Source organism: Rhizobium sp. BK176 (assembly GCF_024808055.1).
Genome location: NZ_JANUBV010000002.1, coordinates 277,085 through 334,755, shown reverse-complemented (window position 1 = coordinate 334,755; position 57,671 = coordinate 277,085). Strand labels below are relative to the sequence as shown.

Here is a 57,671-nt window from a genome sequence, read left to right as displayed (position 1 = left end):
GCCGTGGGTGATGGGTGAATATTACTCGGTCGCGGATCCCTACCTCTTCGTCATGACCGGCTGGCTGCGATCCGATGGCGTCGATCCGGCCCGCTTCCGGAAAGCGACGGCGCATTATGCTCAGATGATGGAGCGGCCGGCCGTTCAGCGGGCACTGGAGCGCGAGCAGGCCTAACAGGCGTCCGGATCGCGGAGCAGCGCCGGAGGCAATCAGCAGACGGTGCGCTCAGCCCTGAAAGCTCGCGGCAAGCTTCTTTGGCGCACGGAACCGCCATGCGCCGATCAGCCGTTCCTTCAGTTCGGCATCGCTGATCATGGCTGCGTGCAAGGGCATATAGGGCCAGCCGATATAGTGAGGTGTTTGATAATAGATCTCGGGCGCCATCTCGATCAGCCGTTCCTTGTCGTCGATCGAGATGCAGAGCACAATGGTCTCGTTGTTCTTGACCGCAGCAAAGGATTTGCCGCCAACCTTCAGTGCCGGGTTGCCATAGGACGTGCTCTCCTCGACGCCAGGAAGGTTGGCCTCATCAGAGAGACGCTTGAGGCGCGCAAAAATCGTGTCGACACTGTCGGTCATTGGGCTTGCTCGGACTGAAGCTCCCACAGACTAACAGATCTCTCATTCTTAAGCGCACCTTGCAAGCTGCGGCCTTTGGGGTTGCGGCTTACGGGGTTCCGGACCGAGCGGCAGATCGGCGAGCGCCCTCAACGACATGCGCGTGAGATCCGGGTGGTTCAACGGATCTTGTCTGGTATCCGCGCTGTAGGGAGGATCGAGCGTTTCGACGCTCAAGAAAAACTTCAGGAATTGCATGGCGTGCCTCGCTTCCTTGTACGGAGCTGAACGGAGCATCTCATCAACACGGAGGGATTATCGCGGTCGGTCAGGCAGGTTTCAATTGAGATTACCAATGTCTGAGTATAGAAAAACTATATGAGAAACCTGAACTCGGTTCACTTGAATGGATTACGCGCGCTCGAGGCTGTGGGGCGGCTTGGCTCGTTGCAGGCAGCTGCAGAGGAACTGGGCGTTTCGATCGGCGCGGTCAGCCAGCAGGTCATCAAGGCAGAGGCGCAGCTCGATCACCTGATCTTCGAGCGCACGCCCAAGGGCATGGTCGCGACGGAGGCCGGCGCGCGCCTGCTGGCCGGCCTGACCGAGGGGTTCAACGCGCTGTCACAGGCCGTCGCGGCGACACGGCAACGCGACGAAAGCATACTGACGATCTCGGTGGCGCCGGTCTTCGCCGCGCGCTGGCTCGTCTATCGGCTGGATCGTTTTGCCGAAAGGCACCCTGAAATCAGCCTGCGAATGGATGCGACGACGCGGCTCGTCAATCCGGCGCTCTGCGATGTCGATGTCGGCATCCGGGTCGGCAACGGTCAGTGGCCGGACGTGAAGGCAGAACTGCTGCTGCAGCAGGAGGTCTTCCCGGTCTGTTCACCTGCGATGGCGGCGCGTCTGCACGAGCTCGCCGACATCCTGTCGGTGCCGGCGGTGATCGATGGCCGCGCCATGTTCAGCTGGAAAGTATGGATGCATGAGGCCGGGTTGTCGGGCGCAACGCTTGAGACGCGGCACGTCTTCAACGACGCGTCGCTCTGCCTCGATGCGGCTATCGCAGGGCAGGGCGTCATGCTCGCCTGGCAGACGCTTGCGGGCTTTGCCCTGCAGCAGGGGCAGTTGGTCGCGCCCTTCGGCATTCGCGCGAAAACCGGTTTCGGTCACTATTTCGTAACCGCCACAGGCTCGCGAGAACCCAAGAAGGTGAAGGATTTCAAGGCCTGGATCCGTGAGGAAATGGCCGAGACCCTCAAGCTCTTTCCCTGATCAGATAGGTTCCTGCGATCGCGTCGCCTGCATCGCGATATAGGCCGGCCGCGACTGGCAGCGCTTGATCCAGGCGCTGATATGGGGATGGGCCTCGAACAGCGCCTGTTCCGTCTGGGCGTAGCGAAGCACTTCCGCAATATTGAGATCTGCTGCCGTGAAGCGGTTGCCGACGACGTATTCGTTGGTTGCCAGATGCTTCTCCAGCGTCGCGAACGCCTTCTTCAGCGAACGCACAGCAACACTGATCGTCGCCTTGCCCTCGTCGCTGTTCTGCTTCTCGTCGTCGTAGACATAGACGATCTTCACCGTATGCGGCTCAACCTCGGTTGCCGCCCAGATGGTCCACATCGTCATCAAACCGTCTTCCGCGACGGTTTGAGCGGCCAGTGGTCCGCCGTGCTTGCGCGCAAGGTAAAGGGTAATGGCAAGCGACTCATGCATCACAAGGTCGCCATCCCTGATGCTCGGGATCAGCGCCATTGGATTGACCGCCAGGAAATCCGGCGACAGCGTATTGATAGGTGCATCGGCGGCAAGCGGGTTGGCAAGGCGCCGCGCCTGAATGACACGCACGGACTCGAATTCCAGCCCTAGCTCCCCGGCCATCCAGTAAACGCGCGAGGCGCGCGAGCGATAAACCCCATAGATCGTCAGCATGTCGATGTTCCCCATGTTCTGTTGCTGCAGGGTAGGAGCCGAAGCGTCCCAGCGGAAGCGGCCAAGCCTTATGAATCGATGAAAGCTTTTGATGCTTCTCAGGAGATGCGGTTGCGCTCGACGGTCAGTTGCGCAAAGCGCGAGGACCCGGTGGTCGCCAGTTCTCCCGACACCTTCCTGTCCCATTCGAAACCGAGGACGGCGCCGCCGGGTGTTTGCTGAAACACGTTGTCGGTGATAACGGCGGTTCCGGCGCCCTCCGCTACCGAGACAGCACAACCGACCGGCGCATTGCGGGTAATGTTTCCGGTCACGACGAGGTTGCGAAGATACGGTCCCCAGCCGAGCTGCATCCCCCAGCGTGGAGCACCTTCTATGATGTTACCGGAGACCAGTGTGTCTGCCTCGGCCGCAATGCCGATGCCGAACCCGACCTCGTGCTGATAGGGGCCTTTGAGCGTCAGGTTGCGCACGACGTTGCCGGTCACGCTCGCCAGCCTGCCGCCATGGTCGAAATTGGCAATCGAGATGCCGTTTGCCGCGCCGTCCACCATGTTGTTGGACACCACAGCGCCGACAAACTCGAATTCGACATAGATCGCCGTCTCACCGGAACGCTGGCACTGGTTGCCGGTGATCTGGATGTCGGAGGCCGAGTTGGCGCGGATGGCTGTAAAGGCGCAGTCGGACACGTGGTTGTTTGCAACCATCACGTTGTCGGCGCGGAAGATACTGATGCCGTTGCCGTTCTGGCCGGTGCCGCCGTCATTGGCCCTGATCCGGTAGATGCGGTTGCCGTTGACGACGCTGTTGTCAGCCGCCTTCGTCCAGCGATGCACCAGAATGCCGCCATTGCCGCAGTCGAAAACCTCGTTCCCGGTGATCGAAAGCCCGTCGGATTCGACGGCGTAGATGCCGGATTGACCGGCGCCCTGTACGCGGCTGCGCTCGATCCGGCCGCCACATCGCTCCAGCCGAACGGCATGTTTGCGGCTGCCGGTGATCTCGCAATTGTCGATCGCTACCTCGGCGACGCCGGTGAATTGCAGCAGCCCTCCGGCATCGTCGCCGAGCGAGCGATTCTGCCCGTCGAAAATGATGTTCGAGAGTTCGACGTGCTTGACGTTGTCGGCGCTGAAGAGCTTGCCACCGCCGGTGTAGACGATGCGCGATGCGCCGGGAACACCGGTGATGCGCGTATTGTCGCGCAGCACCAGATTCGAAGCTGCGTAGGTGCCGGGTGGCAGGAAAACCGGCACATTCTCCGCCGCGGCCTGATCGATCATCTTCTGCAGGCTGGCGCTCTTGCGGTCAGCGGCATCAGGTATCGTCTTGTAACGGACTGCGTCGATCGCGCCGCGCAGGTCGCCGTCGCGCGTCGTCGCGAAGCTGCGCGATGCCACCAGCGCAAAGGCGGATGCTCCGGCAAGGCGGAACAGGTCACGACGGGAGGTTAACGGACTTTGCTTCATTTCCGCCGTGCTGCAGGAAACGTGCCAGCGCGCCTGTTTCATTTTGGTACGGATCCGCATCTTCCTGTCGCCCACTGGCCCTTCCGTTCTTTCCCGCTATCTTTGCAGGCATGAGATCTGATGCCTTGCTCTATCCCGCCCCCGAAGGGCTCTATTGTCCCGAGGGAGGATTCTATGTGGATCCCGTGCGGCCGGTCGAGCGAGCCCTGATCACCCACGGCCATTCCGATCACGCGCGGCCCGGCCACGTAAACGTACTGGCGACACGCCAGACGCTCGACATCATGCAGATCCGCTATGGCGACGGCTTTTGCGCAAGCGAGCAGGCTGCGGCCTTCGGCGAGGAGATCCTGATCAACGGCGTGAAGGTCAGCTTTCATCCGGCCGGGCATGTGCTCGGCTCGGCCCAGATCGCCATCGAGAAGAACGGCACCCGCATTGTCGTCTCGGGCGACTACAAGCGGCGGGCGGACCCCACCTGCGCTGCCTACGTGCCGGTCCCCTGCGATGTCTTCATCACCGAGGCGACCTTCGGACTGCCGGTTTTCCATCATCCCGATCCCGTCGATGAAATGGGCAAACTGTACGCCTCGCTGCGGCAATTTCCGGAGCGGACGCATCTGATCGGCGCCTATGCACTCGGCAAGGCGCAGCGCGTCATCCGCCTGCTGCGCGATACCGGCTACGACCAGCCGATCTATATCCACGGCGCGATGGAAAGGCTCTGCGACTACTACATGGAGCAGGGCATCGAGCTTGGTGAGCTGCGCCCGGCGACCATTGAGAGCCGCGACAAGTCTGCCTTCAAGGGAGCCATTGTCGTCGGCCCGTCCTCCGCCTTTGCCGACCGTTGGGCGCGACGCTTCAATGAGCCTTTGCCGGCATTTGCGTCGGGCTGGATGATGGTGCGGCAGCGCGCCAAGCAGCAGGGCGTCGAACTGCCACTGGTCATCTCCGATCATTGCGACTGGCCGGAGCTGACCGAGACGATCAGCGACCTGCGGCCCGAGGAAGTGTGGGTGACGCATGGCCGCGAAGAGGCGCTGGTTCGCTGGTGCCAGTTGCAGGGCATCAAGGCCCGACCGCTCCACCTCGTCGGCTACGAAGACGAGGCTGATTGATGAAAGCGTTCGCCGATCTGCTTGACCGCCTCGTGCTCACCCCCAGCCGTAACGGCAAGCTGAAACTGCTCTCCGACTACTTCCGAAACACCCCGGATCCGGATCGCGGCTACGGCCTTGCCGCCATCGCCGGCACCCTTGAAGTGCGCAACGTGAAGCCGGCCATGCTGCGCGAGCTGGTGCTGGAGCGGATGGACGAGGTGCTCTTCCGCTATTCCTACGATTATGTCGGCGACCTCGCGGAAACGATCTCGCTCGTCTGGGACGCCGAGAAGGACATCGAGCGGTCGGCACTTGCCCAGCCGCGACTTGGAGATGTCGTCAGGCAAATGAACGCGCTCGGGCGCACCGAAGTCCGCAGTTTCGTGCGCGACCTGCTCGATCAGCTGGACACGTCAGGGCGCTTCGCCTTCATCAAGCTCGCGACCGGGGCGCTTCGCATCGGTGTGTCCTCGCGATTGGCGAAACAGGCGCTTGCCGACATGGGCGGCCAAGACGTGACCGAAATCGAGACGCTGTGGCATGGCCTGCAGCCGCCCTACGAGCCGTTGTTTCGCTGGCTGGAAGGGCATGGCGACAAGCCGGTGCTGGCAACGCCGGCAATCTTCCATTCCGTGATGCTCGCCAATCCGGTCGAGGAGGGGGATCTCGATCAGCTCGATCCCGCCGACTATGCCGCCGAGTGGAAGTGGGACGGCATTCGCGTGCAGCTGTCGCGCTCCGGGGATACGCGCAAGATCTATTCGCGTTCCGGCGACGATATATCGGGCGCGTTCCCGGATATCGTCGAATCGATCAGCTTTGACGGTGTGATGGACGGCGAGCTGCTAGTTGGTGGGACCACCCGTTCGAACAGTCCGACGCGCACCTTCTCCGATCTGCAGCAGCGGCTAAACCGCAAGACGGTGACGACGAAGATGCTCGACGAATATCCGGCCTTCATCCGTGCCTACGATCTCTTGTTCGATCGGGAGGAGGACGTGCGCGGCCAATCCTATGTCGATCGCCGTGCGCGTCTTGCGGAGGTCATCGACCGAGCCCCACACGACCGCTTCGATCTCTCCCCGCTGGTCGAGTTCTCTTCGTGGGACGAATTGGATGGCTTGCGGTCGTCACCGCCGGATCCTGTCATCGAAGGGGTGATGATCAAGCGGCGCGACAGCGTCTATCAGGCCGGGCGGTTGAAGGGACCGTGGTTCAAATGGAAGCGCAATCCCTACAATGTCGATGCCGTGCTGATGTATGCGCAGCGCGGCCACGGCAAGCGCTCGAGCTATTATTCGGATTTCACCTTCGGCGTCTGGACCGAGACGCCGGAGGGAGAACAGCTGGTGCCAGTCGGCAAGGCCTATTTCGGCTTCACCGATGCCGAGCTGGAACTGCTGGACAAGTTCGTGCGCAACAACACGACCGAGCGCTTCGGTCCGGTGCGCGCCGTCAGGGCGGACAGGGATTTCGGCTTCGTCGTGGAAGTCGCCTTCGAAGGCATCAATCGCTCCACCCGCCACAAGTCGGGGGTGGCGATGCGCTTTCCGCGGATTTCCCGGCTGCGCCCCGACAAACCGTCCTATGAGGCGGATCGCCTCCAGACGCTGGTCGCCATGATCGATGCGAAGGGAGAACGGTAGGTTTTTCTGGCGCAAAACGCCGCAGGGCCACCGTTTTCAACACAACGTGTGTTGGCGGCCGCACGCTTCCGGTGCAATTCTCGAATCGCCGGGTACCATGGAAGTGTGAAATGACGTCAGACGAAGGTAATTCTTTTCTCCGCCAGCGCCGCACGGTTCTTGCAGGCCTGGCCGGGGCCCTCCTGCTCCCGCGCATGGCAAGCGCATTCGAGGTTCCGGAGGTGCCGCGGCTGATCGATCACGATTATGCCAAGGCCCGCAAGCGCTTCCATACCAGGCTCCTGCAGAAGGGACCGGCTCCCGACAAGTATGAACCGCTCGACGCTCCGCCGGAAGGGGACAAGATTTTTTATCGCTCGGGTTACGGCGGCGAATTGGAGCTGGTCGCCTGGGTTTCCAAGTACAAGCGTGGCAGCAAGCCGAAGCCGGGCGTTCTGTTTTTGCACGGCGGAAACGCCATGGGGCTTGGCCACTGGGTTCTGCTCAAGGCCTATGTCGACGCTGGCTTCGTGGTCATGATGCCGTCTTTGCGCGGCGAGAACGGCCAGATGGGCAACTTCTCGGGCTTTTACGACGAGGTCGACGATGTACTTTCGGCCGCCGACCGGCTGCAGCATCTTCCGGGCGTCGATGGCGACCGCCTGTTCGTCGCCGGCCACAGCATCGGTGGTACGCTGACGATGCTGGCGGCAATGAGCACCCACAAGTTCCGCGCTGCAGCGCCGATATCAGGCAATCCGGACGCATTCCGTTTCTTCAATCGCTACCCGCAGGACATTCGTTTCGACGACAGCAATGCCCACGAATTCGAGGTCCGTAGCGCGCTCTGCTATGCCAAGAGCTTCAAATGCCCCGTCCGCGTCGTCCACGGCACCGAAGAGGCGCATTTCAACGACCGCGCCGGGCTGCTTGCAAGCCGCGCACGCTCAGGCGGAGTCCGCATCGAAACGGATACGGTGACCGGCAACCACACCTCGGCGCTGCCGGCGGAGATCGAGCAGAGCATAAAGTTCTTCCACGGCGTCGCGGCCTGATCGCGGTCCGGCGTCCGGTAAATATTAGGCTGGCTCGGTGACCAGCCTCGCGCCAGCCGCAAGTGCCATCCTTGCCGCAGCTATACGTCTCGCTGTTGTCGATGAGGGTGTTTTATGACTGTTCTCAGCCGGGTGTCGCCATTTGCCGGGCTTGCGGCCGCTGCTCTTTGCCTGAGCGGCTGCAATATCCTCATCCCGGATACCGGTGCCACCGATCCCGCCCGCTTCGTGCAGGAAACATCGCCCGTCTTCTATAACCCGCCCGGTGTCGATCCCATGCGGGTCAAGCCGATCGATACGCCGGTCCCGCAGCGGCCGGGTGTGCCGCCGACGATCTATAACCAGACCTATGGTATTCCGGGCGCGAACTTTAGCCGGACCTACGGCCTGCCGGTCACCAATCCGGTGAACAGCGCCATGTACGGCCAGGTCCGCGACACGGATTTCACTTTGCCGGCCATACCGGTCAGCCGCATCGACCCGCAATATCTGCGGCAGGAGGTCGATTATCCGAGCAACGAAAAGCCCGGTACGATCGTCGTCGATACGAAGACCAAGCACCTCTACTTCATTGAACCGGGCGGCAAGGCAATGCGCTACGGTGTCGGCATCGGCCGTGAAGGCTATGCATGGTCTGGCCGCGGCGTCATTCAGTGGAAGCAGAAGTGGCCGCGCTGGACGCCGCCCGACGAAATGGTCGCGCGCCAGCCGGATGTTCGGGCCTTCTCCGCGGAAAACGGCGGCATGAATCCCGGCCTCGGAAACCCGCTCGGCGCGCGTGCGCTTTATATCTTCAAGGACGGGCAGGATACGCTCTACCGCATCCACGGAACGCCGGACTGGCAGTCGGTCGGAAAGTCCACATCGTCGGGCTGCGTCCGCATGCTGAATCAGGATGTGGTCGACCTTTATGACCGCGTTCCGGCAAAGACCGAAATCGTCGTGATGTAGTCGCGCAACAGCACTGGTGATATCGTCGCGCGGTAGGCGGACACGACTTCGTGAGGTGGTGGTTTATTTAACGTATGGCGATAGATTTCTTGTCTTGTCACCGGCGTTGAGCCACCTTCCGCGAAGGGCGTTCGTCCTTCCAGCGCAACAGGAAACCAGACCCGCGTATGAGCTTCGAAAAACCCCTTTCCCGCCGCAGCTTCCTTTCCTTTTCGGCAATGACCGCAGCTTCGGCGCTGACCGGGTGTGCATCCACGGCTGGACCGCCGCCTTATTCCACGGCTCAGCCGGTCGTCATGCGCAGTCCAGTCCAGGCGCCGCAGACGCCGGGTGACGCCGAATTGGCGGTCATGTACGGCCCGATCGAGGATGGTGGCTTCCTCATTCCCGCAGTGCCGTATCAGCAGATCGATCCGCGCTTCTATCGTCAGCAGGTCGTCGATCCGACCGGCCAGGCGCCCGGCACGATCGTCGTCGATACGCCCTCGCGTTTCCTCTATCTCGTCCAGCCCGGCGGCACGGCGATGCGCTACGGCGTTGGTATCGGCCGCGAAGGCTTCGCTTGGCAGGGCTCCGGCGTTATCCAATGGCGTCAAAGGTGGCCGCGCTGGAAGCCGCCGAACGAGATGGTCGCGCGCCAGCCCGAACTCGCCAAGTATTCGATCGAAAACGGCGGCATGGAGCCGGGTCTGAAGAACCCACTCGGCGCACGTGCGCTCTACATTTTCTCGAATGGCGAAGATACGCTCTACCGGCTGCACGGCAATCCGGATTGGCGTTCGATCGGCAAGGCAGTGTCGTCAGGCTGCGTGCGCCTGCTGAACCAGGACATCATCGACCTCTATGACCGTGTGCCGAACAAGGCGCCGGTCGTCGTTCTGCAGTGATCGATTTGCGTTTCGCTGTCTCCCTTCACTGGGAGACAGCATCTTTCCACGGGAATAGCGTCGCCCCGGGGGAGACAGCGCTGTCTCTCCGCCCCATATTTGGCCGGCCGAAATTTAACGCCATGAATAGCTGTGGGACACGATCGGGTCAGGATCGGAGCCTCTCGCGGACTCATGCCAACCGGCAAACTCGTCGTGTCTGACGATGCCGATATCGGCCAACTGCTCGTCGTCAAGCTGATCCAGCGCCCGGCACGCAGCGTGATCTGTTGGCGAATGGTGTTCCCCATGCGGGATCAGATGCGCGAGCGCGTGCCATGTTCCCGAAAACGCGGCTGTCGGCGAAAAACTGCGCACGCCATGTAGGTGCAGGAACGTCATGGTGGCCCCCCAAGTTGCAGTTGCACCGGCAAAGCCTCCCATTTACCCGTGTGGTTGTCGTGAAGTCCCGCTGAAGCGCTTTTGAAATTTCTCTGAAATTCTTTCGTTTCGATGTCGCGTTTGGATACGGTTCGTTGTCGTGGTGGGAAGCGTTTGCTAGATTGCGCGCCAACATTCGGAGCATCCAATGTCGATGTTCGAATTCGCGGGACACCAACTCGATATGCAACAGGGCCGGCTGCGCAAGGGCGGGCAGGATGTCCGTTTGCGCCCCAAATCATTGGCGTTGCTGACTTATCTGCTTGAAAATTCGGGACGCGTCGTCACTAAGGATGAATTGGTTTCAGCCGTCTGGCCCAATGTGGCCGTCACGGACGGCTCGCTCAGCCAGTGCGTGACGGACATCCGCCGGACCTTGGGTGAGGGCGCAGCAAAGCTCATCCGCACTGTTCCATGCCGCGGCTATGCGTTGGACGAGAAGCTGGTGCGGCGCAGCGAGGCTCTGCTGGCGCCAGCAGCGTTTGGTCCGTCGGGGCGGCTCTCGATCGCGGTGCTTCCGTTCACCGTCGCGGTGCCTGGGGGGCGGCACACATGGATCGCCGACGGCATTGTCGAAGACATCATCACTGCCTTGGCGAAGATTCCCGCTCTCTTTGTCACGTCGAAGAGTTTGAGCTTCGCCTATCGCGACAAGGCCGGCCGCCTGCCGGATGTGGTCAGGGCGCTGGGTGTGCACTACGTCCTCAGCGGAAGTGTTCGCGTGAGCGGCCATGAATTGCGTCTGACGACCGAGCTTGTCGATGCGCAAACCGGTGGGATTGTCTGGGCGGACCGCTTCGATCGTCATTTCGGGCAGATCTTCGCGGTTCAGGACGAAATAACAGCGGCGGTTGTCGAGCGGCTGAAGAGCGAGCTTCTGCCGCAAAACCGCGCCGCTGCCGTCATCGAAAACCAAAGAGAATTCGACCTGCCGCGCAACCACGCCGACCAAGCTGCGCTATGGGATCGGTAAGGTGCTGGCGATCCCATTGCCGGGCCGCAACCGCTATACCGCGGCCGTAAGGTTTGAGCGCAGGCCTCGCAACAGGCCCCGGATCGTCTTCATTTCTTCGAGTGTGCAGCCCGCCGCCTGGCCGATCGCGGTCATGATCGTGTCGATCTCGCTCCGCATCGCCAGACCTTTGTCGGTCAGTGAAACGATGACCTGGCGTTCGTCGCGGGAATCTCGGGTGCGTTTGATCAGGCCATTTTGTTCGAGCCGTTTGAGCAACGGCGACAATGTGCCCGAATCGAGATCGAGCTGTTCGCCGATCGCCTTGACCGCCTGCTCGGATTTTTCCCACAGCGCCAGCATGACGAGATATTGCGGGTAGGTGAGGCCGACCTTGTCGAGAATCGGCTTGTAGGCGCGGGTGAAGGCGTGGGCTGTCGAGTACACCGCAAAACAAAGCTGGTTCTCCAGCCGCTTTTCCTCTTCCGGAATTTCCATCGTCTTTGCCAGATGCGCTTTCATCGTCTTCCTTTCCAAGGGGCAATTCTCCTCTTTTCGAATTCTAAATGCAATTTGCAAAATTCACTTGCGTACAATTTAATTGCGCGATATACAAAATCCAACCCCAACGCAAAGGAGACTGACATGCCCATCCTCTACACGACCAAGGCTTCCGCCACCGGTGGCCGCGCAGGCCGCGCCGTTTCCGACAACGGCGTCCTCGATGTGACGCTGACCGTTCCGAAGGAACTCGGCGGCGACGGCGCGACCGGCACCAACCCTGAGCAGCTGTTTGCTGCGGGCTATTCGGCCTGCTTCCTCGGCGCTTTGAAATTTGTCGCCGGCAAGGAAAACGTCAAGATTCCGGAAGACACCACGGTCAGCGCCAAGGTCGGCATCGGCCCGCGCGAGGATGGCACCGGCTTCGGCATCGAAGTCGCCCTGACGGTCAGCATACCTGGCCTCGACAAGCCGACCGCTGAGAAGCTGGCTGCTGCGGCCCATATCGTGTGCCCCTATAGCCACGCGATGCGCACGTCGACCGAAGTTCCGGTTACCGTTGCCTGATCAAGGACGAAAAAGAGCGCCGTGCCTTGCGGCGCTCTTTTCATGTGAAAATAAAATGCTATATTCTTTCCAGTGAAAGGAATATGGCATGGCTATAGCACAGACCATCCCCGGTATTAGGTCTCCGGAGGCTGCCGTCATCACCAAAGCGGCCGTCAACGCAGCCAACCATCTCGGCCTCAACGCCCGAACCCTTTCGGCGGTGCTTGGTGTGTCCGAGGCGACCATCTCGCGCATGAAACGGCAGGACTATCTGCTCGAGCGCGGCTCAAAGTCTTTTGAACTCGCTATCCTGCTCGTTCGTTTGTTTCGCTCGCTCGACGCGATTGTTGGCGGCGATGAAGTCGTTGCCCGGCAATGGCTGCGCAACGCCAACGCGGCGCTCGGCGCGACGCCACTCGAAAAGATCGTCAGCATTTCCGGATTGACCGATGTCATTGCTTACCTGGACGCCCGCCGCGCTCTCGTCTGAGGCGCAGCCGATCTCGGGCAGGTTCTGGCGCCTGGTCGAGGCGCAGCACCAGATTTCGACGCTGAAGCTCGTCGACACGCTCGACGAGCAGGCGTTGCTCGAAACCTTGCTCGAGGAAAGCAAACCGGCGCTGCCGCCGGAATGCATCGGCCTCGACTACCTACTTGCAACGCCCTTCCGTTATGGTGCCGTCTACCCGCATGGATCGCGTTTCCGCCGGGCAGGGCGCACGGCTGGTGTCTTCTATGCGTCCGAGCGGGTGGAAACCGCGCTTGCGGAAATGGCCTTCTATCGGCTGCTGTTCTATTCTGAATCGCCGGCGACGCAGTTTCCCGCCAATGCCGCCGAATACACTGCCTTTGCCGCCGCGATAGCCACGCCATCCGCCATCGACCTCATGCGGCCGCCGCTCGACGCCGATCGTTCGATATGGACGGATCCTCATAATTATGGCCCGTGCCAGGCTCTCGCCGACGCTGCGCGCGAGGCCGGTTGCCAGGCAATTCTCTATGAATCCGTGCGCGACCCGCAGCGCGGCCGCAACATCGCGCTTCTGACGGCAGCGGCATTTGTCGCTCGCGAGCCGGTCGAGCGCCAGACATGGAGGATCCGGCTTTCGGGTATTGGCGTCCAGGCGCTTTGTGATTTCCCGAAAGTCAGAGTTGGATTCTCGGTGGAGGATTTCGCCGGCGATCCGCGAATGGCGCGCGACTGACGCCAACTATTTCTTCAAGCCAGCGCCTGCAAGTCGCGTCGCAGCCGCCCCATGTCGCCATCCGGGAGCGCATCTTCAAGGCTCGCATGAGTGCTTTCCCAGATCGGCACTGCGGCCGCAAGCACCGCCTTTCCCTCCGGCGTCAGGCTTAACAGGCGTCGGCGCTTGTCTTTCGCATTCTGGGTTACATTTACCCAACCACGGCGCTGCAATGGCTTGAGTGCCGCCGTCAATGTCGTCTGATCCATTGCGAGCAGGGTCGCGACCGCTCCCATCGGCGGTGGCTCCGGGCGGTTCAGCGACATCATCAGCGAGAACTGGCCGTTGGTGAGCCCGACAGGGCGAAGGGCATCGTCGAATAGCCGCGCCAGTGCGCGCGCTGCCCGTTGCACATGCAGGCAGAGGCACGTGTCGCGCACCAGAAGCGTCGTTGAAAAAGGAATCTCTACCGCGTTTGACATGCCTAATGTCTATTGATATCAATGTATTTAGTCAAGGAAAAGGAGCATAGAACGCAACTTCCGATCGCGCCGGAGGAGGGCGCACGTGATGCAGAACCAAGTCGTTTCCCGTGAAGAATGGCTGGAAGCCCGCCGCTCGCTGCTTCTCAAGGAGAAGGAAGCGACGCATCTGAGGGATAAGGTCAATGCCGAACGCATGGCCTTGCCCTGGGTCAAGGTTGATAAAAATTACGTCTTCGATACGCTGCAGGGTAAGAAAAGCCTTGCCGAACTCTTCGATGGCCGCAGCCAGCTTTTAATCTATCATTTCATGCTTGGCCCGGATTGGCAGGCCGGCTGCCCTGGATGCTCGTTCCTATCCGATCATGTCGATGGAACACTGCCGCATCTGAACAACCACGATGTCACTTGGGTCGCGGTTTCGCGGGCGCCGCTTGCCAAGATAGAGGCTTACAAGAAGCGCATGGGGTGGAAATTCCCCTGGGTTTCATCTTTCGAAAACAGCTTCAACTTTGACTACCACGTCTCCTTCAGCCCGGAAGATCTGGCGAAGGACAAGGTTTTCTACAATTTCGAGGCAATCGATCCGGCCAACGCCCATGACGAGCTGCCCGGTCTCAGCGCGTTCTACAAAAGCGAAAGCGGTGAGATCTTCCATACGTATTCCACCTATGCCCGTGGTCTCGAAGAAGCAGTCGGCACCTTGATGATCCTCGATCGCGCGCCGAAAGGCCGCAACGAAGACAGCACGATGGATTTCGTCAAGCGTCACGACGAATACGAACCGGCGAAGACCGCGCCATCCAGCTGTCACTGAGATCTGCAACCATCCTCCAAGGGAGAAGGACGATGCAGCAAGCGAAAGTTCTGAAGGAGCACGAGCTCCTGGAAGACCTCGTCGGTGTCTGGGAGGTGACGGCGCCCGAGATGACGGGGCAGGAGCCGTGGACCGAGATCGTGCGCTCGCTTCACGGCATTTGGTTCGTCGCCGAGGGCGCCGGCCAGATGCCCGGCGGTGGCGCGGCAACGACGGTGCTCACCCTGGGCTATAGCGCCGAGAAGGGAAAATACGTTGGCACCTGGATCGGCACTATGATGGACCACATGTGGGTTTACGAGGGTGAGGTCTCCGACGACGGCAAGATCCTGAACCTCTACACGACGGGTCCCGATTTCACGGACGCAAACAAGCTCGCCGATTACCGCGAGCAGATCATCTTCCATGATCGCGACCACCGCACGTTCAACTCCGCCGCTAGGCAGCCAGACGGCTCCTGGAAGCAATTCATGGAAGCGCACTATACCCGCAAGCCTTAGTTGCGGGTGGATCGAACGGCATGGTTTGATACGAGGCCGTTCGCAACCGAACGGAAGCATCGCAAATGGAGAACCCGATGTCCGACACCCATGGAAAATTCATCTGGTGCGAATTGATGACGCCGGATCCCAAGGCGGCCGCCGACTTCTACGGCAAGGTCGTCGGCTGGACGACAAACGACATGAAGATCGAGAACCTGCCGCCTTATACAGTCTTCGAAGCCAACGGCGCTGGCGTTGCCGGCCTCATGGATTTTCCGGCAGAGTTGGAAGGCAAGGGTATTCCGCCGAATTGGACAGGCTATGTCGCGGTCGACGACGTCGACAAGTCCGCCAAGGACTTTGCCGCCAATGGTGGCTCGATCCGTCGTGAACCGGAGGATATTCCGACGGTCGGACGGTTTGCGGTCGTCGCCGATCCGCATGGCGCGGTGATCTGCATCATGACGCCGCTGCCGATGGACAATCAGCCTCCACCGGCACCGATGGGCACACCCGGCCATATCGGCTGGCACGAACTCTATGCCGGCAACGGTGCGGAAGCCTTCGCCTTCTATTCGAAGCTGTTCGGCTGGACGAAAGACCACGACATGGATATGGGCGAAATGGGCGCCTACACCATCTTCGCTGAACGCGGCACGCCGATCGGCGGAATGATGACCAAGCCGCCGAATGTCCCCATGCCGGCATGGGCGTATTACTTTAACGTGCCGGCCATCGATGCGGCCATAGAGCGCGTCAAGGCAGGTGGGGGAACGGTGGTGAACGGCCCGATGGAAGTACCCGGCGACAGCTGGATCATCCAGGCGATTGATCCGCAGGGCGCATTCTTCTGCCTCGTTGCGCCCGCCCGATAGGCGCGTTCAATGCCGCTTTTGATCTCAGGGCGAGCCGACCGACATCGGCTCGCCCTGAGCCGCATTTGGTGTCTCCAAGTACGCTGCCGGAAGGTGACGGAGGCAGATAAGGCGTCGAATCGAAGGCTGGAACATTCTGCGTTAGCGCCGACCGGGCGTTTGTATTTCATTAATTTTATTAGAATTTTAGCGGTTCCAGCGATATTCGGGGCTCGACCGTTAACTCTTCCTAAAACATTTTTGGGTGGATGCATAACCGGCTATGTCTTAAGCGGCTGCAAGTATTGATTTTGGCTCTTCTGCGTAATTGATTGGCCCCAGTTTCTCATTGGGGTTGTTTTGTTATGTCTATCGAAGATCCGCGCATTTCCGCTACTGCAAGCGAAAACGTCTCGCACGACTTCCGTCAGGACATTCATGAAGACGCAAGTATTGACGTTTCTGCTGCACAGGGTGTCGAAGTTGCACAGGTCGACAATAGCCAACAGCCCGAGAAGACCGACCGCGTGCCGGCGGCTCCGCAGACGATAGCCGCCAACGCTCATCCAGCCGAAATCGTCCCGGATCAGAACAACGTCGCTCACCTGCCGGCCGATGTGTCGATCGACGACATCCGCGTCGAAGGCAACAACCTGGTGCTTGTCCAGGCCGATGGCACGGAGATTGTGATCGTCAACGGCGCCCTGCATGTGCCGACCTTCCTGCTCGGCGAAGTCGAGCTGCCGCAGCAGGCCGTGATTGCCGCTCTCGAGCAGAACAACATCAACGTCGCCGCGGGTCCCGACGGCTCCTATTCGGCAAGTGCCTCCGCACCAAGCTCCGGCGCCGATTTCCAGGACACCATCCAGCAGGATCCGAACGATCCGACCCAGCTCGCGCAGTTGCTGGCGGACACGCAGCAGCCCGATCCGGGTCTCGGCGACCGCCGGGAACTGTTCGACGACCAGCCAACCATTTCCGCTGACCGGACGACAAACCTCAGCCTGACGGAAACAGAAGGCACAGAAGGCGGCTTCGAGACGCAAACCGTCAACGGCATATTCGGCTTCGATGGTGGCGCGGACGTCGGGGAGATCACCGAGGTCAGGCTTGCCGATTCGCTCAACATGGTCGAGGGCACGCAGAACGGGACGCACATTGACCTGATGTCCGACGGCAAGCCGGTCGTCATTACCGTCGATGGCCTGACGATCACCGGCAGCGTCGATGGCCAGCCGGTCTTCGTCCTGACCGTTACGAACGCGGCAAGCGGTGCCTTCACCTTTACGCAATTCGCTCCGCTCGATCACCCGGACAGGGGCGAGGCAGGCGTCAATGATATCCTGCGCCTTCAGTTCAGCTACACCGTCACCGACAAGGACGGCGACCAGGCCACCGGCGTCGCTTCGATCGACATCAACGACGATGGTCCGAGCACCGGCGACGGTGTTGGCCCGAGCGCGATCAACGAGTCCGATCTGCTGTCCGGCGAAGGAAACAACGCAGGCGTTCACGACGTCTCGCTCGGCATTCACTGGGGCGCCGACGCCGGCGCGCATCGCGATCTGACGTTCTCGACAGCGCAGGACCAGCTCGGCGGTCTGAAGTCCGATGGCCAGACGATTCAGTTCGCGATCTCCTCCGACGGCCACACGCTGACCGGCTTCATCGGCGAAGGCGAGGGCCGCACCGAAGTCTTCGTCGTCAAGCTTGATCCGACGGCGCCGAACGGCGCCTACAGCTTCACGCTGCTGCAGCCCCTCGATCATCCGCAGAACTCTGAGATCGGCAACACGCAGCTCGACCTGCATTTCAATTTCGTGGCGAGCGACGCCGACGGCGACACCGCGAGCGGTTCCTTCGTCGTCGATATCCACGACGACGTGCCGACGATCAATGGAGCCGTCCAGGCGGTCAACCTGCTCGCCAACGGCAATTTTGCGGCCGGCACTTGGGAGCAGCACAGCGATTGGGGTGGTCCTCTTGGCGGAGCGGCCAACGCCGATATCGGCTGGAAGGTCGACGGTACCGGCAGCGTGCAGCTTGAACGCGTTGGCAGCGGCTATCTGGGCATGACGACATCCAACGGCGCGCCGATGGTGGACATGGGATCGTCGCCGGGCAACACAACGATTTCCCAGGATATATCGGGGCTTGCCGAGGGGCAGACCTACAAGCTGAGCTTCCAGGCAGGATCGCCGAGTCCTGTATCCTCGGGGCTGGAAGTCTATTGGAACAACAAGCTGGTCTACACCTACTCGCCGACCTCCTCGATGAAGTCGATCGATCTCGACCTTACGGCGATCGGCGGTACCAATACGCTGACATTCAAGGAAGTCGGCAATAGCTCGGACAACACCGGCACCTACCTCGCAAATGTCAGCCTGACAGGGAGCACGACCGCTGCCGTCTTCACAGGTGCGGCAGGCGAAGACGACGTGATGTCCTTCAAGCTGGCGGCCGGCGAGCAGTTCAACTTCGGCGCGGACGGCGCTGGCAAGGTGGTGCTGGGAACCGCAACCGTTGCGTCGGCGGCAGGCATCGCCCTGACGCTCCATGCCGAGGACTACTTCTATCAGAATGGCGCAATCGTCATCAAAGCTGGTGTCTTCGATTCGCTGAATGGCGGCGAAGTCGCCACCGTCACCGTTCCCTTCACCGTGACTGACTCCGATGGTGACAGCAAGACCGGCGTCTATCAGATCCAGATTACCGGTGTGAACGATACGGCGTCCATCTCGGGCGTTGCTGCCGGTGCCGTTGTCGAGGACGGTCAGCTTCAAGCCAACGGCTTGCTCTCGGTCAAGGATGTCGACCACGGCGAAAATCATTTCCAGACGCCTTCGTCGCTTGCCGGCCAGTACGGCATTTTCAGCTTCAACCCGGCAACGGGGGCATGGAACTACACGCTCAACAATGGGCTCGCTCAGTCGCTTGGTCAGGGAGCGCATTTCAACGAGACGCTGACGGTGACCTCCGCTGACGGCACCGCGACGCAGACGATTACGGTGACCGTCAACGGCACCAACGACGCGCCGCAGCTCTCCGCGATTACCGGCTGGACCTTTAAGGATACGGCCGGCGACGACACGTTTGCGCCCGTGGTCGGTCAGCTGCAGTCCTCCGACGTCGATGTTGGCGATTCCGCCACCTATGGCATCAGCGGTACCGGTGTGGTCACGGGAACTTTTGCAGGTGACTATAACATCGAAAAGGTGGGGACCTACGGCACGCTCTACCTCAACAGCGCGACGGGCGCCTATTCCTACGTGCCGAATGATGGCGCGATCGAAGCACTGAAGAATGGCGCAACGGAAAGCTTCACGCTGACGGTGACCGATGGTGCTGGCGCCAGCGACAGCAAGACGCTGACGATCACGCTCGACGGCACCAACGACACTCCCGTCGCGGTCGCCGACACCAACATGGTGAAGGAAGCCGGCGTCGGGACGTTGGGCGACTGGAAGGCCGAAGGCAATGTCCTGAGCAACGACTCGGACCGTGATGCCGGCGACACAAAGGTCGTCTCGGACCTCAAGGACGCAGACATCCATGCCTTTGGCGTCTTCGTCAAGAACGGCGACTACGGCGTCCTGGAGCTCAACAGGAACGGCTCATATACCTACATCCTCAACAACTTCGACAAGGATACGAATCGTCTTGCTCAGGGTGAAACCGCCCACGAGACCTTCACTTACACGGTAAGGGACGCGTCCGGCGCCATCTCGACGACCACCCTGACGATCGAGATCAAGGGAACCAACGACGCGCCGAGCGTCGACTTCCAGTACAATACGGTCAAGGAGGGGATTTCGACCGCGGATAGCTCCGTCGCGACCGGCAACCTGCTTAACGGCGCGTCGGACGTTGATCACGGTGCGGTCCTGACGGTTGCGGGCGTCGATGGAAAGAGCAATGGTTCGACGGGCGTTGCCGGCGACTATGGCAAGCTCACCTGGGATGCGTCTACCGGCACATACAGCTACGCGCTCGACAACACGAAAGCGTCCGTACAGGCGCTGGCGGCGGGCGAAGTGCGCTATGAGATATTCTCCTTCACGATCAAGGACGAATGGGGTGCGACTGATACCAAGACGCTGACGATCAAGATCACCGGCACGAACGACGCGCCTGTGATCGCCGACAGTCATGCGACGGGCGCTGTGATCGAAATGGGCATGGACGCGACGGGAACCGCCCGCGGCGTAAACTCCGTTTCCGATACGCTTGTAAAGACCGACGTCGACTCGGACGATAAGCCCTCGAACGACAATTGGTCGGTTGTCGCCGGCAACGGACAGACATCTTCCGGTCAGATGGGCGTTGTTACCGCCTACGGCAGCTTCAAGGTCGATCAGGCGGGCAAGTGGACCTACACGCTGAACGATTCCAGTGCGGCAACGCAGGGTCTCGCGCTTGGCGAGACGCGGACCGAGACATTCACGGTCAAGGTGACCGACAGCCACAACGCGAGCGATACGCAGACCGTCACGGTAACGATTACCGGATCGAACGACGCGCCCGTGCTCACGACGGCGAACGCCGGTGCAACCCTCACCGAAGCGCCCAACACCACTGGCTCGAATTCCGAGCAGAAGGCGTCCGGTAGCCTGACGTTTACCGATGTCGACCTCAACGATGTCGGCCACACAGCCACTGTCACCGGCGTTGACGCTGCCGACACGAAGAGCGGTCTGCCCTCCAACCTGATGTCGTTCTTCAAGATCGACTCAGTGACGAAGGCACCGGGCAGCACGGCCGGCGAGATCAAGTGGACGTTCTCTGCTCCGGACAAGACATTCGACTATCTCGGCGCGAACGATCACGTCACGCTGAAATACACCGTCCTCCTCAACGACGGCGACGGCGGCAAGGTTAGCCAGGTCGTCACGATCGTCATCAACGGCACGAACGACGCGCCAGTCATTACCGGCGGCTCGACGAGCGAGTGGGTGGTCGAGCACGGTTACAACTGGCTCGGCTTGCCGCGCGGCGAGAGCACTGCCAGCGGCACTCTCACAAAGACCGACGCTGACCTCGACGACAACAGCTCGAACGACTCCTGGTCGATCACGCCTCGCGCCGGCCAGGTCGTTGACGGAGGCTCCGTCAAGGGTCTCTACGGATCGATATCGGTCGATGCCAATGGCAAATGGACCTACACGCTCGACAATACGCTGGCCTCGACGCAAGGCCTCGCCCTCGACGCGACGGCCAGCGAGAAATTCGATGTGGCGGTCACGGACACCCACGGTGCGACCGCCACCAAGACGATCACCGTCAATATCCTCGGATCGAACGACGCGCCTGTCATCGCGGATTCCCATACAACTGGCAGCGTCATCGAGGGGGGTGTCGGCACGAACGGCATTGCGACGATTTCCGATACCCTGGTGAAGTCGGATGTCGACTCCGACGACAATGCGACCAACGATTTCTGGGGTGTCGGCAACCCTTGGCTGACCACAGACAACGGCAAGTATGGTTCGCTTTCGATAGACCAGGCCGGCAAGTGGACCTACACGCTCGACAACAGCCGTTCGGATACGCAGGGCCTGTCCGCTGGCAAGGTTGTCACCGAGACCTTCCAGGTGTGGGTCACCGACAGCCATGGCGAAAGGGATGTGCAGAACGTTGTCATCACCATTACCGGCACGAACGATGCGCCAGTCATTACCGGCGGCACGACGAGCGCAACGGTCGTTGAGGCCGGCGCCGGCACCAATGGTGATGCGATCGAGAGCGGCACGCTGACCAAGACGGACGTCGACAGTGACGACAACAGCGGCAACGACAGCTGGTCGGTGGTGGCCTCCGGCAACCAGACTCAAGACGGCTCCTCGGTGAAAGGTGTCTACGGCAAGCTTTCCGTCGACCAGGCCGGCAAGTGGACCTACACGCTCGACAACGGCCTGCCGGCAACCCAGGCTCTGAAGAACGGCGACAATAAGCTTGAAACTTTCACGGTTCAGGTCACCGATAGCCACGGCGCGACCGACACCCAAACCGTCACCATCACGGTGCGCGGAACGAACGATGCTCCGGTCGCCAACGACGATACCTTCACGGCAAGCGAAGACGGCGTTTCCTCTCATGCTTCGTCGGCGAACCCGCTCGTTGTCGGCAACGTTCTCGCTAACGACACGGATGTCGACAGCGCCAGCCTGAACGTCACCGGCATTTCGAACGTGACGGTCAATACCGCGAGCGGCACTGGCCTGACGCTTTCTGTGGCGAGCGAAGGAAACGGCGTCTACAAGATCGCCACGAACTTCGGCGACGCCCACATGTCCGTCGGCTCGAATGGCGACGTCAAGATCTGGTCCGACAACGGTGAGGATCCGTTCAAGGCGCTGGGTGTCAACGAAACCGCGACCATCAAGTTCAACTATACCGTTTCCGACGGCAGCAGCAGCGATACGGCGAGCGCGACCATCACGGTCCAGGGCTCCAACGACAACCCGGTGGCTGTCGACGACACGACCCTGGGCGGCGTTGCGGCCACCTACAGCGACAACTTCAACAATTCCGGCACCGACGGCTGGACCTTCGTCAAGCTCTCGGGCAATCCCAGCTGGTCGATGAGTGGAGGCAGCCTCGTCGAGCGGACCGACTCGTCCTCCAATGACGGCAACGGCATCGCGCTCGCACCGGCAAACAGCCTGCCGGCCGGCAGCAAGTATTACACCATCGAGGTCGATGGCGATCCGAACACCGGCAATGGCAACCCCAAGTCCAACCAGGCGCTTGGCGTGGTCTTCGGCTATCAGGACTCGACCCACTACTACCGCGTCTACTGGAAGGATTTCGGCACCGACTACGCCAACCAGGGCACCCACCGCGATCTCGTTCTCGAGCGCGTGGATGGCAACCAGGTCACGGTTCTGGACATGGTCGACAAGGCCAACCTTGGTCCCAACACGATCCACTTCAAGGTCGAAGTGGATGGCGACGGCATCAATGTCACGGTGCAAGGCAACGGGCAGCCTGTGGTGCTCCATAGCTCCGAAATTCCGGCTCTCGGCGGGTACGGCGTCTATACTGATGATAACGACGACGGCATTGCCTACGACAACTTCACCGCATCGACCGGCGGCGGCCCGATCACGACCGCCGAGGACACCGCGCTGACGATCAAGGCTGCCGACCTGCTGGCGAATGACAGCGATGTCGACGGCGACACGCTGAACCTCGTCAGCGTCAGCGGCACCTCCGCGCACGGCGGTACGGTAACGTTGAACAACGGTGTCGTCACCTACAACCCTGCCGCCAACTACAACGGCAAGGATACGTTTACCTACACCGTCAACGACGGCCACGGCGGCACCGCGACGACAACAGTCACCGTCAACGTCACGCCGGTCAACGACGCCCCGACGGCGGTCACCCTGACGGGCGCCATTTCCTCCATCGACGAAAATACGGTCATCGGAACCGGCATCAAGGTCGCGACGCTCGGTATTGTCGACGACGAGCAGGGCACCAACAACTACTCGCTTTCGGGCGCCGACGCGGCTTCCTTCGCGATCAAGAACGGCAACCTCTACTATGTCGGTGCGTCGCCGAACTTCGAGGCGAAGTCGTCCTACAGCGTCACGGTCAACGTCGACGATCCCACTGTCGGTGGTTCGGTCGACGCTTCGGCGAACTTCACGCTCAACGTCAACGATGTCAACGAAGCGCCGACGGCGGTGACCTTCTCGAATGTCGTCGCATCGATCAACGAGAACACGGCAGTCGGTCCCGACGGTATCAAGGTTGCGACGCTCGGCGTGGTCGACGATGCGCTCGGCACCAATGGCTACTCGCTTTCGGGCGCCGACGCGGCGTCCTTCGCGATAAAGAACGGCGCTCTCTATTACGTGGGCACCTCGCCGAACTTCGAGGCGAAGTCGTCTTACGACGTCACGGTCAATGTGGACGATCCGGCCGTCGGCGGTTCGGTCGATGCGTCGAAGAACTTCACGCTTGTTATCAACAACGTCAACGAGGCGCCTGTCGGCGTCAATGACGAAAACGCGGTGTTGGAGAACAAGACCGTCGTTTCGAGCCAGAGCGTGCTTGCCAACGATACAGACCCGGATGCCGGCGATACCGGTCACCTGGCGGTCGGCGCCATAAAGGGCTTCAATGACGGCGTTGCCGCGTCCGTCACGGCAGCCGGCACTGTCAGCCATGGCAAGTATGGTGATCTGGTCATCAAGGCTGACGGCACCTACCAATACACGGCGAACGCTCTCGCCGCCGAGGTGCTTCCGAAGGGTGCTCAGGTCGACGATACCTTCACCTACACGGTCAAGGATCCGTCCGGACTGACGTCCACGGCAACCCTGACCATTCACGTCACGGGCGATAACAATATTCCGCTTGTCGGGGTCATCTCGCCTGGGAACGACGTCAATGAGCTGCCGGATGCCCATGCCCAGGCTGTCAATGTTGAAGGACAGCTGCTGGTTGCCGATTTCGATGTCGGCGATACCGAAACGCCCTCCGTGACCGGCGCTACGGCAACATGGACCGGCGGTGTCCTGACGCCGGAGCTTGCGGCCGCCCTTACCAACACAGCTGCCCTGACCTTCGGATCGTCGCCGATCTCGAACGGCAGCGTCTCGCTCATCAACTGGAGCTACCATCCGGGCGCACAGAACCTCGACTTCCTGGGCGCTGGCCAGACGATTACGATCAAGTACGACATCCAGGTCAGCGACGGCACGACCGCGACCCCATCCTCGATTACCGTTGTCATCCATGGCACCAACGACGCGGCGGTCATCGGTGGCACGACCTCGGTCAACCTGACGGAAACCGACGCGCCGCTGAGCACATCAGGACAGCTAACGATCACTGATGTCGACAGCCCGGCCACCTTCGTGGCGCAGACGGACGTTGCCGGCACGAACGGCTACGGCAAGTTCACGATCACCGCGAACGGCGCCTGGACCTATGTCGCCAACACGGCGCACAACGAGTTCGTCGCCGGCCAGCACTACACCGACAGCGTGACGGTGACCTCTGCCGACGGCACGACGACGACGGTGACGGTCGACATTCTCGGCACCAACGACGCGGCGGTCATCGGCGGCACGACCTCCGTCAACCTGACGGAAACCGACGCGCCGTTGAGCACGTCTGGTCAGCTGACGATCACCGACGTCGACAGTGCTGCGACCTTCGTGCCGCAGACGGACGTTGCCGGCACGAACGGCTACGGCAAGTTCACGATCACCGCGAACGGCGCCTGGACCTATGTCGCCAACACGGCGCACAACGAGTTCGTCGCCGGCCAGCACTACACCGACAGCGTGACGGTGACCTCTGCCGACGGCACGACGACGACGGTGACGGTCGACATTCTCGGCACCAACGACGCGGCGGTCATCGGCGGCACGACCTCCGTCAACCTGACGGAAACCGACGCGCCGTTGAGCACATCAGGACAGCTGACGATCACCGACGTCGACAGTGCTGCGACCTTCGTGCCGCAGACGGACGTTGCCGGCACGAACGGCTACGGCAAGTTCACGATCACCGCGAACGGCGCCTGGACCTATGTGGCCAACACAGCCCACAACGAGTTCGTCGCCGGCCAGCACTATACCGACAGCGTGACGGTGACGTCCGCCGACGGCACGACAACGACGGTGACGGTCGATATTCTCGGCACCAACGACGCGGCGGTCCTGACACCGGTCGTTGCCAATCTGACGGAGGGTGACACTGCGGCCGTGATTAGCGCATCCGGACAGCTGACGATCACCGACGCGGACAGTCCGGCCAGCTTCGTGGCACAGAGCGACGTCTCTAACCCCGGCGGCTACGGCAAGTTCTCGATCGATACGAACGGCAACTGGACCTATACGGCCAATTCCGCGCATGACGAGTTCAAGGCGGGCCACACCTATCAGGAGGTCTTCACGGTCTCCTCGGCAGATGGCACAACGACGACGGTGACGGTCAGCATCGGCGGAACCAATGATGCGCCGGAAACCAACGCGGCATCGGGCAGCGGCAACGAGGATGCATCCTCGATCTCTGTCGCTCTGTCGGGAGGTGACATCGACGGCACGGTCGCATCCTACAAGATCAGCGACCTGCCGGCGAACGGCAAGCTCTACAGCGATGCCGGTCTGACGACTGAACTTCATGCTGGAGACACGGTAAGCGGCTCGACGGTCTATTTTGTGCCGGCCGCGAACTACAACGGCACGACAAGCTTCCATTACGCAGCAGTCGACGACAACGGCCTGGCCGACAGCACGCCGGCGACGGCGACGATCGCGGTGGCCTCGGTCAACGACGCGCCGGTCATCACCTCCAACGGCGGTGGCGATACCGCGGCCATTACGATCGACGAGAACACAAGCGCCGTCACGACTGTGACAGCAACGGACGTGGACAGTTCGCAAGCGAACCTGACCTATTCGATCGTTGGCGGAGACGACCAGAACCTCTTTAAGATCGACGGCTCCGGTAACCTGAGCTTCAAGGACGCGCCGGACTTCGAGCATCCGCTCGATAATGGCGCGAACAACATCTATAACGTCATCGTTCAGGTTTCCGACGGCAACAAGACCGACACCCAGACGCTCAATGTCACGGTCAAGGATCTCCAGGAAAACGTTGCGCCGGTCCTGACTCTGTCGAATAGCGCTTATGTCCTCGATCAGTTCAACCAGCAGGCCTATAACGGCAACGACGGTACCGCGAACTGGAAGACGGACTGGATCGAGTACGGCGAGAACGAAGGCAATGCTGCTACGACCGGCGATGTCCGGGTGAGCAATGGCGCCTTGCTTCTTACCGATACGGATGCAGAGATCGACACCTTCGGCGATTTTGTCCAGCGCACAGTTGACCTTACGGGCGCGACCCAGGCGACGCTGACCTTCGATTATAAGCGGGTCAGCATGGAGTCTAGCGATGCCATCCATGTGCAGGTGCTGAACAGCAACGGTAACTGGGTGGAGGTGGCGACCGTCAGCGGTAATGGTCAGGATGACGCAGGCTTCACGACTGTAACCGTCAATCTTTCGGCCTACATCTCGTCCGCGACCACGATCCGCTTCTACTCAAATGACGATATCGATGACGGCGACAAGGTCTTCATCGACAACGTCAAGATCGAATACACGACGACGCCGACGTTCATCGAAGGCGGTTCGGCTGTTGCGGTCGTTACCAACGCCGTGATTGCCGATGCCGACGCCAACATGAGCTCGGCCACCGTCAAGCTGACCAACGGCCAGGCAGGCGACGTGCTTTCGATCGCCGGCCAGGCAACCACGACCGGCACGATCGGCGGCATCGCCTACAGCATCAGCGGCAACACCGTTACCTTCACCGGTTCTGCCACCAAGGCTGCTTACGAAGCTGCGATCGAAGCCGTCCGCTTTGCGAACAGCTCGGAAAACCCGAACGGCGCTGACCGTACCTTCCAGGTCGTCGTCAACGACGGCCTCAACTCCAACACCGCGACGACGATCGTCCACGTGACGGGTGTCAACGATGCGCCGGTGGTCTCGAACCTCGTCGTCACCGAGAGCGGCATCAAGTTCACGCTCGCGGATCCGGACAGCTCCGGCTTCACGCTTGCTTCGCCGTTTGCCACCGCATTCGGCAGCAACCCCGGCCTCCATGTCGGCGACAACACCCTGACGCCGACGGCACAGGCCAGCGTCGTCAGCGGCACGCTGACTGTCAGCGATGGGGCTTTGTCTGATAGCGTCGTCAACGTCATCCTCGGCACCAACGGTACCAACTCGTCGCTAACCGCCTCTGGCTCGACCCCCACAGCCATCTATGGTTTCGGCGGAAACGATACCCTGACGGGCGGCTCCGGTGCGGACTGGCTGTTTGGCGGTGATGGCAACGATACGCTCGACGGTAACGGCGGCGCGGATACGCTCTCTGGCGGCGTGGGCAATGATAACTTCCTGTTGGCCAATAACGATTGGGTTGCTGGCGAGACGATCGACGGTGGAGTTGATAGCGATACAATTACGCTTGTCGGCGCCACGACTGTCGACTTCACGACCGGCACGATCAGCAATGTCGAAACGCTGACTGGCAGCTCAAGCAGTGATACGGTTACGATGTCGGCCGAGCAGCTTACCGGCTTCACCTCCATCAACCTCGGCAGCGGCAACAGCGACTCGCTGACCGTAAGCGTAAACGGAACAGCCGATATCTCCTCCTCCGCGCCGACGATCTCGAACGTAGAAACGTTGAAGATCACCGGTTCGACCGGTAACGACAACCTGACCATCAGTGCCCAGCAGTATGCGGCCTTCGACAGCATCGATCTCAAGGGCGGCAACGACACGTTGACGGTCAACGTCGCCGGGACGACCGATCTTTCGGCTATCAGCGCGACGCTTGTCGGTATCGAAACCTCCAAGGTAACTGGGTCGACCGGTGCTGATACGGTCACAGTCAGCAATTCGCTTTCCGGCTTCACTTCGATTGACCTAGGTGACGGCGCTGATACGCTGAAGATCGCCGGCGGCTTTACTGACAGCAACGACGCTCAGCTCGCTCGCATAGAAAACGTGGTGATGGCGAGTTCGGGTACCCTCAACCTCTCGCACCAGTCCGAAGGGCTCACGATCACCGGCTTTAGCGGCAATGACGTGATCACCGGCGGTTCTGGAGAAGACAGGATCAACGGGGGTGCTGGCGCCGATGTCCTTACGGGTGGTGCCGGTAGAGATACATTCGTGATCGCCTCAGGTGAATCCACGCCTATCGCCGCTGCAGGTAGCACCGGCAACACTGCGACAAGGAATGAAAACGGCACGATCAGCGGATACGACAAGATCACGGATTGGGGAGCGGGCGGCACTGCCGACAAGCTGGATTTCTCCGTAGCCCCGGTAAAGGCCTTCGCTTCTGTGAACGGTTCAGACTCTGCGCTGACTATTGGCGGCGACACTGTCGAGTCCCACAGTGTCAATACCACTACTGGAATGACCACTTTCTATGGTAACGACAACTTCACTCAATCCTTGTCGGTGACGTCGACTTCGGGCTTGGCCGCGGTCGTCCAGTACCTCATGGCGAGTGATATTGGCGATGCGGGCGCAACGCTTGCATTCACGGGGATGGGCAACACCTACGTGTACCAGCAGACTGGCGCCACTGCCGGCGGCACGCTGGTCGAACTTTCTGGCGTCACCCTTGCCAACGTGTATGCGAGCATGGGGTCCGCGGCCACGTTCGCCATCGACCCGATCATCCTCGACCTCGACCACAATGGCGTCGCCCTGACCACGCTCGATCACGGCGTCCAGTTCGACATCAATGCCGACGGCCACAAGGATCAGATCGCCTGGACAGCCGGCAGTGATGGCATCCTGGCCTTCGACGTCGACGGCAACGGCAAGATCGACAATGGCAGCGAGATCTTCTCGCCGCACTTCGCCGGCGGCAGCTACGTCGATGGCCTGGCGGCGCTAGCGACTCTCGACAGCAACCATGACGGCAAGATCGATGCGGCCGACGAAGCCTTCTCGAAGCTCACCGTCTGGCAGGACCTGAACCACAACGGCATCACCGACAGCGGCGAACTCTCGAGCCTCTCGGATCATTCGATCAGCAGCATCTCGCTTGATGCGAACGCTTCAAACTCGGAGATCAACGGCCAGTCGATCCTTGCCGACGGCAGCTATACGTTGACGGACGGCTCGACCGGTCACTTTGTCGAGGTTGCCTTCGACACCACGCTTGGCGGCAGCAATGCCTACTCGCTGATCGGCAGCGACGGCGACGACATCCTGTCGGGCGCCGGAGGCATGTACACGCTGACCGGCGGGGCAGGGGCTGATACCTTTGTTCTCGACGCCGATGCCCTTGCTGACGTCAAGCTCGCCGACGTGATCACCGACTACAAGGCCAGCGAAGGCGATACGCTCGATGTGTCGAAGCTTCTCGACAGCCTGCTCGGTCATCAGGCCACCGAAGCCGAGGCGCTCGCCAGCGTCAAGACGACGGTATCAGGTGCGGATACCGTGGTCAGCGTCAACGCCAATGGCGGCTGGCACGATGTGGCTGTTCTCCAGAACACCACCGAAGCGGTCAAGATCCTGTACGACGACAAGCACGATACGACGACGGCCCCGCACGTCGGCTGATGCTTGTATGAACCAGCGAGGGAAAAGGCGCCGCTTGGCGCCTTTTCTGCATTCTGGGCTTATCCGTCAGCGGTCCACGGCCGAGTACGCCTTCTCAGCTCTTGAAGCAGAGAAAGTCGCTTCGGCTCTTCCCTCGAGTGGCTGCCGTCATGAGTTGATATCCGCGACCGCGACACCGGAATCGCTCGCTAGGCTGCTTGGCTACTCATCCTCGATGTGCGCGTGTGCCTGAAGTCGGTGGGTTCGTTGCCACGGCGGTCTGCCGTCGCGGGCATTACTCTACCTAGAGAAACTGCGATGGGCCGGCGGATGTGGTCGAGAACCGGTGTCTTGAACGGTAGCTTATGGGCGACAGCCGGCATTCGTTGATTCCGAAGCCGGCAACAAAAAGGCGTCCTTTCGGCACCCCACGCTGCTGACAGCCTCTTGTTGTTTGACACCCTTGCTTCTCTGTCATTCCGGCCTTAAGCCGGATTCCAGCTGTCGTGCGTCTGCGCGGCTAAAGAGCCCTTCGCGATCAAGGGCTTGGTCACGCTGGACACCGGCACCAGGCCGGTATGACGGCAATGACTAACTCCGGAAATCAATCGAGCTGACGGCTCTGTCAGCAGTCCGGCGCGCCCTGTCGGCGCCCCGGACTGTTGGCCGTGGACCGATCAGCTCAAGCGGCCGGCAGTCGTGACATCGGAATCGCCTCGTCGCTGTCGCCGCCGCGCTGCATGGCCATTTCGTCGGCGAGCTGGCGGATGTGGTTGAAATCCGTCGGCCCCTCGAAGACCGCGCCGCCGAGACGGATGCCGATGCTCATTGGGGTGCCTTCGTCAGAGAAGGACGCTTCCGCCACCCGCCGGCGGATACGGGTGCCGACATCCTGGGCGTTCTCGACGGTAGCGCCCGGCAGGAACACCCCGAGTTCGTTGGTGGCAAGACGGGCCACAAGGTCGCCCTTTCTGACCGAGGACTGGATGATGGCGGCCAGCGACTGCATGACCGTATCGGCCCATTGCGGGCCGTAGCGCCGGCTGATCTCGTCCAGCGTATCGACGACCACGGCGATCATCACGCCGCCGGCGTCGGTGGCGATTCGCTTGCGTCGGTCGATGTAGTGTTCGACGGCCGCGGCAAAGGCCGTTCCGTTCAGCGTCTTCGTTACGGCGTCGTGGCGCGCAGTATAGTTAACGGTTTCCTGTAGTTTTTTGAGTTCGGCGACCTTGAACTGCAAGATCAAGAGCAGCGGAAATGCAACAAAAAGCGAAATTACGCTTGCGCCGACAAATCCCACCAAAATTGGTCGATCCGGCACGAGAAGGTTTAAGATAAGTAAAACGCCGACGGATCCGGCCGCGAAGCAGACAGCGCCGAGGGTGGCGATCCGAAGAGCTGAAACGATTGTGGCTGAAGAGTAACGCTGGCCTAGATTCATCGCGGTCATGTCCGTTTGAAAGTAGTACCAGATAAACAGGTCCGGGCAAAACCCCCGTTAAAAAATCCTGTAAAATTCTTGCTTTAGGCAGTTGTCCACCGCGATTAACTGTTTTGGGACGAATGCTCGCGGTCGTAATTGGAATGTGGAAAGATTGGTGTTACTTATTTGCCGAAGAACAGTCTTTGGTATACGGGTACGCCGTGTGAATCTTTGATGTTGAGGGGCATCGATCTTGTTTAAGGCCAAAAGAATTTTTGCAGCATTGTCTGCGACGGTTGCTTTAAGTTTTTCGTTTTATGCTGATGCCAATGCAATGTCTCTGCAGCAGGCCATCGAAAAGACGATGAAAACGAACCCGCAGATCTTGCAGGCTGCGAAGGATCGTGAAGCTGTCGAGTTTGAACTGCGCCAGGCGCGTGGTCTATACTTGCCTTCCGTAGATCTGGAGAGCGGGATCGGGCGACGTCGCTTGTCGAACGCCAGCTCCGGGTCGCTGCGAGATGATAGTGACTATCTGTCTCCGGGCGATGTTGGTCTGACGATCTCGCAGACACTATACGATGGTGGCAGCCGTCGCGCTCAGGTGCAGCAGCAGGCCTCGCGCGTCGATGGCGCTTCCTTTCGGGTCCTCGAACGCTCTGAGTCGCTCGCCCTCGAAGTGACGCAGGACTACCTGGAATACGTGCTCCAGAACCAGATCGTTGCAGCTGCAAAGCAGAACGTTGCCTTCCACTCGCAGATGGTCGGCGATATCGACGAGAGCATCAAGGGCGGCGCCCTGACGGATGCCGACCGCCTCCAGGGCAGCGAGCGTCTGCAGGCCGCCAAGGCGCGCCTGCGCGAAGCGCTGGAAGAGCTGGAGCAGACGAAGATCCGCTTCCTCCAGGTCGTCGGCGAGCCGATCACCAATACGCAGACGCCGCCATCGGTCGCCAAGTACGTTCCGAAGACACTGAACGATGCGGTGTTCGTCGCCGCCAAGAACAGTCCGCGCATCTATTCGGCCAATGCTGATGTCGATGCGGCCGATGCCGGCGTTCGCGGCGCGCGCGCCAACTACATGCCGAAGGTCAACCTCGAAGGCACTGCCCGCGTCGGCAACGATATCGACGGCGACGAAGGCAACACCAACGACTATCAGGTTCGCGTCGTTGCCCGTTGGAACCTTTATCGCGGCGGCATCGATGTTGCTCGCGAGCAGGAGCAGATTCGCCGTGCCGGCGAGCAGCGTTACAATCTCGCCCAGGTGCAGCGCGAAGTCGAAGAGTCGGTCCGCTCTGCCTGGAATGAGCGCGTCAGCCGTGGCGAGCTCTCCGGTATCCTCAACAAGCAGGCCTCGATCAACAACCAGCTTGTCGGTTCCTATCGCGAGCAGTTCAAGGTCGGCCAGCGTTCGCTGCTCGACGTGCTCGATGCGCAGAACACCCGCTTCAACACACAGGTTCTCGCCGATACCGCGCGCGTCGCGTCGCAGTTTGCCGAGTACAAGATCCTGGCGGCCTCGGGCAATCTGCTTCAGACGATGAAGCTGAAGCCGGTCGAGCAGTCCAAACCTTATGCGCGGGAAGAGTTTGTTGTCCCCGCGGGCGTCGCGAATCCCGGATACGTCGAGCTTGATTCTCATCAGAAAGCCGGCATGCCCCTGGACCTCCTAGCGCCAATTCGACAGCAGTAGTCGACATGGCCATGGAACAATGCTGAACGTAGCGCTCGAGACCTCCAGCAGCACACCGCTGCAGACATTCAAAGCCGCATTCAAGTCCGTGGCTGCGTTCTATGGCCGACCAAGCTCCGACACGGTCCTCTTCTCCGGTCTTCCGGATGAGGTGACCGAGTCGCTTGAGCTGGATGATGTCGAGCGCATGGCCGAGCGCATCGGCTTGCAGGTGATCAAGCATCAGGAGCGTGAATGCCGCCAGGGCAATTTCGATTGCCCGGCGATCGTCGCCTTTGCGGATGGCAGCGTGCTGCCGCTGCTTGAGATCGCCGAGGACGGCTCCTATGTCACGGATATCGTTCCGATTGCCGGCAACGCGATCCGCCTGACGCGGGAAGAATTTCTGGCGCTGAAGCCGCAACTGGCCTTTGCCTTTACGCTCTACTATCAGAACGCCTCGGAAGAGGCGCTCGTCGGCAATGCCGTCGAGATCGAGAAGCGGCATTGGCTGGCGACGACGCTTGCGCCGTACTGGCGCACCTATGTCCGCGTCATGGTCGCGGCGCTGTTCATCAACCTGATCGCGCTCGGATCGCCGCTCTTTACCATGAACGTCTACGATCGGGTGCTGCCGAACAAGGCGATCCCGACGCTTTGGGTGTTGGCCGCTGGCATCTCGCTCGCCTATATCTTTGACTTCCTGCTGAAAACCGCACGCTCCTCGTTGATCGATTATGCGGGACGCAAGGCGGACCTGCGCCTCTCGCAGCTGCTCTTCGACAAGGTGCTCAATTCGACGCTCGCTTCGCGGCCGATGTCGACGGGCGAATATGCCAACCGCGTGACGCAATATGAGTTCGTCCGCGAGTTCTTCACGTCGAATACCATCGGCGTGCTGATCGACAGCCTGTTCGTCTTCATCTTTCTCGGCGTCATTTATCTGATCGCCGGCTGGCTTGTGGTTATCCCGGCCGTGGCGTTCGTCTTGTCGGTTGTCATCGGCCTCTATGCGCAAGCAGCGATTGGCAAGCGCATGGCGACCGCCGCCAACGAGGCATCGCGCCGCCAGTCGCTGTTGGTGGAGACGATTTCGACGATCGAGACGCTGAAGAGCCTGCGCGCCGAAGCGACGATGCTACGCCGTTGGCAGGAGCTCACCAAGTATTCGAGCCGCACCAGCGAGGATATCAAGCATATCTCGACGAATGCGATCAACCTGACGATGTTCATCCAGCAGATGGTGAGCGTCCTGATCGTGATTGCCGGCACCTACGAGTTTTCGGAGGGGCGGATTGCCATGGGCGCGATCGTCGCGACGGTCATGCTGGCGAGCCGCGCCGGCGCGCCGCTCGGCCAGATCGCCATGACGCTGGCGCGCTTCCGCCAGGCTACGATGTCACTGCGCATCCTCGACAAGATCATGGAGCAGCCCGACGACCGCCCGTCGACTGTCGGCTTCGTCAACCGGGAGATCACCCGCGGCGCCTTCAGTTTCCAGGACGTGTCGTTCCAGTATCCGGGCTCGGACTATCCGGTCATCAACAAGCTGTCCTTTACCGTGAAGCCCGGCGAGCGGATCGGCATCATCGGCCGCATCGGCTCGGGCAAGACCACTCTCGGTCGCTTGCTCGACGGGCTGTTTTGCCCTTCGGGCGGTCGCGTGCTGATCGACGGCGTCGACATCCGTCAGTATCACATGGCCGAGGTTCGCTCGGCGGTCGCCGTGGCTGGCCAGTCTTCCGATCTCTTTTCTGGAACGGTGAAGGAAAACCTCCTTATCGGGCGTGCCGACGCAACCGACGAGGACCTCCTCGAGGTCGCTCGCATGACCGGCGTCGACGAGTTTGTCGGCAACCATCCCCGCGGCTTCGATATGCCGGTCGGCGAACGCGGCACGAACCTGTCGAGCGGCCAGAAGCAGGCGCTGACGATCGCTCGTCTGCTGCTCACGAAACCGAAGATCGTGTTTCTCGACGAGCCGTCCGGCGCCATGGATCTGGCCACCGAGCGCAACCTGATTGCGCGCCTGTCGCAGGCGATCAGCCGCGACACCACACTTCTGATTGCCACCCATCGCTACAGCATGCTTGAGCTTGTCGATCGCCTGATCGTCGTCGACAAGGGCCGGATAATCGCCGACGGGCCGAAGAATACGGTCATCGAAGCCATGCAGCGTAAGCCAGCGGGGGCGCAGCCATGAGCCTCGCAAGCAATCGCCACGACAATCCTCCGCTTCTCGCCCGCGGCATTCTGGCATTGGTGGCTCTCGTCATTGCGAGCTTCATCGCTTGGGCGGCAATCGCTGACATCAACGAGATCGCCCGCGGTGAGGGCAAGGTCATTCCGGTGTCCAAGACCCAGATCATCCAGTCCTCGGAGCCCGGCGTCGTCCAGCAGATCGCCGTCGTCCTCGGTCAGGTGGTTCGCAAAGGCCAGCTGCTCGTTCAACTCGACAACACCACAACGACATCCACGCTTGGCGAGTCCGTTGCCAAGGCGCGGGCTCTGGGTGCCAAGGTTGCACGGCTGAAGCTCGAGGAGGCCGGCCAATACGACGCCGCGTTCGTCTGCCCCGAAGAAATCATGTCGGTCGCCAAGGACGTCTGCAGCAACGAGGAGAAGCTCTTCGCCGCTGATCGCGCGAGTTACCAGAACAAGCTCGGGGTGTTGCAGGAACGCGTCCGCCAGCGCGAGAACGAACTGAGCGAAGCGCACGCCAATATCGATCGGCTGGAGCAGAATATCGAAGGAGCGCAGCGCCAATACGACCTCATTCATCCGTTGGCCCAGAAAAAGCTGGTCGCCCAGACGGAAGTGCTGAAGACCGAGCGCGATCTCACCGATCAGCAAGGCCAGCTCAAGGTCTACCAGGAAAGCATAGACCGCCTGCAGGCCGCGGTGCAGGAAGCCAAGCTGCAGCTCGGCGATCTTGCCCTCGAACTGCGCCAGCAGGCGCTGACGGACAAGGCGCAGGCGCTGGCCGAACTCTCCGTCGTCGACGAGACGATCCGCGGCGCGTCCGACCGCGTCAAGCGCACCGATATCCGCTCGCCGGTCGACGGCATTGTCAACACGCTCGAGGTCAATACCATCGGCGCCTACGTCGATCCGGGCCGCGTCATCGCTGGCATCGTGCCGACCGCTGATACGCTGCTCGTTGAAGCGAAGATTTCGCCGCGCGATGTCGCCTTCGTGCGCCGCGGCCAGCCGGCCGTCGTCAAGATCACCGCCTATGACTTCTCGATCTTCGGCGGCCTCGAGGGCATCGTCGAGAACATCTCTGCCGATAGTCTTGTGGAGAAGGAAAAGGGCGAGACCTACTATCTGGTGCAGGTCAAGACCGACAAGTCCGCCCTGGAGCGCAACGGCAAGTCCTACCCGATCATCCCCGGCATGGTCGCATCGGTCGAGATCATGACCGGCAACAAGACGGTGCTGAGCTACCTGATGAAACCGATCAACAAGGCGCGCAGCGAAGCGCTGACGGAGCGATAGATGTTGATCGTCAAGCCAAGCAGCAATGCCCTCTCCAAACTCGAGCCGATTGAAGAGCCATTGCCTGCCATCGCCGCCGACGAGATCGAGCCGCGCTTCCGGGCGGTCGTCGGTCGGGGCGGCGAGCGTCGCGGCATCCGTCTCGAGGGGATCTACTGGGATGGCCTCGGCCGCATGTCGTCGGCGGGCAAGATGAGCACTGCCGACCTCGTGCACTACACCGCCTCGCAGATGCCGGAGTCCGGAAACCTTGCGTCGCTGCTGCGTGTGCTCAGCTTCAAATGGGCGCTGCGTCGGCTGGATACAGTCGAGGACGCCTCATCGATGGCTAACGTCAACGCCATCATTCAGGCGTCGCCGTCGCCGACAATCCTGCTGACCCAGGAAAAGAAGATCCAGCTCTTCAACGATCCCTTCCTGACCATGCTCCGCCAGCGCCTGCCGCTTGGCGATGCGGCGCAGTTGACGAAGACCTTGCGGTTCTCGATCGATACACAGATCGACGAGGCGATCGCCACGCTTTATCGCAACAGAGGCAGGACACTGAACACCGGCTTCACGATTGCCGTCGGAGCGGCCTCGATGAAAGGCCAGATCAATCTGGCTCTCGCACCGACGCACGAGAAGCCGATGCTGATTGGCTACGTCTCGCGCTACTGATCGCTAAATGCGGACATGGAAAAGGCGGCTGAAATTCAGCCGCCTTTCCGGTGCCCCAGCCATGGTTACTTCAGAACGCCATGCCTTCGCCCGGAGCGATCTTTTCCAACGGCATGGCCGAAGCCACTTGCTTGGCGCCGGTGCGCGTTCCGTGGAGGTAGCCCTTGCCGTCCGCGATCGAATAGAGCGGAACGTAGTCAGGCAGTTTCGTGTCCGGCAGCACCTCGTCACGCATGTTGTCGAGGATGAAGCGGTTGTCGTTGACCGCGACGGAAAGTACCGCGTGGTAGAAGTGACGCCTCTGATCAAAAAGGACGACAACGGACATGTCCTTGAGGTCGACGCCTTCGGCATGCAGAGCAGCCATCTTCAGGATCGCAAAGTCTTCGCAATCGCCCTGCTGGCGCGAGAGGGTTTCGGCCGGCGTCGCCCAGTAATCGGCCACCTTGTAGGTGTCGATGTCGCGGCTGTAGCGGATCGTGTGGTTGATGGTGACGTTGACCGCGTTCAACTTGTCGCGGATAGAGGACTGCGACGTCTTGGCAAAGGCAACCTTGATCGCCGTCGTCGTTTCGGAGCATTGAGCCGCGTTGCAGTCGATGGCGGTCCCATCAGTCATTTCCGACAGCGAAGGTGCGAATTTCTTTAATGCGGCGAGCCGCTTGAAAGGGATGGCGACGGTTCCGAACGCGGCAGTGCCGGTTGGCGCGGCAATCGTCGCGCGCGCGACCGGCTGTTCCGGCGCGACGCTCTCCTTGACCCAGCGGGCTGGCTCGGGCTGCAGCGTTCGGGTCAGTGCGGCCACATCGATGGCGGCGATGGTCTTTGCGATATCGTTCGTCGCCAGGCTGACGAGGCTGGCAACACTGCCAAAGGTCAGCGCGCGCGCCGCATCGGCCGCGAAATCGGCGGTGTACATCGCGCCCGAAATCTGTGGCGAAGGCAGGACCGACGCGCCGGAAAGACTCGGTGCAACACTGGCCGCAAATGCAGCCAGAGTAAAAGCGGCAATGTTGTTTGTTTTTATACTGCGCTTCATGAAGTCGTCGCCTCTTCTTGGGTGAGGACAACGTACAAAACAGCTATAAAAATCAGGTATTTAAGCGTAGATAAGGTTGGGATAAATTATCCGTTCAAAAGAACATAAAAGTTTAGTGTGTCCATCAACCAAGTTTGGGCGAAGGGTTTGCTTTCGCGGGTCGCTTGTGCAGATATGAACCCCTGCCAAAAGGCCGGAAAAGGCCGTGATTGAGAGAGTGGGGAAACGGTGAAGGTGCATTCGATCGAGCAGGCGCAACGCGCGCATGGTTTACGCGCGGCACGGCGAGCGCCGCCTCAGGAAGGCGCCGGCCCCTTGAAACTGATCAAATCCGTCCTCGCGGTGTCGATCGTCGTCGCCTGCGGTGCGCTCTTGGGATGCCAGTCCGACGTCGATGGCATCGCCAAGAACGTCAAGACTAATGACATCAAGGCACCTTCGAGCGAGGTTGATGAGAGCTTTGGCGAAACCGGAGCGGAAATCACGCTGCTGCTGCCGAGGGGCACGGCGGGTATTTATGAGGGCACTGCGCGTGACGTGCGTGACGGCGCCGGCCTCGGCGTCGGCGAACTCGGCGGCAACCAGGTCTTTGTGAAGGTCGTCGACGTAGCCTCCGGCGCGCCTGCCGCCGCGACGGCCGTGAGCGCCGCCAAGGCGCGTGGTTCTGTGCTTCTCGTTAGCTATGCATCGCCGGCCGTCACCGCGGCTGTCGCCGCGATCCCTGCCGATCAGCGGCCGCCTTTGCTCAACCTCGGCGCGCCCGTGCCGCCAACATCGGGAAATGTCTACAACTTCATTTCCGATGAGATCGACAGCGCCATCGAGGGTGTGCGGGCAGCCGCTGTCAGCGGCCACAAGAAGGTGGTGGTTTTTGCGCAGACTGATTTTCCGGCTGCAGGCGAGGAACGTCTGGCAAGCGCCATCCGCGCCGGCGGCGGCACATATCTGGGGCTCACCCGTTACGATCTGACCGATGCTGCGGCTGCGGACGCCGTCAAAAGGAGCGCTGCCAACCTCCAGAATGCCGACACCGTGCTCGTCCTGGGCAAGACGGTCATCACGACGACCATTGCCGGCGCCGTAAAGGCGAGTGGCAAGACGAACGTGACCTTCGTCGGCACCAATGCCTGGCCGCCGCAGACACACTCGAATCCCTCCGTCGCCGGCACCGTGATCGCCATGGTCGAGCCCGAGGGCACGACGATGATCGCCGAGCGCTATCAGCGTCACTACAAGCGGACGCTCTCCACCGATGCGGCTTACGGCTATGACGCCGTGGCGGTCGCCTCGGGCATCGTCCGGACAAAGGGGCCGGAAGGGGTGAACGCGCAGAACCTGACCAGCAAAGTCGGATTCCGCGGCGTGACCGGTCTCTTCCGACTGATGCCAACCGGCACCGTGGAGCGGAAGATGAGCCTCTATTCCCTCAGCGGCGGCAAGCTCACCTTGCTCGGCGCCACGCCGGCCTCGTTCTGATAGCCGCATTCCTGGGTCATCAATCCAAGGATAAATCCGCTATCATCCGGCGTCCGCGCATCGAGAATAGGCCGGCAGGTGCGTATCCTTTGCCCGGCATAACGGTAGGCTTTCGCACGCCAGCCCCTCCTGAGAGGCGGCCGATCGCCCGAGAATCCAGCCCTCACGGAGATTCCCGCCACCGTCACCTATCAAATAGGAGTCAGGGCACGAATTCACGTCTAACGGCCAGACTTGCGTTTGCTCTCACTTGGCGGCCTCGTCGGCGCCAAGCAGGTAGCCTCCGTCCCAGTGATAGATTTGCTTGTCGTCGACGGTCACCTTGACGACCGCCTGGAAACCGGCGAGCGTTCCGCTACCGGCATGAAACGCACAGGTTCCCTGCATCGGGCTGGCGGTGTCGTAGGTGACGCAGTACCCGACCGCCGTGTCTCCGTTTCCGACGGCAATAACCGCCGTGCTACTGCCGAAAAGAGGGCTACCGGTCACCGGCCCATAGTACAAGATCTTGGTGCCCGCCGGGATCGCCGCGAGGTTCGATTCCGTAATCGTGCAGAAGCTCGGCGTCTGGCCGGTGTACTGGCTACATTCCTTGGAAATCTTCAGCGGTTGCATAGCCGGTGCGGCGGACGCCACGGAAGCCAGTGCCAGGATGGCGCCAGCCGACAGGATCAACAGTCTGCTCATTGCCTTGTCCCCCAGTCGAATGACTGTCGAAAATTGTACTCTCTATCGCCTCTCCTCGCAATTCGCCGCTGGGCGAGGGTTGCCATGCCTCGCCACCGCCTTCTTGCAACGAGCCTGTACGCTAAGGCCGTGCAGCCGCAAAGAAGGGCTCCGGGCTTTCCACTTCGATCAGCCGTCGGCGTTCGATCTGCCAGAACCGGTTGCCGATGGCGCGCACGAAGCTGCGGTCGTGGGAAACCACGAGGCAGCTCGCCTGATGGGCCATCAGTTCGCCCTCCAGCGCTTCCTGTCCGTCGATGTCGAGATGGTTGGTAGGCTCGTCGAGCAGATAGAAGTTCGGCTCCGCCAACCGCAGGACCAGCATGCCGAGCCGCGCCTTCTGGCCGCCCGAAAGCCGCCCGACCGGACGCGCCTGCATGTCGATGCTCATACCGGCGCCCGCCAGCAACCCGCGAGCCCGCTGGTCGCCGACATCGAAGCGGCGAATGATCGTCTCCATCGGCGTATCGCTGTCTTTCAAGTCGGCAAGCGCCTGGTCGCTATAGCCGAGCACCAATGAAGGGGTGGCCTTGATGCCGTCCTGTGCCGTCTCTGCGTTGGCGATCGCTTTCCGAAGCATCGCGATCAGCCGCGATTTGCCGGCGTCGTTCTCTCCAAGCAGGACGATCCGGTCGCCCTGGCAGATGAACTGCTTGCCGGTGCGGAAGAGCGCAATGCCATCCGGGGTACGGACCTCCGCGTCGTCGAGTGTCACAAGCACCTTGGCATGCGTGCCGCGGTTGGCGAGCCTGATTGCACCCGCCGATCGCTCGAGGTGAGCGGGCTTGGCCGCATCCTCCAGCTTATCGGCGCGCTGCTTCAACTGCTTGGTCTTGACAACCAGCAGGTCGCTGCCGGAGTTGATGCCGATATTGTTGAGCTTCGCCGCCTGCTTGCGCAGTTGCTCGGCCGTCTTCATGTCGCGCTCGTAGCGCCTCCGGTCGGCCGCATCCACTTCGTCCAATGCGGCCCGCGCCCGGCTGTAGGGCAGGGAGAAGACCTGCGACTGCTCCGGCCGCAGGAACAGCGTACGATTGGTGACGGCATCGAGAAAGGCGCGGTCGTGACTGGAGATGATCACAGGCACATCGCGGGGCAGGGCATTCAGCCAATCCTCAAGGGCGGCAATCTTGGCGAGATCGAGGTGGTTCGTCGGTTCGTCGAGCAGCAGCGCATCCGGCTCCATCACCCAAGTCCGCGCCAGCATCGCCAGTCGCTGCCAGCCGCCGCTAAGCTGCCCGACCGGCTGGCTGCGCAAGGCTTCCGGGACATCGAGAGAATCGAGCACGATGTCGACGCGCCAGCTTTCGTTCGCCTGCTGATCTGCCGGCAGCGCCTGCAGGACAGCATCGTGGAAAGCTACATCAAGCAGCTTGGCCGGCACGTCCTGCTCGACATAGCCGATCGTCAGCCCGCGCGAGCGCGTGATGTCGCCTTGGGTTGCCTCCAGTGCCCCCGAGATGCAGCGGAGCAGGGTAGACTTGCCGCGGCCGTTGGCAGCGACGAGTCCGAGACGGTCGCCGGGATTGATGACGAGGTCGAGTTTGGCGAAAAGCGGTGCGCTAAGTGTGACGCCGAGATTGCGGATATTGATAAGGGTCATGATCTTGCTCTGGTCTTGCCGAACGATCACACGAGCGAGGGCGTGCAGCCGTCATCGCGTGCGTGTGCTCAAGCTCGGTGGATGAGGAATTGCAGACGAGCCGAATGCCCGAACTGCTGCCACGAGAGGCAGACCAGGAAGAAAGTTTGTGAGAAACGGTCTCTGGTCAGCCCTGCAAACGCATTTGCAGGGCGTTGACGGGGCCACGTTGCCGGTTGAACCGGAAATAGTAATTTTGCACGCGACCCTCCTTTCTCTTTGAGTGCATAGGCGAAATACCATCCGGCAGGAAAAAATGCAATCGAGGCGGTTGTATCCGGGCCTTCAGTAGGCGGACGCAGGCCAACTTGCGCAAGGCGGCTTGGTTGTTGTAAGCGGCCCCGACAGGTAAAATTCTGAACTCCAGGAGAAGCGCCATGGCAGGCGGTGACGACGAATACGTCTATGACGAAGTGACGGGTGAATGGCGTCCGGCTTCCGAATTGGCCGCCGCAGGGCAGGGAAATACCGAGGTCCGGGACGCTTCCGGAAACGTCCTTAGGGGTGGCGACTCCGTTACCCTCATCAAGGATCTCAAGGTGAAGGGCGCCAATCAGACCCTGAAGCAGGGCACGGTCATCAAGTCGATCAGGCTGACGGACAATCCTGAAGAGATCGATTGCCGCCACGACGCCATCAAGGGCCTTGTGCTGCGCACGGAATTTGTCCGCAAGCGCTAGGTGGTGTGCCCGTCGTCGGGCGGAAGGGCGATAACGCCCTTTCCCTCAGCGCTTCAAGCTGCCGAGAATACCGCGCACCAGCGCCCGACCGACCTGTGTCGCCACCGTCCGGGCAACGCTTTTCATCGCGGCTTCCACGACCGTTTCACGCTGATAGCCGGAGGAGCGGGCGCGACCCTGGCTCTTGGCCTGCGGCTCGTTGTCGTCGTCACCGAAGCCCGGCAGGGTCCAGCGACCCGAGGCGCTGCCCTCGGTCGGCTCTGTCGGCTGCACCTGCTTGGCGGCATCGGAGTCCGACGCCTTCTTCGCGCGTGCCGCCAGAATCTCGAAGGCGGACTCGCGATCGAGGTCTTCATCATAGACGCCGAGCACCGGGCTCCTGTCCATGACCTGCTGACGCTCCGCATCAGTCAGCGGACCGACACGTCCGGACGGCGGGCGGACCAGGGTCCGCTCGACGATCGAGGGCGAGCCCTTTGCCTCCAGCGTCGACACCAGCGCCTCTCCGGTGCCGAGCGTGGTGATGACGGTGGCGCAGTCGAAGGCAGGGTTGGGGCGGAAAGTATCGGCAGCGGTCTTCACCGCCTTCTGCTCGCGCGGCGAATAGGCGCGCAACGCGTGCTGCACCCGGTTGCCAAGCTGCGCGAGCACCGTTTCCGGCACATCGAGCGGATTCTGCGTCACGAAATAGACGCCGACGCCCTTCGAACGAATGAGGCGAACGACCTGCTCGACACGCTCCAGCAGCACCTTCGGCGCGTCGTTGAAGAGCAAGTGTGCCTCGTCAAAAAAGAAGACGAGGTTCGGCTTCTCGGGATCGCCCACTTCAGGCAACTCCTCGAAGAGTTCGGAAAGCAGCCACAGCAGGAAGGTCGCGTAGAGCCGTGGGTTCATCATCAGCTTGTCGGCTGCAAGCACTGAGATCTGGCCGTAGCCGCGGTTGTTGGTCCGCATGATGTCGGTGATCTTCAGCGCCGGCTCTCCAAAGAAATGCTCGGCGCCCTGTTGCTCCAGCACCAGCATCGCGCGCTGGATCGAGGCGACCGACGCCTTCGAGATCAGGCCGAACTTGCTGGAGAGTTCCGTCGCGTTCTCTGCCATGTAGTTGAGTAGCGAGGAGAAGTCCTTGAGGTCGAGCAGCGGCAGGCCGCCCTGGTCGGCGATCTTGAACGCAATGTTGATGACGCCTTCCTGCGGCTCGGAGGCATCCATCAGCCGGGCGAGCAGCAGCGGTCCCATCTCGGCGATGGTGGTGCGGACACGGTGGCCCTTCTCGCCGAACAGGTCCCAGAAGATGACCGGGAACTGGTCGAACTCGTAGTCGTCGAAGCCGATCTGCTCGGCGCGCTTGGTCAGAAAATCCTTCGGCTCGCCCTTGGCGGCGATACCGGAAAGGTCGCCCTTGATGTCGGCGCAGAAGACCGGCACGCCGGCCCTCGAGAACCCCTCGGCAAGCACCTGCAGCGTCACCGTCTTGCCGGTGCCGGTCGCGCCCGTCACCAAGCCGTGGCGGTTCCCGAACTTCAGGTCGAGATATTCCGGCTTGTTGATGCTGTCATCGGGATTGCGGCTGACGCCGACGAAAATCTTGCCATCCTCGAGCATTTCGAAAATTCTCCCTGCGGCTGTCGGCGCCGATTGCGTCAAAATGCGGAGCAACGTTTCCGCACGGTCATTGTAATATCGTTTGCCTGTTATAAGCAGGGAGCCCGGTGCGGACAACTGTCTGCATTAAAAGGAAAACTAGGATAAAGCCCGCTTTCGTGGCAGGCGTCTTGAGTTGCCCCGAAAGTTCGATTAACGTTGACGTTAACGTCAAAAATAGGAGGCTGACAATGAATGAAATCGTAGACCAGATCGCCGCGCGTGTGGGCATCCCCTCAGAGGTGGCCGAAAAGGCGCTCGGCATGATGCTCGGCTTCCTGCAGCGCGAAGCGGCGGACGGTCCGGTCGCCAAGATGATCGAAGCCATTCCGGGCGCCTCCGACCTCGTTGCCAAATACAACGGCGAGGGCGCGACTGGCGGCGGCGGCATCCTCGGCAGCATCATGGGCGCTCTCGGCGGTGGCGGCATCATGGCGCTCGGCCAGCAGCTGATGTCGGAAGGCCTCGGCATGGGCGAGATCACCACGCTTGCCAAGGAAACCATCGCGATTGCCGAGCAGCATGCCGGCAAGGAAGTGGTTGACGAGGTTGTCGGCTCGGTTCCCGGTCTCAGCCAGTTCGTCTAAGCGGACGAGTCAAGCTTTCAGCGGGCGGGCCTGGCCCGCCCGCTTGCTTTTGTGGCTACGGCGTTATGCCGAGCAAGGTGAGCCAGTTTCGAGACTGGTCACTGGCGGCAGCGCGTCCGGTCGCGTCAAGCACATGAGGGCCGCAATAGCGCTCGACATTGCGCCGATCGGCATCGGTGATCTGAGGGTTGCGAGAGGCTGCGATGACCTCGCGCCAGGCGCAGCCAAGGACGGGCTCGACCACGATGCCGCGGTCGCAGCCGGTGCTCAGGCAAAGGGAGACTTTCCGTTGGCTTTCGATGCGGCCGCCGATCGCATCGGCGTAGAGGCCGGTCCAGTCGGCGCGGATCTGTTCGCAGCGCGCGGCCGCCCCGCTTTGACGGCAACTAACCTTCGGCACATAGCTGTCCGCTGGCGCCCAGTCGGCAACCTCGGCGAGGCTGACGCATCCACAGGCAAAAAGAGCTGCGGCAATGAACTGCAACATAGGGCCCCTTTGCTTGGCGCAAGCGCAAACGAATCACACGAGACAAGCTCAAGGATTTCTTTACTTGCTAAAGGAGCACTTCTGAAGCGCCATTGTATCGGGATCGGCGAGGCAAGCGGATCAATGCTTGCTCTTCGTTTCTCTCGCCAGCTTGAGGATCACGTCGTCAGCCGCGTCGGCCAGCGCCATTGCGATTTCTGCTGCCTTCCAACCCCGTTTCTCGCCATTGCGAATGAGCTCGAAGAGGAGCGGTTCGAACTCCGACCTGCAGGTTTCCATACGCTGATCGGAAGTCGAACGATTCTTAGCCAATTGAGTATCTACCATGTCAATACCCCAAAACCCTGAGGATAGATTTAGCAAGGCCGCATAAGAGCGCAAGTAAATATATTAATCGAGCTTTAACAATTTCGACTAATATATGCTTTATTCGCCAAATGCTAGAAAAACATAAGAAGGGCCCGTCGGGGTTGGACGAGCCCCGCCTTCTTTGTCGCCGGAAAAAGCAACGCGGTCAGCAAAGGAATCTTCGTTGTGCCAGGTGAAGGGGTCAATTCATCCATATTTTGTATAGCGTACCATAAATATGTTGTCGGCGATCGCGTCTAAACATCTCTGAATCGATATTTATGCTCGCTATGCGAGAGTGGCATAGAAATGCCATTTGGTTTTACTTTAGTTGGGCGGGTATTTCTTAAGTTACTTTTGGCCTTGGTTGTGCGGCGCTTCGCCCAGCTGATGCCACTCCCGGCCATCGCGTCGGATGAGCTCGTCAGCACAGGATGGGCCGCTGCTTCCGGGCGCGTAAGCCTCCGGCGTTTCGCTGCTCTTTGCCCACATATCCAGGAAGGGTTGGACCGCCGCCCAGCCGGCTTCGATGCCGTCAGCGCGCTGGAACAGCGTCTGGTCACCGATGAAAAGGTCGTAGAGAAGCGACTCGTATCCGGTCATCTTGCCGATATCGAACTCGTCAGCATAGCGGAAGTCGAGCGAGACCGGGACGGTATCGACGGAAAGACCGGGCGACTTGATGGAGATCTCGACGCTCAACCCCTCATCCGGCTGCACCTGGATGACCATCTTGTTCGCTGGCAAATGGCGGTTGACGTCCTTCTTCCGGAACTGCGCGAACGGCACCTGCTTGAAGGTGATCACGACCTCCGTATCACGCGCCTTCAAGGCTTTGCCCGTTCTGAGGTAGAACGGCACCCCGGCCCAGCGCCAGGTGTCGACATAGAGCTTCAACGCGACATAGGTCTCGGTGTTGCTGTCCGGCGAGACATCCTTGGTCTCGCGGAATGCGGTAATGTCGCGTCCGTCGAGCGTGCCGGCCGCATAGGCGCCGCGAACCGCGTGCGAGACAGCCTCTTCCGGTGTATAGATGCGCAGGGCGCTCAGCGCCTTGCTCTTTTCGGTGCGGATTGCTTCGGCGCCGAAGCCGTTCGGGGCCTCCATCGCGATCATCGCCAGCAACTGGAACAGGTGGTTGGGAATCATGTCGCGCAGGGCGCCGGTCGCGTCATAGAATTTGCCGCGTGTTTCGACGTCGACGATCTCCGCCGCAGAAATCTGCACGTGATCGATGTAATTGTTGTTCCAGAGGGATTCGATCATCATGTTGGCGAAGCGGGCCGTCAGAATGTTCTGCACCGTTTCCTTCCCCAGGAAGTGATCGAGACGATAGACTTGGTTCTCGGAGATGTTGCTGAGGATATGCGCGTTCAACGCACGGGCGGAGGCTAGGTCGGTGCCGAAAGGTTTCTCGATCGCAATGCGCCGGAAGCATCCCTCGGCCTCGCTGGTCAGCCCATGCGCATGCAGCTTTTCGACCAGCGGTCCGAAAAACTGCGGCGGCACCGCAAAGTAGAAGGCTGCGTTGCAGCTCGTCAGGTGCTTCTTGATCTCGACGAATATGGGGTCCTGCGTGAAATCGCCTGAGCTATACGAAATGCGTTGGCGCAGCCGACGCCATGCATCGTCGGTCTCCGGCCGGATCGGTTCGCTCAGGGTGGCGAGAAAGCTGTCCAGCCGTGCCACCAAAGAGGCGTCATCGCCTGGTTCGATGCCGACGCCGAGAATCTTCAGGTCGTCGCCGACCAGCCCGCTCCGCGTCAGATTGATGATTGCCGGGATCAGCAGGCGCCGCGTCAGGTCGCCCGTGGCGCCAAAGATAACAAGGGTGGCTGGCGGAATGGGGGCGGCGTCCATAAAGCTCTCTCCTCGCTGTTTGTCACGACTATAGTGCGCGCTGGTTCGGCGGCAAGCAGGATGCCGACCGACCATTGCAAGGCGATGTCAGAGGGATCAGGCCGTACCGCCCCCAAAGATGGACGCGCCGTTGTCAGCCCTTGACGGCAACCATGAAGATCCGCGGAAAACGCAGCAAGACGCGACCGTCCGACATCTTGGGGTAGGCCTTTTCGACGCGGCCGAGATAATCTGCCAGGAATTCGTCGCGATGATCTTCGCCTGCGTGATCGAGATAAGGTCTGAGGCCCGTACCCTTCACCCATTCGACGATCGCGGCAGCATCCGCCATTGGATGATTGTAGGCGGTATGCCAGATGTCGACCCGCGCCGCCGTGGCGATCAGCCGGCTGTAGTAGGTTGAGGCCGGCGGCAGTGGCTTGCGGCGAACGCTCTTCGCCTCGAAGGCCGCCTTCCACGGGCCGGAATGAGCGGTTTCTTCCATCAGCAGATGGGTCGGCTCGGTCAGATTGTCAGGCATCTGCACGGCAAGCACGCCACCCGGCGCCAGCCCGTCCATCAGGCGATCGAAAATGTCGAGATGGTTCGGCAGCCATTGGAACACGGCGTTTGCAAAAAGAAGGTCTGCCGGTTCGCTCGGGTGCCAGGTGGCAAGATCTGCCTCGACAAAGGCCGTGCCGGGCATCCGCTTGCGCGCGGCCTCCAGCATGTTGAGATCGCTGTCCAGGCCGGAAACGCCCTCAGCGCCGAAGCGTTCGACGATCAGTTCGGTCGAATTGCCGGGACCGCAGCCGAGGTCGATGGCATGGCGCACGCGCTCGAGCGGCACTTGCGCGAGCAGATCACGCGCGGGACGCGTGCGCTCATCTTCGAATTTGACATATTGGCTGGCAGACCATGCCATGAAACGTCTCCTTGATTACGCATTCCTCGATACGCTCGACGCCGCGCGTTGTCGATGTTGCGGCGACCCCGCCTGGCGAGCTCAAGGGCAAATTTTTGCCCACGGATAGCCGGCGAAGGCGAGCGCCGAATACAGTCGAGGAAACGCGACGGGCGCAGGGGTAACGCCCGAAACCGCCATACCGTCCTCATATGACAGCAATTTTTAAGACAGGAGAGATCGCCCGAACAAGCAGCTCGGGCGTCGAGGTCATGCCGCCAGGATGGTGATGCCGTGCGCATTGGCCGCAGCCTTCATGCGTTCCATTGTCTCGGTGGAAGGTGTCGCCTTTGGCGGCTCCTGCGAACCGGCAGCTTCCAGGAAGTCCGCCATGTCGCTATCGACGATCGCCGAGAACACGGCGGCGTCAGGACCGGGATTGGAATAGGCGTGCGGCTGGTTCGCTTCGATGCGGACGATATCGCCCGCTGTCGCCTGAAATTCCTCGATGCCGTTCTCGGTCGCGCGCCGGATTGTCAGCCGGCCCTCGATGATCCGGAAGACCTCCGGGCTCGCGTGTCGGTGAAGCGGCGTCCGGCTACCCGCCGGCACGGTAATGTCGAAGATATTGAGCCAGGCTCCCTGCAGACGAGCCCGTCGCTCGATCCGATCGCCCAGCACGAAGAACACCTTCGCGCTCGCCGGGGCAGGCGCTTTCACAAATGAGTTGGACATCATGTCTCGCTTTTCTTGTTCTTGGCGGCGAGCCCGTTAGACCTTTCCGAGGTCATTGGCAACCCGCTCAAGTTCGTCGATTGGCGCTTGCAGCGCCGACCGGCATTTGGGTGGTGATCCTGTCGGTATCAAGGTGGCGCGTCGTACCGCCGCATCGCGGACCTTCCCGTCCGAGGACCCGGCGTTCACCCGGCTTTGGCCGTGTGCTATCGTGAATACAATCAGCAAGCGAGGGCGGCCATGTCCGGTTTTCGAAGTGCAGTTGTCTCTTTGCCGGGGCGCGAGCGCGTCGCTCGGACGCCCTTCGGCGCCAGGATCGTGATCCACGCCACGGCCGCCGAGACCGGTGGCGCATTCGGAATGTGGGAAACCTTCACGCCGCCCGGACAAGGCCCGGCGCCCCACACGCACACGCGCGAAACTGAAGTCTTCCGCGTCATCCGTGGCTTATACCGCATTCGATGCGGGGACGATGAGTTCGATGCTCCGCCTGGAACGGTGGTCGTTCTGCCGCCGCATGTTCAGCACAGCTGGCGGAATATCAGCGACGAGCCGGGCCAGATGTTCGGGACAGTTACGCCGGGAGGCTGCGAGCAGCTCTTTATAGACATCGAGGCGCTGAATGCCGATACGCCCGAAAAAATTGCAGTCATCGAGGCCCGCCTCGGAATTGTCAACGATGCGACGTTGGCTCTGGGTCTGGCGATTGCAAAGCGCGAATAGGCTGCGGGCGTAGACGTGGGGGCCACCCTTCAAGCGGCGGCGCTGACTTTTGCGTTGGTCTGCACGGCGCCTGGCGATCTCGTCGCGGGCGCCCCTCCACGCAGGTTCATCCGGCCGCAGAGAGCAGGGTGTACAACCAAATCAGAACTGCGTAATCACGCTGATCCCGACCCCCTCCGCACGGTCCAGCGTCATCAGGCCCGGTATCGCCTCCTCAAGTGTGATGCGCCGACCGATCAGCTTTTGCGGCGCGATCTTGCCCGACGTCAGCATCGCCAGCATCGCATCGTAGCGCCAGGCTTGCATCCCATGACTGCCGTAGATCTCCAACTCGTGGCCGATCACCTGCGCCATAGGGATCTTGGGTGTCGCATATTCGCCGAGCATCAGGCCGATCTGCACGTGCCGCCCGCGCCGGCGCAGGTTCTTGATTGAGTTGAAGCAGGTGACGGGATGGCCGAGCGCGTCGATGGAGACATGCGCGCCGCCCTTGGTGATTTCGCGCACGGCTTCCGCCACATCGACCACGTTGCTGGCATTGATCGTCGCCACGGCTCCGCATTCGCGCGCAAAAGCAAGCTTCTGATCGGAAAGATCGATGCCGATCGCGTTGGCTCCCAGCGCGCTGGCGATCATGATGGCCGAAAGCCCGACGCCGCCGCAGCCATGCACGGCAATCCATTCGCCGGGGCCGGTGCGTGCCTGGTCGGCGACCGCCCGAAATGATGTCGCGAAGCGGCAGCCGAGGCTTGCTGCGGTCGCGTCGTCGACGCTGTCAGGCAGATGCACGAGGTTGGTATCGGCGTAGTCAATCGCCACGTATTCCGCGAACGAACCCCAATGCGTGAAGCCCGGCTGGAACTGGTTGGGGCAGACCTGCTGATTGCCGGAATGGCATTCGCTGCAATGACCGCAGCCGGAAACGAAGGGGACCGTCACGCGATCGCCGACCTTGAAGCGCATGACGCCCTTGCCTGTCGCAACCACCTTGCCTGCCAACTCGTGGCCCGGCACGTGTGGGAGCCTGATATCGGGATCGTGGCCCATCCAGCCATGCCAGTCACTGCGGCAAAGCCCGGACGCTCCGACGGCGATGACGACGCCGTCCTCGCTGGGCGTCGGGTCGGGGAGGGCGCGAATTTCCGGAGCCTTCTCGAAGGCGTCGTAGAACATGGCTTTCATCGCTATCACTCCCCGTCGGTCGCAGCGTTCGCGGCGCATGATGGCACGGCGCCTGCGTTGCTTCCAATCGCGCAATCCATGATTTTCAGTGATAGACCCATCGATGGCGTTCAACAGGTCGCGCACGAATATTACTCCCTGCAAACGCTCTTCGCCATTTTCTTGCGTAGGGTTCCGGGGCGCGGATTTCTCCTTGACCGCCTCTCTGCAGGGGGATTTTGCTCTTCTGACTTTTCAAGGAGAACGCAATGGCCGTCGATACATCGCCCCGTTCAACCACCTGGACCTACGTTGACGGAGAGTGGCTTCCCGGCAATCCGCCGCTGATCGGTCCAACCTCGCACGCGATGTGGCTTGCCTCGACGGTCTTTGACGGCGCCCGGTGGTTCGATGGCATCGCGCCTGATCTCGACCTGCATTGCCAGCGCGTCAATCGCTCCGCGATCAACATGGGCCTGAAGCCGGTCAAGACAGCAGAGGAAATCGAGGCGCTGGCCTGGGAAGGCATCAAGAAGTTCGACGGCAAGACGCCGATCTACATCAAGCCGATGTACTGGGGCGAGCATGGCTCGGCCGGCAGTGTGGTCACGGTTGACGGTGAATCGACCCGCTTCGCACTTTGCCTCTTCGAAGCGCCGCTCGGCAATCATGCGCCGAATTCGCTCACCGTTTCGCCCTACCGCCGTCCATCACCGGAAACGGCGATGACGGATGCCAAGACAGGTTCGCTCTATCCGAACAGCGGTCGCGCCATTGCCGAAGCCAAGAGCCGCGGCTTCGACAACGCGTTGATGCGCGACATGAGCGGCAACGTCGCCGAAACGGCATCCTCCAACATCTTCATGGTCAGGGACGGCATCGTCTCGACCCCGATCGCCAACCGCACCTTCCTGGCCGGCGTCACCCGCGCCCGGGTCATCGGCCTCCTGCGCAAGGCGGGCTTTGAGGTCCGAGAAATGACGCTCTCCGTCGAGGATTTCATGAACGCCGACGAGATCTTCACGACCGGCAACTACTCCAAGGTCGTCGGCATCAGCCGCCTCGACGGCCGCGACTTCCAGCCGGGGCCGGTCACCCGCAAGGCGTTCGAGCTCTACATGGACTGGGCTTTCGGTCGCAGTGAAAGCGACAGCTAAGTCTGTTGTCTCGGATCTGAATGGAATGGTCGCGCTTGCCGCGGCCATTCGGTCGGCTGTAGGGAGGAAGGGCCGAGATTTCATCAATCGAACGACCGAGAAGCCCGCGTCATGATCGTGCGCCCCCGTCCCAGCCTGCTTCAGCTCTTCTTCATTCTCCGCGGCTCGATCATCAAGCAGGTCTTTCCGCAGATTCTGCTGACCGGCTTCATCTCCTCGATCGTGGTCCTTGTCCACACCGTCTGGCCCGGGGTTCTGCCGGTCTTCAACGGCGCTCCCTTCGCGCTGCTCGGTATCGCAATCTCCATCTTCCTCGGCTTCCGCAACAACGCCTGCTATGACCGCTGGTGGGAGGCGCGCAAGCAGTGGGGGCAACTGATCTTTTCGGCGCGCCACTTCGCACGGCAGACGCTGATCCTCGAAACGGGGCAGGGCGAAGCCGGTGCCGAAGCGCGCAAACGCCTCGTCACACTCGTCATCGCCTTCATTCAGTCGCTGGTGCCGCACTTACGCGCCGGCAGCGGCCGCGAAAAGGTCGAGCGCCTGCTGCCGCCCGAACTGAAAGCGCGCTATCACGCTAGCCGCACGCCGCCGGAGGCGATTTCGCTGGAAATCTCGCGAGAGCTTGCCGATCTGCGCGCCAATAGCATGCTGTCAGACATCTCCTATCAGATACTGGATAAGACGCTTGGCGAGCTGACGCTGGCGCAGGCCTCCTGTGAGCGTATCCGCTGGACGCCGGTGACATTTGGCTACACGCTGCTGCTGCACCGCACGGCGCACCTCTTCTGCCTGCTGTTGCCGTTCGGCTTCGATGATGTTCTCGGCTGGTTCATGCCGTTTGCCACCGCGCTGGTCGCCTACACCTTCTTCGGCCTAGACGCATTGGGCGACGAACTGGAAGCCCCCTTCGGCAATCAGCCGAACGCGCTGCCGATTGGCGCTCTTGCCGACACGATCGAGATCAATCTGCGCGAAGCGCTGGGAGAGACGGATCTGCCGCCTCTCCCGGTGCCGGTGGACTACCTGTTGATGTAAGCTCTGCGGCGCTTCCTCGCGTCGACAGAAGTCAGGGCAGGACAGGCGTGCCGGTCCGGTTGGCCGCGGTAAGGTAGACCTCCGGGGCAAAAAAGACGCCGTCCTGTTCGAAGGCCAGCAGCTGCTCGGCCTGTAGCGCCTCTTTCACCCTTGGCCGCTCGGCAACCCGCTTCATGAAAGCGGAAAGCATGGGCCATTGTCTGAGGTCGATAGCGATCCATGGCGACCAGTTCAGGCAGACGAAGAGATAGGCATCGGCCACGGTGAAATTTTCGCCGGTCAGGTAGGGCCCTTTCATATGGTTGCTCAGCCATTCCAGCCTTTTGACGAGCAGGGCGTGGATCTGGTCATGGGCGCCGGCATAGGCTGCATCGAAAAACATCACCATCGGTTTGTGCAGCTCCGATGCGATGAAGTTCAGGTAGGATTGCACCTGGTTGCGCTCGAAGGTACCGGCCGCCGGCAGCATAGATGTTCCCTCAGGCGCGCTATCGGCAAGGAACTGGGCGATGATCGGCCCCTCGGTCAACACCTTGCCATCGTCGAGAATCAGGGCCGGCACATAGCCGTTGCCGTTGATGGAAAGATAGTCGTTGCCATTCTCCGCTCGGTGGGTCGCAGGATCGACGATGATCAGTTCCACATCGATCCCGAGTTCACGGCAAACGATATGCGGCGAAAGCGAACAGGCGGCAGCACGCATGTAAAGTTTCATTGGATTTCCTCCTCCGCAGACCGGCATTGGCGTGCCGGCATCAATTCATTGGACATTTGTACTGTTTCGCATAAAAATATGCTCGTCAAGAATTTAATGCGAAGCGGTACAAAAATATGATGGATGAGAAAAAGCGCGGCCGTCCGCGCGCGTTCGATGCGAGCGCCGCGATCGGCAAGGCGCGTGAGGTTTTCTGGGACCGGGGATTTTCCGCGGCGTCGCTGGACAATCTGAGCGCCGCCACCAGCCTCAACCGGCCAAGCCTCTACAATGCCTTCGGCGACAAGGAGGATCTTTATCTGGACGCGCTGGAGGGCTACCGGGCCGACAGCATGGTTGCGCTCGAGGACGCGCTGGATCCGTCCTTGCCGGTCCGAGAGAATCTAGCCCGGATGTATGATCGCGCCCTTGCCACCTACCTTCATGGCGATACAGCTGCGCGTGGCTGCCTGTTGATCAGCACCGCGACCGTCGAAGCCGTCCGGCACGAGCGGGTGCGCGAGGTGCTGGGCCGCAGCCTTGCTGATTTCGACCGCGCGATAGAAGATCGCCTCGCCCTGGCGATCGAACGCGGAGAACTGCCGGAGAAGACCGATCCGAAGGCATTGGCCCGGTTGGCCTCGACCATCATGCACTCGCTGGCAGTGCGGGCGCGGGCCGGGGAAACCCGTGAGGCGCTGGAAGCGCTGGCGCGCTCCGCCGTCGATCTTATCTGCGGCGTGCCGTGACGGCGCGCGGTCGCACGAGCCAGGCATAGGCGGAACCGGCAATCAAAAGCACACAGGTTCCAAGAAAGACCGCCCGCATGCCGATATGGCCGCCAATGAAGCCGCCGAGCACCGGGCCGGCGACCTGGCCGACATATTGCGACGATACCGAAAGCCCGAGGATGCTGCCAGCCGCACTGTCCGGTACGCTATGGCGGATGACCGCGGAAATGCAGGGCAGAAGCCCGCCGAGCGCGATCCCCATCAGGAAACGCAGGACGATCAGCTGCCAGGAACTGGTCACGAATGCCTGCGGGATCAACAGCACGCCGGCAGCGGCAAGCGCGCCCGCTATAACAGGCCAGTGACCGATCCGGTCGGCAAGCTTGCCGAGCCGCGAGGCCGACAGGATGCTGCCGAGGGCTGCGGCCGACATGACGATACCCGCGATCATCGTGACCTTGCGCGGGTCTTCCGCCAGTTGCGCGACATAGACGGTGATGATCGGCTCGATCGACATGTTGGCGAGCATCAGCAGCATACCGGTCGCGAGCATCGCGATGACGGGTCCCTTGTCCGGGATCGAGGCCCAGCCGCCGCTCGCCTTTGCGGCCTGTTTGCGGGCAGGGGACTTCTCTTCCTTGATCAGGAAGGTGGTGGCGAGAAACGCCAGGAATATCATCGCGCCGGCGGCGAGGAAGGTGTTGCGGATGCCGATCAACGGCGGCAGCGCGCCACCGATCAGCGGCCCGACAAGGTTGCCAGCCATGATGCCGGACGAGAGCATGCCGAGCGCCCAGGCGGAACGGTCCTTCGGCGTCTGCGTGGCAACCAATACCATCGAGCCGGACGAATAGCCGCCGGCAAGGCCGACGAACAGGCGCAACGCCACCAGCTGCCAGACATTGTCGGCCATGCCCATCAGCGAGATCGCGACCGTCATCCCGGCGCTGGCGCGCACCAGCATCAGCTTGCGCCCATAGATGTCGCCGAGGCGGCCCCAGAGCGGCGCCACGAATGCGGCGGCCAAAAAGGTCGCGCCATAGGCGATGCCCGACCATTGCACGATCGCCGCATGGTCGCTGACGCCCAGCTCCTCGACATAGAGCGGCAGGAAGGGGAGCAGCAGCGTCATTGCGACGATCGTCGTGAACGAGCCGAGCAGCGAAATGACCAGATTGCGCTTCCAGTATATCGAACCGCTGTCGACGACCGCGGCTTCCCATTTGGTATCGGTCATTTCATGGCCTTTGCATTGATCGTATAGGTCAGTTCAGCCGCGCGGGAGGCAAGCATGTCCCTTTGCGGCGGCAAGGAAATCGGCGCGGGTGAAGGCGTCGGGAAGCGGGAGCCGGTCGGTGTCGAGCGCATGGGCGGTTGCCCGGCAGTGGATGCGCAGATCGTTCCGGGGTGGGTACACGCCCATATAGCTCCCTCGCGGACCATCCATCAAGGCGGCTTCGAAGCCGTTTTGTCGGCGCCGTGGTGTTCCATTGGTCTCCGATGCAACCCGCCGCAGGCCGTCACCATCAGCCCTTCGCCAGCCGATTCCCGGCCGCGGTTGCGCAAGGTGGTTCCCTCTGCTATAAACTGATTGCAAATTGCAATCGGAATTAAAACGAAGGACCGGGCGATGGCAGGCGATGACACACGACGCAAGGGCATCGTTCGCAGCCTTTACGCTGCCTACATCGAGGGCCGCAAGGATGATGCCGGTGCAATGCTGACGGAGGACTTCAGCTTCTCCAGCCCACGCGACGATCGTATCGATCGGATCGAATATTTCAGCCGCTGTTGGCCAGAGCCGCCACCGTTTCGCGACATGGAGATCGAATACCTCCAGATTGCGGGCGACGAGGCCGTGGTCCGCTACCGCGCCGAAAAGCATGACGGCGGCGCGTTCCGCAACATGGAGGTTCTACGTTTCAGGGGCGACAAGGTCGCCTCCGTGGACGTTTTCTTCGGTCGCAACGTCTAGCGCTTGGAAAACAACTCGGCGAATACGCGGCCGACCCTCGAAATGCCCTAGCGCCAGCTTGGGTCGACGGGTTCTTGCGGCTGCAGCCTCGATCGGGCTCGCGCCGCAGCCGGCGTTGCAGGCCGGTCGTCAATCCGTTATACAGCCTGCGTCGGAAAAGGCAGACTTGGTTTGGTAAGCCCAAGTCCTTTTGGAAACGAAAGCTCTGGCCTCCTGCCTCGCGCATGAGATCCCCCACGACGAGCATCGGGCCGCTCAGGCGGTGCCGATTGTTCGTCCGTGTGGTTCTCGCGTCGATGAACCGCTCCGGGTCGAACACCAACAAAGGAGCAGTTCATGCACAACAGCCAATCGACCATCTATGACGTCGTGATCGCCGGCGCCGGCCCCTGTCGGCCTATTTCTCGCCTGCGAGCTGCGGCTTGTGGACCTCTCGGTCTTGGTGCTGGAGCAGGCCGAAGACCCGATTTCGCCGTTGAAGCGCCTTCCATTCGGAATGCGCGGCCTTTCGGCTCCCACCATCGAAGCCTTCTACCGTCGCGGAATGCTGGACGACATCACTGCTCCGCAACCTGCAAAGGACGACCCGGGCAACCGAAGCGCTCCGGCATCCGCGCATTGGATGCAACAGGCGCGCCGGCCGGCTGGCCATTTCGCCGGTATCCAATTTTACCAAGACAACGTTGACACCGCGAAGTGGCAGTATCGTCTGCCAAGTCCGGCCGGCACCAGCATGGTGATCGAGATGGAGCACCTCGAAGCCGTCTTGGCCGCCCGCGCAACCGCAATGGGCGTCGAGATCCGGCGCGGCTTCAGCGTCGAGGAGCTCGAGCAGTCCGGCGAAATCGTCAGCGTCCGCGCCGGTGGTGAAACCTTCGAGGGACGCTGGC

Annotated in this window: 47 protein-coding genes and 1 pseudogene (2 of these 48 running past the window's edge); 28 read left to right on the top strand and 20 right to left on the bottom strand. The window is 61.2% G+C overall.

All coding sequences use genetic code 11. The features are described 5' to 3' along the window. Positions 1-175, top strand: partial view of a glutathione S-transferase family protein gene (locus FHT76_RS10920; RefSeq protein ID WP_183859805.1) — the final stretch only. The gene continues 443 nt to the left of window position 1, outside the view; the window shows 175 of its 618 coding nt (coding positions 444-618); its start codon lies beyond the left edge, outside the window; the stop codon is at positions 173-175. Positions 176-226: 51 nt separating this feature from the next. Here FHT76_RS10920 and FHT76_RS10915 read toward each other — a convergent pair whose 3' ends face one another. Then, entirely contained in the window at positions 227-580 is a 354-nt protein-coding gene (locus FHT76_RS10915) for an MmcQ/YjbR family DNA-binding protein (protein ID WP_183859804.1), read from the bottom strand. Positions 581-937: 357 nt separating this feature from the next. On the opposite strand from FHT76_RS10915, the gene FHT76_RS10910 reads away from it, so the two are divergent. Continuing rightward, on the top strand, positions 938-1,834 hold the full coding sequence (locus tag FHT76_RS10910) for a LysR substrate-binding domain-containing protein (protein WP_259126706.1): 897 nt from the start codon (positions 938-940) through the stop codon (positions 1,832-1,834). On the opposite strand, the gene FHT76_RS10905 is transcribed toward FHT76_RS10910, so the two are convergent. Both FHT76_RS10905 and FHT76_RS10900 read right to left on the bottom strand, forming a co-directional pair. After that, the gene (locus FHT76_RS10905; RefSeq protein WP_183752061.1) at positions 1,835-2,494 is read right to left on the bottom strand and encodes a glutathione S-transferase family protein; all 660 of its coding nucleotides are present in this window, start codon (positions 2,492-2,494) and stop codon (positions 1,835-1,837) included. 98 nt (positions 2,495-2,592) lie between these two features. Beyond that, entirely contained in the window at positions 2,593-3,966 is a 1,374-nt protein-coding gene (locus FHT76_RS10900; protein WP_259185614.1) for a TIGR03808 family TAT-translocated repetitive protein, read from the bottom strand. Positions 3,967-4,076: 110 nt separating this feature from the next. Here FHT76_RS10900 and FHT76_RS10895 point away from each other — a divergent pair, with 110 nt between their 5' ends. The 5 genes from FHT76_RS10895 (at position 4,077) to FHT76_RS10875 (ending at position 9,587) form a co-directional block, all read left to right on the top strand. After that, complete coding sequence (locus FHT76_RS10895) at positions 4,077-5,087, top strand: ligase-associated DNA damage response exonuclease (protein WP_183859800.1); 1,011 nt, start codon at positions 4,077-4,079, stop codon at positions 5,085-5,087. After that, positions 5,087-6,715: a cisplatin damage response ATP-dependent DNA ligase gene (locus FHT76_RS10890; protein ID WP_183859798.1), complete on the top strand. Its 1,629-nt coding sequence runs from the start codon at positions 5,087-5,089 to the stop codon at positions 6,713-6,715. Before FHT76_RS10895 ends, FHT76_RS10890 begins: the two co-directional genes overlap by 1 nt. A 110-nt stretch (positions 6,716-6,825) precedes the next feature. Continuing rightward, positions 6,826-7,749, top strand: a complete 924-nt coding sequence (locus FHT76_RS10885) for a S9 family peptidase (protein ID WP_183859796.1) — start codon at positions 6,826-6,828, stop codon at positions 7,747-7,749. Between the two features lie 114 nt (positions 7,750-7,863). Continuing rightward, entirely contained in the window at positions 7,864-8,700 is an 837-nt protein-coding gene (locus tag FHT76_RS10880) for a L,D-transpeptidase (protein WP_183859794.1), read from the top strand. 167 nt (positions 8,701-8,867) lie between these two features. Continuing rightward, positions 8,868-9,587 carry a L,D-transpeptidase gene (locus tag FHT76_RS10875; RefSeq protein ID WP_114711925.1) on the top strand — a complete coding sequence of 240 codons (720 nt, stop codon included), beginning with the start codon at positions 8,868-8,870 and terminating at the stop codon, positions 9,585-9,587. A 114-nt stretch (positions 9,588-9,701) separates the two neighbouring features. Here FHT76_RS10875 and FHT76_RS10870 read toward each other — a convergent pair whose 3' ends face one another. Then, complete coding sequence (locus tag FHT76_RS10870; RefSeq protein ID WP_183752052.1) at positions 9,702-9,968, bottom strand: DUF1127 domain-containing protein; 267 nt, start codon at positions 9,966-9,968, stop codon at positions 9,702-9,704. A 187-nt stretch (positions 9,969-10,155) separates the two neighbouring features. Here FHT76_RS10870 and FHT76_RS10865 point away from each other — a divergent pair, with 187 nt between their 5' ends. Then, positions 10,156-10,980, top strand: coding sequence for a winged helix-turn-helix domain-containing protein (locus FHT76_RS10865; RefSeq protein WP_183752050.1), 825 nt, complete (start codon positions 10,156-10,158; stop codon positions 10,978-10,980). A 33-nt stretch (positions 10,981-11,013) separates the two neighbouring features. Here the strand turns inward: FHT76_RS10865 and FHT76_RS10860 are convergent, their stop codons facing one another. After that, positions 11,014-11,481 carry a MarR family winged helix-turn-helix transcriptional regulator gene (locus tag FHT76_RS10860; protein ID WP_183860731.1) on the bottom strand — a complete coding sequence of 156 codons (468 nt, stop codon included), beginning with the start codon at positions 11,479-11,481 and terminating at the stop codon, positions 11,014-11,016. A gap of 123 nt (positions 11,482-11,604) precedes the next feature. Here FHT76_RS10860 and FHT76_RS10855 point away from each other — a divergent pair, with 123 nt between their 5' ends. The 3 genes from FHT76_RS10855 (at position 11,605) to FHT76_RS10845 (ending at position 13,214) form a co-directional block, all read left to right on the top strand. Continuing rightward, on the top strand, positions 11,605-12,027 hold the full coding sequence (locus FHT76_RS10855; protein WP_183859792.1) for an organic hydroperoxide resistance protein: 423 nt from the start codon (positions 11,605-11,607) through the stop codon (positions 12,025-12,027). Between the two features lie 88 nt (positions 12,028-12,115). Then, positions 12,116-12,499, top strand: coding sequence for an antitoxin Xre/MbcA/ParS toxin-binding domain-containing protein (locus FHT76_RS10850; RefSeq protein ID WP_183859790.1), 384 nt, complete (start codon positions 12,116-12,118; stop codon positions 12,497-12,499). After that, positions 12,459-13,214, top strand: a complete 756-nt coding sequence (locus tag FHT76_RS10845) for an RES family NAD+ phosphorylase (RefSeq protein WP_183859788.1) — start codon at positions 12,459-12,461, stop codon at positions 13,212-13,214. The genes FHT76_RS10850 and FHT76_RS10845 overlap by 41 nt, the downstream gene beginning before the upstream one ends. 14 nt (positions 13,215-13,228) lie before the next feature. Here FHT76_RS10845 and FHT76_RS10840 read toward each other — a convergent pair whose 3' ends face one another. Then, positions 13,229-13,675, bottom strand: a complete 447-nt coding sequence (locus tag FHT76_RS10840) for a MarR family winged helix-turn-helix transcriptional regulator (RefSeq protein WP_183859786.1) — start codon at positions 13,673-13,675, stop codon at positions 13,229-13,231. An 88-nt stretch (positions 13,676-13,763) separates the two neighbouring features. On the opposite strand from FHT76_RS10840, the gene FHT76_RS10835 reads away from it, so the two are divergent. The 4 genes from FHT76_RS10835 to FHT76_RS10820 all read left to right on the top strand — a co-directional run bounded on the left by FHT76_RS10835 (position 13,764) and on the right by FHT76_RS10820 (position 29,957). Beyond that, the gene (locus FHT76_RS10835; protein WP_183753837.1) at positions 13,764-14,492 is read left to right on the top strand and encodes a thioredoxin family protein; all 729 of its coding nucleotides are present in this window, start codon (positions 13,764-13,766) and stop codon (positions 14,490-14,492) included. Between the two features lie 32 nt (positions 14,493-14,524). Next, complete coding sequence (locus FHT76_RS10830; RefSeq protein ID WP_183859784.1) at positions 14,525-14,992, top strand: DUF1579 domain-containing protein; 468 nt, start codon at positions 14,525-14,527, stop codon at positions 14,990-14,992. Positions 14,993-15,069: 77 nt separating this feature from the next. After that, positions 15,070-15,849 carry a VOC family protein gene (locus tag FHT76_RS10825; RefSeq protein ID WP_183859782.1) on the top strand — a complete coding sequence of 260 codons (780 nt, stop codon included), beginning with the start codon at positions 15,070-15,072 and terminating at the stop codon, positions 15,847-15,849. 344 nt (positions 15,850-16,193) lie between these two features. Next, on the top strand, positions 16,194-29,957 hold the full coding sequence (locus FHT76_RS10820; protein ID WP_259126712.1) for a VCBS domain-containing protein: 13,764 nt from the start codon (positions 16,194-16,196) through the stop codon (positions 29,955-29,957). A 661-nt stretch (positions 29,958-30,618) separates the two neighbouring features. Here FHT76_RS10820 and FHT76_RS10815 read toward each other — a convergent pair. Next, the gene (locus FHT76_RS10815; RefSeq protein WP_246712546.1) at positions 30,619-31,179 is read right to left on the bottom strand and encodes a GGDEF domain-containing protein; all 561 of its coding nucleotides are present in this window, start codon (positions 31,177-31,179) and stop codon (positions 30,619-30,621) included. Positions 31,180-31,696: 517 nt separating this feature from the next. Between FHT76_RS10815 and FHT76_RS10810 the strand changes: the two genes are divergently transcribed. From FHT76_RS10810 to FHT76_RS10795, 4 genes are read left to right on the top strand one after another with little or no spacing between them, the layout of a single operon-like run. Next, entirely contained in the window at positions 31,697-33,058 is a 1,362-nt protein-coding gene (locus tag FHT76_RS10810; protein WP_183859777.1) for a TolC family outer membrane protein, read from the top strand. Positions 33,059-33,077: 19 nt separating this feature from the next. Continuing rightward, entirely contained in the window at positions 33,078-35,240 is a 2,163-nt protein-coding gene (locus FHT76_RS10805; protein ID WP_259185589.1) for a type I secretion system permease/ATPase, read from the top strand. Beyond that, positions 35,237-36,535 (top strand): HlyD family type I secretion periplasmic adaptor subunit, encoded by a 1,299-nt coding sequence (locus tag FHT76_RS10800; protein WP_259126715.1) that lies wholly within the window; start codon positions 35,237-35,239, stop codon positions 36,533-36,535. Before FHT76_RS10805 ends, FHT76_RS10800 begins: the two co-directional genes overlap by 4 nt. Beyond that, entirely contained in the window at positions 36,536-37,195 is a 660-nt protein-coding gene (locus tag FHT76_RS10795; RefSeq protein WP_183859771.1) for a ribbon-helix-helix domain-containing protein, read from the top strand. Positions 37,196-37,265: 70 nt separating this feature from the next. Here the strand turns inward: FHT76_RS10795 and FHT76_RS10790 are convergent, their stop codons facing one another. After that, positions 37,266-38,234: a transglutaminase-like cysteine peptidase gene (locus FHT76_RS10790; RefSeq protein WP_183859769.1), complete on the bottom strand. Its 969-nt coding sequence runs from the start codon at positions 38,232-38,234 to the stop codon at positions 37,266-37,268. Positions 38,235-38,549: 315 nt separating this feature from the next. Here FHT76_RS10790 and FHT76_RS10785 point away from each other — a divergent pair, with 315 nt between their 5' ends. Continuing rightward, entirely contained in the window at positions 38,550-39,710 is a 1,161-nt protein-coding gene (locus FHT76_RS10785; RefSeq protein ID WP_259185588.1) for a hypothetical protein, read from the top strand. A gap of 246 nt (positions 39,711-39,956) precedes the next feature. Here FHT76_RS10785 and FHT76_RS10780 read toward each other — a convergent pair whose 3' ends face one another. Both FHT76_RS10780 and FHT76_RS10775 read right to left on the bottom strand, forming a co-directional pair. Continuing rightward, positions 39,957-40,397 (bottom strand): hypothetical protein, encoded by a 441-nt coding sequence (locus FHT76_RS10780; protein ID WP_183859765.1) that lies wholly within the window; start codon positions 40,395-40,397, stop codon positions 39,957-39,959. A 121-nt stretch (positions 40,398-40,518) separates the two neighbouring features. Beyond that, the gene (locus FHT76_RS10775; protein ID WP_259126717.1) at positions 40,519-42,039 is read right to left on the bottom strand and encodes an ABC-F family ATP-binding cassette domain-containing protein; all 1,521 of its coding nucleotides are present in this window, start codon (positions 42,037-42,039) and stop codon (positions 40,519-40,521) included. A gap of 416 nt (positions 42,040-42,455) precedes the next feature. Here FHT76_RS10775 and FHT76_RS10770 point away from each other — a divergent pair, with 416 nt between their 5' ends. After that, positions 42,456-42,758 (top strand): alkylphosphonate utilization protein, encoded by a 303-nt coding sequence (locus FHT76_RS10770; protein ID WP_259126719.1) that lies wholly within the window; start codon positions 42,456-42,458, stop codon positions 42,756-42,758. A gap of 45 nt (positions 42,759-42,803) precedes the next feature. Here the strand turns inward: FHT76_RS10770 and FHT76_RS10765 are convergent, their stop codons facing one another. Then, a complete protein-coding gene (locus tag FHT76_RS10765; RefSeq protein ID WP_183752015.1) occupies positions 42,804-44,363 on the bottom strand; it encodes a helicase HerA-like C-terminal domain-containing protein in 1,560 nt (519 codons plus the stop codon). A 230-nt stretch (positions 44,364-44,593) separates the two neighbouring features. On the opposite strand from FHT76_RS10765, the gene FHT76_RS10760 reads away from it, so the two are divergent. Then, complete coding sequence (locus FHT76_RS10760) at positions 44,594-44,989, top strand: hypothetical protein (protein ID WP_259126721.1); 396 nt, start codon at positions 44,594-44,596, stop codon at positions 44,987-44,989. A 55-nt stretch (positions 44,990-45,044) separates the two neighbouring features. Here FHT76_RS10760 and FHT76_RS10755 read toward each other — a convergent pair whose 3' ends face one another. The 5 genes from FHT76_RS10755 to FHT76_RS10735 all read right to left on the bottom strand — a co-directional run bounded on the left by FHT76_RS10755 (position 45,045) and on the right by FHT76_RS10735 (position 49,305). Beyond that, a complete protein-coding gene (locus tag FHT76_RS10755) occupies positions 45,045-45,476 on the bottom strand; it encodes a hypothetical protein (protein ID WP_259126723.1) in 432 nt (143 codons plus the stop codon). Positions 45,477-45,596: 120 nt separating this feature from the next. Continuing rightward, entirely contained in the window at positions 45,597-45,803 is a 207-nt protein-coding gene (locus tag FHT76_RS10750; RefSeq protein WP_040674033.1) for a hypothetical protein, read from the bottom strand. Between the two features lie 372 nt (positions 45,804-46,175). Then, on the bottom strand, positions 46,176-47,684 hold the full coding sequence (gene zwf, locus FHT76_RS10745) for a glucose-6-phosphate dehydrogenase (protein ID WP_259185587.1): 1,509 nt from the start codon (positions 47,682-47,684) through the stop codon (positions 46,176-46,178). A 133-nt stretch (positions 47,685-47,817) separates the two neighbouring features. Beyond that, the gene (tam, locus tag FHT76_RS10740) at positions 47,818-48,588 is read right to left on the bottom strand and encodes a trans-aconitate 2-methyltransferase (RefSeq protein WP_259126726.1); all 771 of its coding nucleotides are present in this window, start codon (positions 48,586-48,588) and stop codon (positions 47,818-47,820) included. A gap of 249 nt (positions 48,589-48,837) precedes the next feature. Continuing rightward, positions 48,838-49,305 carry a cupin domain-containing protein gene (locus tag FHT76_RS10735; RefSeq protein WP_183752007.1) on the bottom strand — a complete coding sequence of 156 codons (468 nt, stop codon included), beginning with the start codon at positions 49,303-49,305 and terminating at the stop codon, positions 48,838-48,840. A 237-nt stretch (positions 49,306-49,542) separates the two neighbouring features. On the opposite strand from FHT76_RS10735, the gene FHT76_RS10730 reads away from it, so the two are divergent. Next, positions 49,543-50,025, top strand: coding sequence for a cupin domain-containing protein (locus tag FHT76_RS10730; RefSeq protein ID WP_183752005.1), 483 nt, complete (start codon positions 49,543-49,545; stop codon positions 50,023-50,025). A gap of 141 nt (positions 50,026-50,166) precedes the next feature. Here FHT76_RS10730 and FHT76_RS10725 read toward each other — a convergent pair whose 3' ends face one another. Beyond that, a complete protein-coding gene (locus FHT76_RS10725) occupies positions 50,167-51,207 on the bottom strand; it encodes a zinc-dependent alcohol dehydrogenase family protein (protein ID WP_259126727.1) in 1,041 nt (346 codons plus the stop codon). A 248-nt stretch (positions 51,208-51,455) separates the two neighbouring features. Here FHT76_RS10725 and FHT76_RS10720 point away from each other — a divergent pair, with 248 nt between their 5' ends. Both FHT76_RS10720 and FHT76_RS10715 read left to right on the top strand, forming a co-directional pair. Next, on the top strand, positions 51,456-52,343 hold the full coding sequence (locus FHT76_RS10720) for a branched-chain amino acid aminotransferase (protein ID WP_183752001.1): 888 nt from the start codon (positions 51,456-51,458) through the stop codon (positions 52,341-52,343). Between the two features lie 111 nt (positions 52,344-52,454). Continuing rightward, a complete protein-coding gene (locus tag FHT76_RS10715; RefSeq protein WP_259185586.1) occupies positions 52,455-53,381 on the top strand; it encodes a bestrophin family protein in 927 nt (308 codons plus the stop codon). Between the two features lie 31 nt (positions 53,382-53,412). Here FHT76_RS10715 and FHT76_RS10710 read toward each other — a convergent pair whose 3' ends face one another. Further along, complete coding sequence (locus FHT76_RS10710; protein ID WP_259126729.1) at positions 53,413-54,096, bottom strand: glutathione S-transferase family protein; 684 nt, start codon at positions 54,094-54,096, stop codon at positions 53,413-53,415. 116 nt (positions 54,097-54,212) lie between these two features. Here FHT76_RS10710 and FHT76_RS10705 point away from each other — a divergent pair, with 116 nt between their 5' ends. Continuing rightward, positions 54,213-54,824: a TetR/AcrR family transcriptional regulator gene (locus FHT76_RS10705; protein ID WP_183859746.1), complete on the top strand. Its 612-nt coding sequence runs from the start codon at positions 54,213-54,215 to the stop codon at positions 54,822-54,824. Here FHT76_RS10705 and FHT76_RS10700 read toward each other — a convergent pair. Both FHT76_RS10700 and FHT76_RS10695 read right to left on the bottom strand, forming a co-directional pair. Continuing rightward, the gene (locus FHT76_RS10700; RefSeq protein ID WP_183859744.1) at positions 54,805-56,043 is read right to left on the bottom strand and encodes a multidrug efflux MFS transporter; all 1,239 of its coding nucleotides are present in this window, start codon (positions 56,041-56,043) and stop codon (positions 54,805-54,807) included. The genes FHT76_RS10705 and FHT76_RS10700 overlap by 20 nt on opposite strands. A 33-nt stretch (positions 56,044-56,076) precedes the next feature. After that, positions 56,077-56,223 carry a hypothetical protein gene (locus FHT76_RS10695; protein WP_246712545.1) on the bottom strand — a complete coding sequence of 49 codons (147 nt, stop codon included), beginning with the start codon at positions 56,221-56,223 and terminating at the stop codon, positions 56,077-56,079. Between the two features lie 213 nt (positions 56,224-56,436). Between FHT76_RS10695 and FHT76_RS10690 the strand changes: the two genes are divergently transcribed. Both FHT76_RS10690 and FHT76_RS10685 read left to right on the top strand, forming a co-directional pair. Beyond that, positions 56,437-56,781 (top strand): nuclear transport factor 2 family protein, encoded by a 345-nt coding sequence (locus tag FHT76_RS10690; RefSeq protein WP_183859742.1) that lies wholly within the window; start codon positions 56,437-56,439, stop codon positions 56,779-56,781. Positions 56,782-57,117: 336 nt separating this feature from the next. Next, a pseudogene (locus FHT76_RS10685) lies at positions 57,118-57,671 on the top strand (FAD-dependent monooxygenase); it runs 1,013 nt beyond the window's last position.

Excerpts from the sequence above, each read along its gene's own strand:
- FHT76_RS10915 (WP_183859804.1), bottom strand. The coding sequence starts at position 580 with ATGACCGACAGTGTCGACACGATTTTTGCGCGCCTCAAGCGTCTCTCT.
- FHT76_RS10910 (WP_259126706.1), top strand. The coding sequence starts at position 938 with ATGAGAAACCTGAACTCGGTTCACTTGAATGGATTACGCGCGCTCGAG.
- FHT76_RS10905 (WP_183752061.1), bottom strand. The coding sequence starts at position 2,494 with ATGCTGACGATCTATGGGGTTTATCGCTCGCGCGCCTCGCGCGTTTAC.
- FHT76_RS10900 (WP_259185614.1), bottom strand. The coding sequence starts at position 3,966 with ATGAAGCAAAGTCCGTTAACCTCCCGTCGTGACCTGTTCCGCCTTGCC.
- FHT76_RS10895 (WP_183859800.1), top strand. The coding sequence starts at position 4,077 with ATGAGATCTGATGCCTTGCTCTATCCCGCCCCCGAAGGGCTCTATTGT.
- FHT76_RS10890 (WP_183859798.1), top strand. The coding sequence starts at position 5,087 with ATGAAAGCGTTCGCCGATCTGCTTGACCGCCTCGTGCTCACCCCCAGC.
- FHT76_RS10885 (WP_183859796.1), top strand. The coding sequence starts at position 6,826 with ATGACGTCAGACGAAGGTAATTCTTTTCTCCGCCAGCGCCGCACGGTT.
- FHT76_RS10880 (WP_183859794.1), top strand. The coding sequence starts at position 7,864 with ATGACTGTTCTCAGCCGGGTGTCGCCATTTGCCGGGCTTGCGGCCGCT.
- FHT76_RS10875 (WP_114711925.1), top strand. The coding sequence starts at position 8,868 with ATGAGCTTCGAAAAACCCCTTTCCCGCCGCAGCTTCCTTTCCTTTTCG.
- FHT76_RS10870 (WP_183752052.1), bottom strand. The coding sequence starts at position 9,968 with ATGACGTTCCTGCACCTACATGGCGTGCGCAGTTTTTCGCCGACAGCC.
- FHT76_RS10865 (WP_183752050.1), top strand. The coding sequence starts at position 10,156 with ATGTCGATGTTCGAATTCGCGGGACACCAACTCGATATGCAACAGGGC.
- FHT76_RS10860 (WP_183860731.1), bottom strand. The coding sequence starts at position 11,481 with ATGAAAGCGCATCTGGCAAAGACGATGGAAATTCCGGAAGAGGAAAAG.
- FHT76_RS10855 (WP_183859792.1), top strand. The coding sequence starts at position 11,605 with ATGCCCATCCTCTACACGACCAAGGCTTCCGCCACCGGTGGCCGCGCA.
- FHT76_RS10850 (WP_183859790.1), top strand. The coding sequence starts at position 12,116 with ATGGCTATAGCACAGACCATCCCCGGTATTAGGTCTCCGGAGGCTGCC.
- FHT76_RS10845 (WP_183859788.1), top strand. The coding sequence starts at position 12,459 with ATGTCATTGCTTACCTGGACGCCCGCCGCGCTCTCGTCTGAGGCGCAG.
- FHT76_RS10840 (WP_183859786.1), bottom strand. The coding sequence starts at position 13,675 with ATGTCAAACGCGGTAGAGATTCCTTTTTCAACGACGCTTCTGGTGCGC.
- FHT76_RS10835 (WP_183753837.1), top strand. The coding sequence starts at position 13,764 with ATGCAGAACCAAGTCGTTTCCCGTGAAGAATGGCTGGAAGCCCGCCGC.
- FHT76_RS10830 (WP_183859784.1), top strand. The coding sequence starts at position 14,525 with ATGCAGCAAGCGAAAGTTCTGAAGGAGCACGAGCTCCTGGAAGACCTC.
- FHT76_RS10825 (WP_183859782.1), top strand. The coding sequence starts at position 15,070 with ATGTCCGACACCCATGGAAAATTCATCTGGTGCGAATTGATGACGCCG.
- FHT76_RS10820 (WP_259126712.1), top strand. The coding sequence starts at position 16,194 with ATGTCTATCGAAGATCCGCGCATTTCCGCTACTGCAAGCGAAAACGTC.
- FHT76_RS10810 (WP_183859777.1), top strand. The coding sequence starts at position 31,697 with ATGTCTCTGCAGCAGGCCATCGAAAAGACGATGAAAACGAACCCGCAG.
- FHT76_RS10805 (WP_259185589.1), top strand. The coding sequence starts at position 33,078 with ATGCTGAACGTAGCGCTCGAGACCTCCAGCAGCACACCGCTGCAGACA.
- FHT76_RS10800 (WP_259126715.1), top strand. The coding sequence starts at position 35,237 with ATGAGCCTCGCAAGCAATCGCCACGACAATCCTCCGCTTCTCGCCCGC.
- FHT76_RS10795 (WP_183859771.1), top strand. The coding sequence starts at position 36,536 with ATGTTGATCGTCAAGCCAAGCAGCAATGCCCTCTCCAAACTCGAGCCG.
- FHT76_RS10790 (WP_183859769.1), bottom strand. The coding sequence starts at position 38,234 with ATGAAGCGCAGTATAAAAACAAACAACATTGCCGCTTTTACTCTGGCT.
- FHT76_RS10780 (WP_183859765.1), bottom strand. The coding sequence starts at position 40,397 with ATGAGCAGACTGTTGATCCTGTCGGCTGGCGCCATCCTGGCACTGGCT.
- FHT76_RS10775 (WP_259126717.1), bottom strand. The coding sequence starts at position 42,039 with ATGACCCTTATCAATATCCGCAATCTCGGCGTCACACTTAGCGCACCG.
- FHT76_RS10770 (WP_259126719.1), top strand. The coding sequence starts at position 42,456 with ATGGCAGGCGGTGACGACGAATACGTCTATGACGAAGTGACGGGTGAA.
- FHT76_RS10765 (WP_183752015.1), bottom strand. The coding sequence starts at position 44,363 with ATGCTCGAGGATGGCAAGATTTTCGTCGGCGTCAGCCGCAATCCCGAT.
- FHT76_RS10760 (WP_259126721.1), top strand. The coding sequence starts at position 44,594 with ATGAATGAAATCGTAGACCAGATCGCCGCGCGTGTGGGCATCCCCTCA.
- FHT76_RS10755 (WP_259126723.1), bottom strand. The coding sequence starts at position 45,476 with ATGTTGCAGTTCATTGCCGCAGCTCTTTTTGCCTGTGGATGCGTCAGC.
- FHT76_RS10750 (WP_040674033.1), bottom strand. The coding sequence starts at position 45,803 with ATGGTAGATACTCAATTGGCTAAGAATCGTTCGACTTCCGATCAGCGT.
- zwf (WP_259185587.1), bottom strand. The coding sequence starts at position 47,684 with ATGGACGCCGCCCCCATTCCGCCAGCCACCCTTGTTATCTTTGGCGCC.
- tam (WP_259126726.1), bottom strand. The coding sequence starts at position 48,588 with ATGGCATGGTCTGCCAGCCAATATGTCAAATTCGAAGATGAGCGCACG.
- FHT76_RS10735 (WP_183752007.1), bottom strand. The coding sequence starts at position 49,305 with ATGATGTCCAACTCATTTGTGAAAGCGCCTGCCCCGGCGAGCGCGAAG.
- FHT76_RS10730 (WP_183752005.1), top strand. The coding sequence starts at position 49,543 with ATGTCCGGTTTTCGAAGTGCAGTTGTCTCTTTGCCGGGGCGCGAGCGC.
- FHT76_RS10725 (WP_259126727.1), bottom strand. The coding sequence starts at position 51,207 with ATGAAAGCCATGTTCTACGACGCCTTCGAGAAGGCTCCGGAAATTCGC.
- FHT76_RS10720 (WP_183752001.1), top strand. The coding sequence starts at position 51,456 with ATGGCCGTCGATACATCGCCCCGTTCAACCACCTGGACCTACGTTGAC.
- FHT76_RS10715 (WP_259185586.1), top strand. The coding sequence starts at position 52,455 with ATGATCGTGCGCCCCCGTCCCAGCCTGCTTCAGCTCTTCTTCATTCTC.
- FHT76_RS10710 (WP_259126729.1), bottom strand. The coding sequence starts at position 54,096 with ATGAAACTTTACATGCGTGCTGCCGCCTGTTCGCTTTCGCCGCATATC.
- FHT76_RS10705 (WP_183859746.1), top strand. The coding sequence starts at position 54,213 with ATGATGGATGAGAAAAAGCGCGGCCGTCCGCGCGCGTTCGATGCGAGC.
- FHT76_RS10700 (WP_183859744.1), bottom strand. The coding sequence starts at position 56,043 with ATGACCGATACCAAATGGGAAGCCGCGGTCGTCGACAGCGGTTCGATA.
- FHT76_RS10690 (WP_183859742.1), top strand. The coding sequence starts at position 56,437 with ATGGCAGGCGATGACACACGACGCAAGGGCATCGTTCGCAGCCTTTAC.